Origin of the sequence: Bacillus sp. AK25 (assembly GCF_048270685.1) — a bacterium.
In the GTDB taxonomy this organism is placed as follows: domain Bacteria; phylum Bacillota; class Bacilli; order Bacillales; family Bacillaceae; genus Bacillus; species Bacillus altitudinis.
Map to the genome: position 1 here is coordinate 3,111,307 of NZ_JBLUWC010000001.1, position 57,671 is coordinate 3,168,977.

The 57,671-nt window shown below is 40.5% G+C and carries 56 protein-coding genes and 1 other annotated feature (2 of these 57 only partly in view); of the genes, 7 read left to right on the forward strand and 49 right to left on the reverse strand.

Annotated elements, in window-relative coordinates; translation table 11 throughout:
• Both ACNO7B_RS16190 and ACNO7B_RS16195 read left to right on the forward strand, forming a co-directional pair.
• Positions 1–1,872, forward strand: the 3' portion of a protein-coding gene (locus ACNO7B_RS16190) for an ArnT family glycosyltransferase (RefSeq protein ID WP_417901703.1). Its footprint begins 252 nt before the window's first position; the window shows 1,872 of its 2,124 coding nt (coding positions 253–2,124); its start codon lies off the left edge, out of view; it ends in the stop codon at positions 1,870–1,872.
• A gap of 31 nt (positions 1,873–1,903) precedes the next feature.
• A complete protein-coding gene (locus ACNO7B_RS16195) occupies positions 1,904–2,896 on the forward strand; it encodes a glycosyltransferase family 2 protein (RefSeq protein WP_410684369.1) in 993 nt (330 codons plus the stop codon).
• Between the two features lie 48 nt (positions 2,897–2,944).
• Here the strand turns inward: ACNO7B_RS16195 and ACNO7B_RS16200 are convergent, their stop codons facing one another.
• Both ACNO7B_RS16200 and ACNO7B_RS16205 read right to left on the reverse strand, forming a co-directional pair.
• Positions 2,945–4,294: an amino acid permease gene (locus ACNO7B_RS16200; protein WP_008348215.1), complete on the reverse strand. Its 1,350-nt coding sequence runs from the start codon at positions 4,292–4,294 to the stop codon at positions 2,945–2,947.
• 75 nt (positions 4,295–4,369) lie between these two features.
• Positions 4,370–4,594: a binding site (T-box leader), on the reverse strand.
• Positions 4,595–4,685: 91 nt separating this feature from the next.
• Positions 4,686–5,360: an NAD(P)H-dependent oxidoreductase gene (locus ACNO7B_RS16205; protein WP_410684367.1), complete on the reverse strand. Its 675-nt coding sequence runs from the start codon at positions 5,358–5,360 to the stop codon at positions 4,686–4,688.
• A gap of 220 nt (positions 5,361–5,580) precedes the next feature.
• Between ACNO7B_RS16205 and ACNO7B_RS16210 the strand changes: the two genes are divergently transcribed.
• Complete coding sequence (locus ACNO7B_RS16210) at positions 5,581–5,946, forward strand: winged helix-turn-helix transcriptional regulator (RefSeq protein ID WP_017357877.1); 366 nt, start codon at positions 5,581–5,583, stop codon at positions 5,944–5,946.
• Positions 5,947–5,955: 9 nt separating this feature from the next.
• Here ACNO7B_RS16210 and ACNO7B_RS16215 read toward each other — a convergent pair whose 3' ends face one another.
• The 3 genes from ACNO7B_RS16215 to ACNO7B_RS16225 all read right to left on the reverse strand — a co-directional run bounded on the left by ACNO7B_RS16215 (position 5,956) and on the right by ACNO7B_RS16225 (position 9,358).
• Positions 5,956–7,143 carry a PDZ domain-containing protein gene (locus ACNO7B_RS16215; RefSeq protein WP_417901704.1) on the reverse strand — a complete coding sequence of 396 codons (1,188 nt, stop codon included), beginning with the start codon at positions 7,141–7,143 and terminating at the stop codon, positions 5,956–5,958.
• A 68-nt stretch (positions 7,144–7,211) separates the two neighbouring features.
• The gene (locus tag ACNO7B_RS16220; RefSeq protein ID WP_007500014.1) at positions 7,212–7,565 is read right to left on the reverse strand and encodes a swarming motility protein SwrAA; all 354 of its coding nucleotides are present in this window, start codon (positions 7,563–7,565) and stop codon (positions 7,212–7,214) included.
• Between the two features lie 344 nt (positions 7,566–7,909).
• Positions 7,910–9,358: a S41 family peptidase gene (locus ACNO7B_RS16225; protein WP_181891308.1), complete on the reverse strand. Its 1,449-nt coding sequence runs from the start codon at positions 9,356–9,358 to the stop codon at positions 7,910–7,912.
• A gap of 153 nt (positions 9,359–9,511) precedes the next feature.
• On the opposite strand from ACNO7B_RS16225, the gene ACNO7B_RS16230 reads away from it, so the two are divergent.
• On the forward strand, positions 9,512–10,252 hold the full coding sequence (locus tag ACNO7B_RS16230) for a sulfite exporter TauE/SafE family protein (RefSeq protein WP_017368130.1): 741 nt from the start codon (positions 9,512–9,514) through the stop codon (positions 10,250–10,252).
• Positions 10,253–10,300: 48 nt separating this feature from the next.
• Here the strand turns inward: ACNO7B_RS16230 and ACNO7B_RS16235 are convergent, their stop codons facing one another.
• From ACNO7B_RS16235 to ACNO7B_RS16255, 5 genes are all read right to left on the reverse strand, one after another.
• Entirely contained in the window at positions 10,301–11,563 is a 1,263-nt protein-coding gene (locus ACNO7B_RS16235) for a murein hydrolase activator EnvC family protein (RefSeq protein WP_008348225.1), read from the reverse strand.
• A gap of 114 nt (positions 11,564–11,677) precedes the next feature.
• On the reverse strand, positions 11,678–12,568 hold the full coding sequence (gene ftsX, locus ACNO7B_RS16240) for a permease-like cell division protein FtsX (protein WP_024719915.1): 891 nt from the start codon (positions 12,566–12,568) through the stop codon (positions 11,678–11,680).
• The gene (ftsE, locus tag ACNO7B_RS16245; RefSeq protein WP_008348229.1) at positions 12,561–13,247 is read right to left on the reverse strand and encodes a cell division ATP-binding protein FtsE; all 687 of its coding nucleotides are present in this window, start codon (positions 13,245–13,247) and stop codon (positions 12,561–12,563) included. Before ftsE ends, ftsX begins: the two co-directional genes overlap by 8 nt.
• A gap of 382 nt (positions 13,248–13,629) precedes the next feature.
• The gene (gene cccB, locus ACNO7B_RS16250) at positions 13,630–13,959 is read right to left on the reverse strand and encodes a cytochrome c551 (RefSeq protein WP_007500002.1); all 330 of its coding nucleotides are present in this window, start codon (positions 13,957–13,959) and stop codon (positions 13,630–13,632) included.
• Between the two features lie 48 nt (positions 13,960–14,007).
• Positions 14,008–14,856 (reverse strand): YitT family protein, encoded by an 849-nt coding sequence (locus ACNO7B_RS16255; protein WP_417901705.1) that lies wholly within the window; start codon positions 14,854–14,856, stop codon positions 14,008–14,010.
• 189 nt (positions 14,857–15,045) lie between these two features.
• On the opposite strand from ACNO7B_RS16255, the gene ACNO7B_RS16260 reads away from it, so the two are divergent.
• The gene (locus tag ACNO7B_RS16260; protein WP_181891307.1) at positions 15,046–15,780 is read left to right on the forward strand and encodes an alpha/beta family hydrolase; all 735 of its coding nucleotides are present in this window, start codon (positions 15,046–15,048) and stop codon (positions 15,778–15,780) included.
• Between the two features lie 214 nt (positions 15,781–15,994).
• Here ACNO7B_RS16260 and ACNO7B_RS16265 read toward each other — a convergent pair whose 3' ends face one another.
• The 24 genes from ACNO7B_RS16265 to ACNO7B_RS16380 all read right to left on the reverse strand — a co-directional run bounded on the left by ACNO7B_RS16265 (position 15,995) and on the right by ACNO7B_RS16380 (position 38,078).
• Positions 15,995–17,788 (reverse strand): M3 family oligoendopeptidase, encoded by a 1,794-nt coding sequence (locus ACNO7B_RS16265; protein WP_417901706.1) that lies wholly within the window; start codon positions 17,786–17,788, stop codon positions 15,995–15,997.
• A 124-nt stretch (positions 17,789–17,912) separates the two neighbouring features.
• Positions 17,913–19,014, reverse strand: a protein-coding gene (prfB, locus tag ACNO7B_RS16270) for a peptide chain release factor 2 (protein WP_098680723.1) whose coding sequence is annotated in 2 segments (ribosomal slippage) — positions 17,913–18,941 and positions 18,943–19,014 — 1,101 coding nt in all. Because the reading frame shifts where the segments join, the coding sequence is not laid out codon by codon here.
• Positions 19,015–19,081: 67 nt separating this feature from the next.
• Entirely contained in the window at positions 19,082–21,607 is a 2,526-nt protein-coding gene (secA, locus tag ACNO7B_RS16275) for a preprotein translocase subunit SecA (protein ID WP_008348240.1), read from the reverse strand.
• Positions 21,608–21,805: 198 nt separating this feature from the next.
• Positions 21,806–22,369, reverse strand: a complete 564-nt coding sequence (hpf, locus tag ACNO7B_RS16280) for a ribosome hibernation-promoting factor, HPF/YfiA family (RefSeq protein ID WP_007499992.1) — start codon at positions 22,367–22,369, stop codon at positions 21,806–21,808.
• Positions 22,370–22,558: 189 nt separating this feature from the next.
• Positions 22,559–24,244 (reverse strand): methyl-accepting chemotaxis protein, encoded by a 1,686-nt coding sequence (locus ACNO7B_RS16285; RefSeq protein ID WP_417901707.1) that lies wholly within the window; start codon positions 24,242–24,244, stop codon positions 22,559–22,561.
• Positions 24,245–24,277: 33 nt separating this feature from the next.
• Positions 24,278–24,658, reverse strand: a complete 381-nt coding sequence (locus tag ACNO7B_RS16290) for a hypothetical protein (protein WP_008348244.1) — start codon at positions 24,656–24,658, stop codon at positions 24,278–24,280.
• A 13-nt stretch (positions 24,659–24,671) separates the two neighbouring features.
• A complete protein-coding gene (locus ACNO7B_RS16295) occupies positions 24,672–25,013 on the reverse strand; it encodes a flagellar protein FliT (protein WP_008348246.1) in 342 nt (113 codons plus the stop codon).
• Complete coding sequence (gene fliS, locus ACNO7B_RS16300) at positions 25,010–25,414, reverse strand: flagellar export chaperone FliS (protein ID WP_008348247.1); 405 nt, start codon at positions 25,412–25,414, stop codon at positions 25,010–25,012. Before fliS ends, ACNO7B_RS16295 begins: the two co-directional genes overlap by 4 nt.
• 17 nt (positions 25,415–25,431) lie before the next feature.
• Entirely contained in the window at positions 25,432–26,946 is a 1,515-nt protein-coding gene (locus tag ACNO7B_RS16305) for a flagellar hook-associated protein 2 (RefSeq protein ID WP_410684358.1), read from the reverse strand.
• Between the two features lie 20 nt (positions 26,947–26,966).
• Entirely contained in the window at positions 26,967–27,308 is a 342-nt protein-coding gene (gene flaG, locus ACNO7B_RS16310; RefSeq protein ID WP_007499987.1) for a flagellar protein FlaG, read from the reverse strand.
• 164 nt (positions 27,309–27,472) lie between these two features.
• Positions 27,473–27,697 carry a carbon storage regulator CsrA gene (gene csrA, locus ACNO7B_RS16315; RefSeq protein ID WP_008348252.1) on the reverse strand — a complete coding sequence of 75 codons (225 nt, stop codon included), beginning with the start codon at positions 27,695–27,697 and terminating at the stop codon, positions 27,473–27,475.
• Positions 27,691–28,125: a flagellar assembly protein FliW gene (gene fliW / locus ACNO7B_RS16320; RefSeq protein WP_417901708.1), complete on the reverse strand. Its 435-nt coding sequence runs from the start codon at positions 28,123–28,125 to the stop codon at positions 27,691–27,693. Before fliW ends, csrA begins: the two co-directional genes overlap by 7 nt.
• Before the next feature lie 28 nt (positions 28,126–28,153).
• Positions 28,154–28,732 carry a DUF6470 family protein gene (locus ACNO7B_RS16325; RefSeq protein ID WP_041091473.1) on the reverse strand — a complete coding sequence of 193 codons (579 nt, stop codon included), beginning with the start codon at positions 28,730–28,732 and terminating at the stop codon, positions 28,154–28,156.
• A 46-nt stretch (positions 28,733–28,778) separates the two neighbouring features.
• The gene (gene flgL, locus ACNO7B_RS16330) at positions 28,779–29,690 is read right to left on the reverse strand and encodes a flagellar hook-associated protein FlgL (protein WP_410684354.1); all 912 of its coding nucleotides are present in this window, start codon (positions 29,688–29,690) and stop codon (positions 28,779–28,781) included.
• Between the two features lie 8 nt (positions 29,691–29,698).
• Positions 29,699–31,219 carry a flagellar hook-associated protein FlgK gene (gene flgK / locus ACNO7B_RS16335; protein ID WP_099496871.1) on the reverse strand — a complete coding sequence of 507 codons (1,521 nt, stop codon included), beginning with the start codon at positions 31,217–31,219 and terminating at the stop codon, positions 29,699–29,701.
• 15 nt (positions 31,220–31,234) lie between these two features.
• Entirely contained in the window at positions 31,235–31,717 is a 483-nt protein-coding gene (locus ACNO7B_RS16340) for a flagellar protein FlgN (RefSeq protein WP_007499977.1), read from the reverse strand.
• 18 nt (positions 31,718–31,735) lie between these two features.
• Positions 31,736–31,999, reverse strand: a complete 264-nt coding sequence (flgM, locus tag ACNO7B_RS16345; protein WP_003213252.1) for a flagellar biosynthesis anti-sigma factor FlgM — start codon at positions 31,997–31,999, stop codon at positions 31,736–31,738.
• A 79-nt stretch (positions 32,000–32,078) separates the two neighbouring features.
• Complete coding sequence (locus ACNO7B_RS16350) at positions 32,079–32,498, reverse strand: TIGR03826 family flagellar region protein (RefSeq protein ID WP_017357864.1); 420 nt, start codon at positions 32,496–32,498, stop codon at positions 32,079–32,081.
• A gap of 56 nt (positions 32,499–32,554) precedes the next feature.
• Positions 32,555–33,136, reverse strand: a complete 582-nt coding sequence (locus ACNO7B_RS16355) for a ComF family protein (RefSeq protein ID WP_417901709.1) — start codon at positions 33,134–33,136, stop codon at positions 32,555–32,557.
• A 101-nt stretch (positions 33,137–33,237) separates the two neighbouring features.
• Positions 33,238–33,531 (reverse strand): late competence development ComFB family protein, encoded by a 294-nt coding sequence (locus ACNO7B_RS16360; RefSeq protein ID WP_035701582.1) that lies wholly within the window; start codon positions 33,529–33,531, stop codon positions 33,238–33,240.
• Positions 33,532–33,595: 64 nt separating this feature from the next.
• Positions 33,596–34,975: a DEAD/DEAH box helicase gene (locus ACNO7B_RS16365; protein WP_417901866.1), complete on the reverse strand. Its 1,380-nt coding sequence runs from the start codon at positions 34,973–34,975 to the stop codon at positions 33,596–33,598.
• A 119-nt stretch (positions 34,976–35,094) separates the two neighbouring features.
• The gene (locus tag ACNO7B_RS16370; protein WP_024719242.1) at positions 35,095–35,937 is read right to left on the reverse strand and encodes a DegV family protein; all 843 of its coding nucleotides are present in this window, start codon (positions 35,935–35,937) and stop codon (positions 35,095–35,097) included.
• A 211-nt stretch (positions 35,938–36,148) separates the two neighbouring features.
• Positions 36,149–36,838, reverse strand: a complete 690-nt coding sequence (gene degU / locus ACNO7B_RS16375; protein WP_008348273.1) for a two-component system response regulator DegU — start codon at positions 36,836–36,838, stop codon at positions 36,149–36,151.
• Positions 36,839–36,902: 64 nt separating this feature from the next.
• Positions 36,903–38,078 (reverse strand): sensor histidine kinase, encoded by a 1,176-nt coding sequence (locus tag ACNO7B_RS16380; RefSeq protein ID WP_003213166.1) that lies wholly within the window; start codon positions 38,076–38,078, stop codon positions 36,903–36,905.
• Positions 38,079–38,299: 221 nt separating this feature from the next.
• Between ACNO7B_RS16380 and ACNO7B_RS16385 the strand changes: the two genes are divergently transcribed.
• Positions 38,300–38,968, forward strand: coding sequence for a YigZ family protein (locus ACNO7B_RS16385; RefSeq protein WP_017357860.1), 669 nt, complete (start codon positions 38,300–38,302; stop codon positions 38,966–38,968).
• Positions 38,953–40,050, forward strand: coding sequence for an LCP family protein (locus ACNO7B_RS16390; protein WP_007499958.1), 1,098 nt, complete (start codon positions 38,953–38,955; stop codon positions 40,048–40,050). The genes ACNO7B_RS16385 and ACNO7B_RS16390 overlap by 16 nt, the downstream gene beginning before the upstream one ends.
• A 37-nt stretch (positions 40,051–40,087) precedes the next feature.
• Here the strand turns inward: ACNO7B_RS16390 and ACNO7B_RS16395 are convergent, their stop codons facing one another.
• The 15 genes from ACNO7B_RS16395 to ACNO7B_RS16465 all read right to left on the reverse strand — a co-directional run.
• Positions 40,088–41,155 carry a glycosyltransferase family 4 protein gene (locus tag ACNO7B_RS16395; protein WP_007499956.1) on the reverse strand — a complete coding sequence of 356 codons (1,068 nt, stop codon included), beginning with the start codon at positions 41,153–41,155 and terminating at the stop codon, positions 40,088–40,090.
• 134 nt (positions 41,156–41,289) lie between these two features.
• Positions 41,290–42,537 carry a teichuronic acid biosynthesis protein TuaH gene (gene tuaH / locus ACNO7B_RS16400; protein WP_417901710.1) on the reverse strand — a complete coding sequence of 416 codons (1,248 nt, stop codon included), beginning with the start codon at positions 42,535–42,537 and terminating at the stop codon, positions 41,290–41,292.
• A complete protein-coding gene (gene tuaG, locus ACNO7B_RS16405; protein ID WP_008348281.1) occupies positions 42,506–43,261 on the reverse strand; it encodes a teichuronic acid biosynthesis protein TuaG in 756 nt (251 codons plus the stop codon). The genes tuaH and tuaG overlap by 32 nt, the downstream gene beginning before the upstream one ends.
• 24 nt (positions 43,262–43,285) lie before the next feature.
• Positions 43,286–43,963, reverse strand: a complete 678-nt coding sequence (tuaF, locus tag ACNO7B_RS16410; RefSeq protein WP_025208068.1) for a teichuronic acid biosynthesis protein TuaF — start codon at positions 43,961–43,963, stop codon at positions 43,286–43,288.
• Between the two features lie 61 nt (positions 43,964–44,024).
• Positions 44,025–45,491, reverse strand: coding sequence for a teichuronic acid biosynthesis protein TuaE (gene tuaE, locus ACNO7B_RS16415; protein WP_417901711.1), 1,467 nt, complete (start codon positions 45,489–45,491; stop codon positions 44,025–44,027).
• 39 nt (positions 45,492–45,530) lie between these two features.
• Positions 45,531–46,460 carry an NAD-dependent epimerase/dehydratase family protein gene (locus tag ACNO7B_RS16420; RefSeq protein ID WP_417901712.1) on the reverse strand — a complete coding sequence of 310 codons (930 nt, stop codon included), beginning with the start codon at positions 46,458–46,460 and terminating at the stop codon, positions 45,531–45,533.
• 14 nt (positions 46,461–46,474) lie between these two features.
• On the reverse strand, positions 46,475–47,812 hold the full coding sequence (tuaD, locus tag ACNO7B_RS16425; protein ID WP_046344599.1) for a UDP-glucose 6-dehydrogenase TuaD: 1,338 nt from the start codon (positions 47,810–47,812) through the stop codon (positions 46,475–46,477).
• Positions 47,813–47,887: 75 nt separating this feature from the next.
• On the reverse strand, positions 47,888–49,072 hold the full coding sequence (gene tuaC / locus ACNO7B_RS16430; protein ID WP_417901713.1) for a teichuronic acid biosynthesis protein TuaC: 1,185 nt from the start codon (positions 49,070–49,072) through the stop codon (positions 47,888–47,890).
• Entirely contained in the window at positions 49,069–50,520 is a 1,452-nt protein-coding gene (tuaB, locus tag ACNO7B_RS16435; RefSeq protein WP_417901714.1) for a teichuronic acid biosynthesis protein TuaB, read from the reverse strand. Before tuaB ends, tuaC begins: the two co-directional genes overlap by 4 nt.
• Positions 50,521–50,538: 18 nt before the next feature.
• The gene (locus ACNO7B_RS16440; RefSeq protein ID WP_008348294.1) at positions 50,539–51,198 is read right to left on the reverse strand and encodes a sugar transferase; all 660 of its coding nucleotides are present in this window, start codon (positions 51,196–51,198) and stop codon (positions 50,539–50,541) included.
• Positions 51,199–51,396: 198 nt separating this feature from the next.
• On the reverse strand, positions 51,397–51,966 hold the full coding sequence (locus tag ACNO7B_RS16445) for a hypothetical protein (protein ID WP_019743577.1): 570 nt from the start codon (positions 51,964–51,966) through the stop codon (positions 51,397–51,399).
• A gap of 144 nt (positions 51,967–52,110) precedes the next feature.
• Positions 52,111–53,601 carry an N-acetylmuramoyl-L-alanine amidase gene (locus ACNO7B_RS16450; RefSeq protein WP_417901715.1) on the reverse strand — a complete coding sequence of 497 codons (1,491 nt, stop codon included), beginning with the start codon at positions 53,599–53,601 and terminating at the stop codon, positions 52,111–52,113.
• Positions 53,602–53,741: 140 nt separating this feature from the next.
• The gene (locus tag ACNO7B_RS16455) at positions 53,742–55,232 is read right to left on the reverse strand and encodes an N-acetylmuramoyl-L-alanine amidase (protein ID WP_417901716.1); all 1,491 of its coding nucleotides are present in this window, start codon (positions 55,230–55,232) and stop codon (positions 53,742–53,744) included.
• A 21-nt stretch (positions 55,233–55,253) separates the two neighbouring features.
• Positions 55,254–57,362 (reverse strand): SpoIID/LytB domain-containing protein, encoded by a 2,109-nt coding sequence (locus ACNO7B_RS16460; RefSeq protein WP_417901717.1) that lies wholly within the window; start codon positions 57,360–57,362, stop codon positions 55,254–55,256.
• A gap of 25 nt (positions 57,363–57,387) precedes the next feature.
• On the reverse strand, positions 57,388–57,671 hold the 3' portion of the coding sequence (locus tag ACNO7B_RS16465; RefSeq protein WP_024719258.1) for a hypothetical protein. The gene runs 40 nt beyond the window's last position; only the last 284 of its 324 coding nucleotides appear in the window; its start codon lies off the right edge, out of view; the stop codon is at positions 57,388–57,390.

Consider the following 57,671-nt stretch of genomic DNA (forward strand, 5'->3'; position numbering starts at 1 on the left):
GGCTGGAGTGTGATCTTACCCCAAGCTTTAGCTGGCATTGGATCTGTTTATTTAATCTACCGCCTAGTCAAACCTACATTTGGCCTGGCTGCTGCAAGAGTGTCAGCACTCATTATGGCGTGTACACCAATCGCAGTTGCTGTATCTCGTACAAATAACATTGACAGCTTACTCGTCTTTATTCTTTTACTCGCAACAGCCATGATGTTCAAGGCTGTGAAACAGCAGAAAGTGCTTTGGGCGATTGCTTCTTTTGCAATGATCGGTGTCGGTTTTAATACAAAAATGCTGCAAGCGTATATGATTGTACCGGCTCTCGTCCTGTTTTACATCATCGCCTATCGAACGACATGGAAGAAAAAGTTGTTATCGCTGATGATTTCGATGATTGTTCTTTTAGGTGTATCTGCTTCATGGTCTATAGCGGTTGATCTCACTTCCAAAGACAATCGTCCTTATATGGGATCAAGTCAATCGAATTCAGCACTAGAATTAGCCTTTGGTTACAATGGTCTTCAGCGGTTGACTGGTCAACAGTCTGGCGGAGGAGGCGGCACAAATCAGGGTGAGGGACAGCCACCTTCACAGCAGGGTGATCAGCAAAATGACAATAATTCATCCACCATGCCTCAGCCGCCATCAAATGGAACTCAAAACAACTCAGATAATTCAAACCAATCATCCAGTCAGGAACAGCCTTCAATGCAAGGACCACCAAGCAGTGCAAACGGCTCAACACCACCTGATATGCCTTCAGGCGGTAATGGTGATGGACCGCCAAATGGTGGGGGAGGAAAAATGGGAAGTGGTTCTGGCATGTTTGGAACAGGAACAAAAGGGCCATTACGTCTGTTCCAATCTGAACTATCCGATCAAATCAGCTGGCTGCTTCCATTTGCGCTCTTCGGTGCGATTGGTATCTTCTTCTCGACAGCCTTTGAAAGAAGACGTCTCAATACAAAACAAAAAGAAACACTATTTTGGTTAGCTTGGCTTATACCTGTTGCTGCATTTTTCAGTGTCGCAGGATTCTTCCATCACTATTATTTAATCATGCTGGCACCGCCAATTGCTGTATTAGCAGGAGCAGGATGGGTGTCTATGACTCAATTGTTCCAAACAGGAACTGGCTTTAAAAAATGGTTGCTTCCAATTGCGATATTCGTCACAACCGCATTTGAAATCTTTATCCTATCCACTTTTACAAGCACAATCGGTCTTGGATTAAGCATTGCAGTCGGTATCATTGGTATTGGAACGATCCTTTCTCTACTTTTGATAAAAGGGAAAGAAAAACTAAAACAATTCATGTCTCTCATTGCCATCCTTGGGATGCTGATCGCACCCCTATACTGGGCAAGCACACCTCTTCTTTACGGAGGAAACAGTATGCTGCCAGAGGCTGGTCCTCAGCTTGCAACTTCAAGTGGCAGCATGAGTTCACAAGTCAATGAAAAGCTGATCAGCTATCTGGAGAAAAACAATACGGGAGAAGAATTCCTATTCGGGACAACAGATGCAACCACTGCTTCGCCTTACATTATTAAAACAGGAAAAGCTGTTATGGCATTAGGTGGATTTAGTGGATCTGATAACATTCTCACGCTTAATGAATTCAAACAGCTCGTTAAAGACGGCAAAATCAAATACTTCTATCTTTCTGGTATGAGAGGCGGTAGCTCTGACATTCTCACTTGGATTCAAAAAAATGGCAAAGAAGTATCTGCTTCTAAATGGCAGAACAGCTCTACATCCAAAACGAACCAGCAAACAGACAGCTCTGACAGCCAACAATCAAAACAAAATGATCAGTCAAATGAACGAATGGGCGGAATGGAGAGCGGTACTCTTTATGAACTATCCGTTGATTAATTCATCTATTAAAAGGGAGGAACGATGACTGATGGAAAAGAACATACAATACTCTGTTGTAGTCCCAGTGTATAATGAAGAACTTGTGATCCATGAATCGTATCAGCGCCTTAAGACCGTCATGGATTCGACGGGAGAAGCTTATGAGCTTCTCTTCGTCAATGACGGCAGTATAGATCGAACAGCTGAACTGATTAAAGGGTACTGCCAGACCGATCCGCATGTGAGACTTATTGATTTTTCTCGTAACTTTGGGCATCAAATTGCCATTACAGCGGGAATGGATTATGCAAAGGGAGAAGCTGTCGTAGTGATTGATGCGGATTTACAAGATCCACCTGAATTGATTTTAGACATGATTGAAAAATGGAAGGAAGGCTATGAGGTCGTATACGCGGTCCGCACGCAACGAAAAGGCGAAACAGCTTTCAAAAAGTACACGGCTTCCCTTTTCTACCGAGTGCTACGTCAAATCACCGAAGTAGATATTCCTATTGACACCGGCGACTTTAGATTGATGGATCGTAAAGTGTGTCATGAAATGAAAAAAATACGCGAGAAAAACCCATTTGTCCGGGGATTAGTGAGCTGGGTTGGCTTCAAACAGATTGCGGTAGAATATGTTCGGGATGAGCGGTTGGCAGGAGAAACAAAGTACCCTCTCAAAAAGATGCTCAAGCTCTCGATGGATGGGATCACATCTTTTTCTTACAAACCTTTAAAGCTAGCCAGCGTGGCAGGTATTGTCCTTTCAGCTATTGGCTTCATTTCGATGTTTCTAGTTTTATATTTAAAGCTTTTTACTAACAGCACCATCACCGGCTGGAGTTCATTAATTGTCATTCAGCTATTCTTTAGCGGGATCATCCTCTTTATGTTAGGCATGATCGGGGAGTATATCGGCCGAATCTACGATGAAGCCAAGGACCGGCCGCTTTATATCGTCAGGGAGAGCTATGGCCTTCAGGCAAAGCCACATCCCGTTCAATCCCCTGTCCACTTCAAGCAATATAAACAGCATTAAAAAAAGCGTGCGAGACCCTTCAGAAGGTCCTGCACGCTTTTTAATAGATTAGACGGCTGTTTCAAACCGTTTTCTGTTAATAAAGAAAGAAAGTGTAATGATTAAATAAATGCCCATGGTGACCAGCGTTTGAACAATTGGTGTATTGAATACAACGCCGACAAAAATGGCCATGATCGCAATAACTGAAAACCACGTTGTGAAAGGATACAGCTTCACGCGATATCCGCCTGGCTGTGCGACGCTTCGAGATTTCAAATGACCGACGGCAATGATAAACCAGATGAATAGAACTGTGTAACTTAAAGAACCCATTAAGTAATTAAACGTTTGACTTCCTACAAAAAGAGAAATCAATACAGCTGCATACAAGGTAGATGTACATACAAGGATGGCTCGAACAGGCACCTGCTGTTTTGACAGCTTGGAGAATCCTTTCCATACACGGCCATCCATTGCCTGTGTATAAAGCACCCGTGATGAAGCATACAAGCCAGAGTTCATAGAAGACAAAATCGCTAGTAAGATAATACCATTCATGATGTCACTAGCATACGGTACTCCGATTGTTGCAAACACTGTCACAAATGGACTTACTTGCTCATTGTTTACTTGATTCCAAGGGATTAAGCTGACAATGATAAAGAACGGCAGTACATAAAAACCGATGATGCGTACAAACGTACTTTGAATGGCCTTTGGGATGACTTTTTCAGGGTTTTTTGTTTCTGCTAACGTGACCCCAATCATCTCCGTCCCACCATATGAATACACGACAACCAGCATTGCTGCAATTAATCCGCCAGTACCATTTGGGAAAAATCCACCGTGATCCGTTAAGTTAGACAATCCAGGTGCTGCATGCTGTCCGAATGAGACAAATAGCATGGTAAATCCAATGATAATAAATAAGATGATGACAGCAATTTTAATAGAAGCTAACCAATACTCTGTCTCAGCAAACATTTTGACTGAGCAAACATTAATGATTGTGACTACAAGTGAAATGATTAACACAAGCATCCAGATTGGCACTTGTGGGAACCAGTACTGAATAAAGATGGCCGACACAATCGCTTCTGCTGCAATGTTCAGCACCCACATCTTCCAATAGATCCAGTCTAAGAAATAGGCCGGATACTTTCCTAACACAGGTTCAATCAAGTCACGGAATGTTCTTGCTCCAGGTCGTGCAACGGTCATTTCGGCAAGTCCTTGCATAATAAATAATAAAATAAGACCACCAATCATGTATGCCAAAATGACAGCAGGACCCGCAATATCAATGGCAGAACTGCTTCCTTTAAACAGACCAGCACCGATGGCACCGCCAAGCGCAAGCATCATAATATGCCTTGATGTCATTGTTCGTTTTAACTGCACATGTTCCTTTTCCATTTTCTATAGCTCCTTTAAATTTGAATCTTCAGACAAATATGAGATAAAAGCATATAAAAAGGCCAGCCATCTCCTAGAAGAGACGACTGACCTTGCAACCGCGTTACCACTCTTATTGATTCAGCCATGGCTGAATCCAACTTAAAACCCGATAACGGAGGTCACACGTAAAGACTTACTATTCATTCAGTCTTACCGCTCTTTGAGCGAGTTCAATGATTCGTTTTACTGCGTTGCACCGACCCGCAGCTCTCTTAAAAAACGGATGTTCATTTACTATTCTCAAGTCAAAGCGTTTATAGTCAAATTTGTATATTCGTCAAAGATTTTATTTTTTAAATATACTGACTAACCACGCAATTGTCAACAGCCTTTTTCAGACAAACAGCGATTAACGAATCCAAACAGCTACTTCATCCATCGGGCGACGTGTTTTGCCGCGTTTTGGCTCAGTGACACGATAACCAAAGGCTGCCATGACAGAGATGTCGTATTGACCTTCCTCCAGTAACCCTTCTTCTTCTAAGATACGATGGATGTGATCGTAGCTAAATCCTTCAACTGGGCATGAATCAATGCCGATCTGTGCCGCAGCTGTCATCATGTTACCTAAGGCAATATACGTTTGTTTTGAAGCCCAATCAAATAATGTACGGTCATTTTCTAGTAGATGAAGATCGTTCTCTTGGAATTCTCTGTAGCGCCCCTTGACCATTTCAAACGTTTCGTCTGTCATTCCTTTGATTTGCTTGTTGATGTATTCTGCATATGCTGAATCATAGCGGGCATCTGTTCTTGCCAAGATGATCACAAAATGGCTGGCAGTTGGAAGCTGCTTTTGTGCACCCCATGTATACTCTTTTAATTTTTCTCTGAATGCTTCATTTTGAACAACGAGGAACTTCCAAGGCTCAAACCCTACAGAGCTTGGAGAAAGTCTTCCTGTTTCTAAAATAAATGAAAAATCATCCTCCGGAATTTTTTTCGCTGGGTCAAACTCTTTTGTCGCATGACGGAATTCATACGCCTCAATGATTTCTTTTTTTAATAGCTCTTTGTCTCGCATGTTATTCATCCTTTCTAATAAACAGGTGTGTTCCCACAATCCAATTTCTTTCCATTCCCTCATAGAAATTGTTATGATAGGAAAACAAACAACCCGAATGTGTGATGTCTATCTCTATGGTAAAAGAAAAGCTTCCATTGATTCAAGTACGCACATTTTTGTTCGTTAGGTACAAACATGTTCGTTTATGACCATTTTCGTTTAAGAAAGGAATGTTGAGATGAGTGCACCATCCAATCCAGTCAGTATTGTGAATCATGGCTGTCCCGTGTCTATCACTACAAATGTCATCGGAGGGAAATGGAAAGGCGTCATCCTTTATCATTTGACTTGCGGTCCAAAGCGTTACAACGAAATACGCCGGCTTCTGCCAAGAATTTCGCAGCGTGTCCTGACGTTGCAATTACGAGAACTTGAACAAGACGGGATTGTTCACCGTGAAGTCTATGAGGAAGTTCCTCCTCGTGTCGAGTATTCACTGACTTCTCTTGGAAATACGTTAAAGCCCATTATCTTTGCCATGCGTGAATGGGGCGAATCCTATGGGAGAGAAACGCGCCCAAAAGAAAAAAGCTGCCATCTCTAGCAGCTTTTTTTAAGATGAAATCGCCGTTGGCTCTTGCTGTGGATCGTCCTTCACAAACAAGATACCAAGCTGGTGATGCTCCCCTTCGTAAGAGGCGCGTTTCTCAAACCTTGTCTGACCATTGAGACCAATGATCTCAAGCTTTGTCAGAGCACGATTGGTTTGTAGTGCTTCATAAAATTCTGAAACGGTTTTGATCTCGATTCCATTGACCTTTGTAATAATTTCTCCGATCTCAAGCTTTAAATCAGCCGCAGGGGTATTCGGAATGATACCAAGCACCATAAGCCCTTGATTCCGCTTAGAGAAAAAGAATGGTGCAGCGTTGTCATTCGCCCTCTGCTTCCATGATAAAAAGGCTCTTCCTGCAATCGCTAGAACAACAGCTCCCCACGCAATCGGCTCAAACCAAATACTTGCCGCACCTACTACAGCTACAGCTAGACCGAGCATCATAATACGGCGTGACGTAATTTGAATACTAACAATTGGCAGCGATCCTTGAATACGCTGGCCAAAGCCGATGATGTACGGGATCACAATAAATGAGAAGCTTTGATCGTGCACTTGAAGCACAGGCCACCATGGCAGAGAAGAAGTCCATTCACCTGCCGGCATCAGCAAAACAAGTGGTAGAAGCCACAGACGGTTTGCTCGCTGCTGGCCGATCAAAAGTCCTCTCGCACTCATCACCATTGCAGGCGATGTACGTAAATGCGCCGTTCGATAGGCTAAGATGCCTTCGGTCATTAACAGTAGCCCTAACAGGATCACAACGGCTGATGCATTCATCATTGAAAGCTGCGGCAGCCAAGAATGGCTCACTTGAACAGACATCAGTCCAAATGCCGCAATAAAACTGAAACCGAGTGTGTATGCAGACGAAAGCGCACTCGCCTTAAAGAATAAAGAGAAAACGATGGTCATCGCTGCAATCAGCACGATGAATCCAGGCGGAAGGGAAATCCCTAAGCCTACAGATATGATCGATAGACAAATTCCTGGAACCCATCCCTTTGAATATGTAAATTTCAGTTCATCGTAAACATCTTCTATTCTTGTTTGAAACGCTTTTCTCTCCCGCTTTACGCGGATGTAGCCATATAATAGGCTTATTAATATCATAAAATAAAAAAGAGGATGGATTAAAAACAGACCGACCGCTTTTAATCCGGCTCCCATCCACTCCGAGCTCATTATCGTTCACCGCCCAAGTCAAGCATTTTCTCTTATTCTATCAAATAAATCGATGCTTGACATCAGGTTTATTTCTCCTGATTCATCCAAAGTGTGACATTCGACAGTGAAAAATCTTTTAAATAGTGATTTACATCTACATCTAGTATGCCGCCGAGAAGCTGCATGGACCTCTTGATGTCGGTTAAGTTTATACCAAGTCTCTTATGATTATCCATTAAATAATTGAAGTATATCTCAGCACAGTCTTCATCGATCTCGTCGACTGATTCTACCGTTGTGTAATTGACCAAGTACCTGCTTAACAGCATGAGTAGACTTAATGCCTTTGTAGCCGAAAACGTCACATCTTTCGTACGACTCTTAAGCTCCTCTACCAACTCGTAATATTTTTTCTCTCTCACAATACTTGCCCTTTTCAATTGTGTACCCCCATTTACTAGTTCTTTTAAGAAAAGCGCAAACCTCGGTACAGCTCAATGCTTAAGCTGAATATCCGCAAAAAATAAAATATTTAAAATGAGTGCTACTTTTTATTGTAAGAATTATTTATGTAACATACAACTTTCAAAAGTTTCATTTTCATGACATGTTTAAATCAACAGAAAGTCTCTTATATAAATATGTTATCGGGTAAATTCGAAGGAATGTTATGTTTTTTGTAAAATAAATGAATATATTTATAGATATAATATATTTTTAAGAATAAATTATTACATGTTCGTAACACTTATGAACCAAAAAAAAGAGGCATTTATTCGCCTCTTTATTTTTTGAGATATAGTGCTTTTAGTGCAGTTTGCAGCTGAAGATCATTCTTTTCATAAGATTTCACTTCATCTACCATCTTGTTCATCATTTTCGCTGTCTTTAAATCAATAACGCCTGATTTTTCGAGATTGTATGTGCTTTGAAATGCGAGTACAGCCTTTTTCGTTTCTTCGTCAAAATATCCATCTACTCTGCCAGGGTCAAATGATAACCCTTTTAACAATGTCTGTGCTTGTCTGACTTCTTCATTGTTCATATCAAGCTGAAGCGGTTCTTTCAGCTGGAGCGGGCCAACGGTGAAGTAATCTGGTTGATGAATCGCAATGGTCGGCACAACGCCTTTTTTGTGAATCCAATTCCCTTTCGGTGTCAGCCACTTATACAGCGTTAATTTAATGTTACTTCCATCTCCCATTGGTACCGCCTGCTGCACAGTCCCTTTACCAAAGGAAACGTCACCTACCACTTCATACTTCCCTGCTTCTTTCATGGCACCAGCCAGAATTTCAGAAGCAGATGCACTTCCTTTATCAATTAAGACATTGATTGGGTATGGTTTTTGTTCTTTTCGTTTTGAAAAATATCGTTTTCGATCGCCATTCCGTTCTGCAATTTGAATATATGGCTGATCCTTTGTGATAAAATGTTTCAAAATGTCTTCCACACTTTGTAGATAGCCGCCAGGATTTCCTCTCACGTCCAGCACAAGGCCTTCCATGCCCTTTTTCTCGAGCTTATTCAAGCTTGCCGTGAAATCCTTCGCCGTATCTTCAGAGAAGCTAGAGATCGCAATATAGCCTGTTTTATGACCATTGACCTCTTTCATTGAAGCCGTTACGGTTTCAAGCGGGATTTCTTCTCGTTTGATATGGAATGTTAGCTCTTTTTCAATTCCATTTCGTCTGATTTTCAAGGCGACAGACGTTCCTTTTTTTCCTCTTATTTTCAGTACAGCATCGTTTAGGCTTTTTTCTTTCATCGTCTCACCGTCAATGCTGATGATTTCATCTTTCGGTTTCAGACCCGCCTTTGCCGCAGGGGATTTTTTAAAGGCAGAGACAATGATAATCTTTCCTTCATCCATTCCAACTTCTGCCCCAATTCCTTCAAATGAGGAATCAAGTGAATCCGAAAATTGCTTTGCGGTTTGCTTGTCCATGTATACTGAATACGGATCATTTAAGGTTGAAAGCATTCCTTGTATGGCACCTTCAAGCAGCTTTTGACGATCCACTTCCTCTACATATTCATTCGAAATGAGGTCATAGGCTTTCTCAATTTTCTCCATTCCGTTTTCCTTCGCTCGATCACTTGATTGAGCTTGTCCAGCCACTACAGCAGCCGCTTTCGGTGACTCCGCTTGAGTCGCCTCTTTATGCGTCACAACCCCTGCACTGATGATGAGAATGACACTTGCCATGATGGATGCGATTTGTTTTTTCATATTTGGCCTCCTTCTTCAACTCTTCCTGATGACTTGAGTTATTATATGCCAGAAGAAGGGATTTCATGTAAAGACATTCTCCTAAGGAGGCTTGACTAATCATTTCATTAGGTGTAATTTTTATTTTGTTACGATCGAGAAGGAGTCTTCGCTATGTATATTATATTGACGATGCTTTTATTAGGAATTTTACTAGGGTTCGTAGGAGCTGGCGGGGCTGGTTTTGTCATCGCATTGCTGACGTTAATCTTTGATGTACCAATCCATACTGCACTTGGGACATCTTTAGCTGCTATGGCATTTACGACTTTATCTGGTGCATACAGCCACTACCGGGAAGGAAATATCCAGCTCAAATCAGGTTTGATTGTCGGTGCACTAGCTTGTATTGCTTCATTTGCCGGAGCAAAAGTGGCTCCTTTTATTCCAGAGGATAGCCTGCACTATTTAACAGCTGGTATGCTCTTTTTATCTGCTGTTTTTATGATGATCAAATTGTTTGTCCTAAAAGAAGATGCTGAACAGCAGCCGCTTTCTTCACGCCAATTGCTGATCAGGGGCATTATATTAGGCCTTGTATCAGGGATGCTTTCAGGGATGTTCGGTATCGGATCAGCACCATTTATTCAAGTGGGGCTTTTGATTTTGCTGAAGCTGTCTATTAGACAAGCTGTTGGCACAACGATGCTAGTGATTATTCCAATCTCTATTGGCGGTGGAATTGGTTATATTTCAGAAGGCTATGTTGACTTTATCCTGCTCGTCCAGATCTTAATCGGTACCGTATTAGGGGCTTTTATTGGAGCAAAATTTACCCGCCTTGCGCCGAAACCTCTCTTAAAATCCGCTGTGCTTTTAACACCTATTATTGCCGGATTACTGCTGTTATTTTAATTTCATCTACATGAAAAAAGCCGATAACGTCCTGTTATCGGCTTTTTGTTAGCGGATATATTGCGCTGGATTGACTGCATTCGATTTCGCGCCATTCCATAATCCTTTATGAATTTCAAAATGAAGATGCTGGCCATAAGACTGACCTGTGTTGCCCATATATCCAAGGAATTGACCTTGCTCGACTCTTTGACCTGTTGACACACTTCTTGTTGAAAGATGAGCGTATACCGTTTGATACGTTTGGCCATTGATGTTATGTGTAATGAACACCACGTTCCCATAACTCGACGAGTAGCTTGAGTTCGTGACTGTTCCAGATGCGGCTGCAACGACAGATACAGTGCCTTTTGCAGCGATATCTAATCCGTAATGCTGTCCGCCAGAACGTCCGCCAAAGCCTGATGAGAAACGGCCTGCAGCTGGTTTAATGAAACCTGAGCTACTTGCTGGTGTATCTGACACTTGATCAGATCCTCCACTTGGTGCAGGTGCACTTTTTTCAGCAGCTGCTTGTTCTGCTTTCTTCGCTTCTTCTTTTTGACGACGTGCCTCTTCAGACTTTACCGCCGCTTTTTGATTCGCTAGAATTTCTTGTTCATTTTCAAGCTTTCCTAGTTCATCATGTGCATGTTCTTTTTCTTCCGTTACATGACCAAGGACTTTTCCTTTTTCTTTTTGCTGTTTAGATAGGTCCTTTTTCAACGTTTCAAGCTCTTTCAAAGATGTTTCTAGTCCACTTAGCTGCTTATTTAGCTCTGCTTCTTTTTGCTCTACTAGCTCCAAATCATTTTCGTGTTCTGTAATCATGTCTTTATCTGCTTCGACGATGGTTGTAACAGCTCCCACACGACTGACAAAATCACTAAAGCTACGAGCACCTAGCAGCACATCTAAATAGTTGATTGTACCGCCACTTTTTTGCATAGAACGAATTCGATCTTTGAAAATCGCTTTTCTCTTTTCAATTCGCTCGTTGATGACTTCAATCTCTTTTTTTAGTTTTTTGATCTCTTGTTTCGTCTGTTTGACCTCTTTTTCTTTTTCAGCGACTTTTTCAGTTGCGGCACTTACTTTTTGGTCAATTTTTTCAATTTCTTGCTTGAGCTTTGATTCTTTCTTTTCAAGCTTTGCCAGTTCTGATTTCTTTTTCTTTAAGGTTGATTCAGTCTTCGATGTTTTCTCTTCAATTTGTTGACGTTTTTGATCTAGGTCTTCGTATGCGAATGCACGATTTTCGTTCCCTGGAATGTATAGCCACGTTGTTCCAATAAACGCTGCCATTCCAGCCATCATCAGCTTTCTTTTCAAAACGATATTCCCCTCCCATGACAACTGCCTGCATAAAGAGTCGACCGGATGAATTGGATCAACCGGTCACATCTTCTATAGAATCTTCGAGTGCTGCCATCAATATAAATAGATTTATACTTTCAAGAATTTACGGATGGACGTTAAACTTCCCCACACACCGATAATGGCACCGATCAATAGAAGGATCAGTGATACTTGATAGACAAACGGATTGTATGGAAGCATTGAAATAAATGAACCTTGTACCCTTGGCGCCACCCAGCCGACAGCATATTGATACGTGCCAAGCAATACAGCGATTGGTATAATCGAGCCAAATACACCAAGTAGTAATCCTTCGATGAAAAACGGCCAGCGGATAAACCAGTTCGTTGCACCTACTAGTTTCATAATCTCAATTTCTTTACGTCTAGCAAAAATCGTAATTTTGATCGTATTGGAAATCAAGAACATCGCTGTAAATAAAAGCCCAATAATAAGTGCGATGCCGACATTACGCGCCACTCCGACAACATTAAAGAGTCGGCTTACCTCTTCTTTTCCATAAGTGACTTTATACGTCCCTTTTAGGTTTTCTAATTTCTTCGCTACTTTTGGTGTATCGTGAGGATCTGTTGTTTTCACAATAAACGCATCATTTAATGGATTTTCTTGATCAACCAGTCCCATAGATTGTCCATTTTCACCAAAGCTTTTAATCAGTGCTTTTAGTTCATCATCCTTGGATGAGTATTTCACATCACTGATTTCAGGAATCTTCTCAATTTCTGCTTTTAATTCATCCTGCTGCTTTTGATTCGCAGTTAAATCGATGAGAACTTTTACTTCTACTTCTTTCTCAGCGTTCGATGCCATGTTATTCAAGTTGAGCATAATGACAAGAAAAACCCCAACTAAAATCAATGTGACAGTGACCGCACTAATTGATGCAAATGTCATCCACGTGTTTCTTCCAAGTGAACGGAAGCTCTCACGTAAATGCCGCGAGAGAGTTTTAATCATAAATTCCGTACTCCCCTCTTGCTTCGTCACGCACAATCATTCCATCTTCGATTGCGATGACGCGTTTCTTCATGCTGTTTACAATCTCTTTGTTGTGTGTCGCCATGACGACTGTTGTTCCGCGGTTATTAATCTCTTCGAGTGTCTTCATGATTTCCCATGAAGTATCTGGATCAAGGTTTCCTGTCGGTTCGTCTGCAATGACAACCTCAGGATGATTGACGATCGAACGAGCGATCGATACACGCTGCTGTTCACCGCCGGAAAGCTGATCTGGAAATTGACGAGCTTTGTGCTTTAATTGCACCAAATCAAGTACCTCAAGCACTTTTTTCTTAATAATACTTGGCTGTTCACCAATGACTTCAAGAGCAAATGCCACGTTCTCAAAGACCGTGAGACTTGGAAGCAGCTTGAAATCTTGGAATACTACGCCAATTTCTCTTCTCACATAAGGAATTTCTTTTTCCTTCATCGAGCCTAAATCTTTGTTATTAATTAAGATTTTCCCTTTGGTTGGCTTCTCTTCACGATACATCATTTTAATGAACGTGGATTTACCAGCGCCACTGGGACCAACAACATACACAAACTCTCCTGGATGGATAGAGACATTGATTCCATTGATCGCCTTTACACCATTAGGATAGATCTTATAGACTTCCTTCATTTCAATCATGTAATCACCTAATCTTTTCTTATTCGCTGTCAAACAGCTTATCATGATGTTCTGACACTTCTCGTCAAAAAACGTTATGTATGGTCACGCACATACCCTTCGATACGCACAAGCAATTTATGTCCTTTTCATCCAAAAAGATGAAAAAATTGAATCGTCTAAATTTCAACAACTCCAATTATACGTCATGAATCGACGCAATGGTATTACATTTATATTTCAAAACTTATAAATAAAAGGTAAATAGAGCAACTAAAACCGAAAAACGTGTCTTTTTACCCTTATTTTTTAAATAAATTTTAATATAATACGTTTTCATACTATTCAAAAGTCTTTTTCTACAAATAGAAAATAAAAAAACCTTGTCGATTAGACAAAGGTTTTATTTTTTCTCTGCAAGCCATTTGGCAACTTCTTTTGCTTGTTTTTCATCTACCATTCCGCTTGGCATAGATCCTTTACCGTTCTGGGCAATATCTGCAATTTGGCTTTCATTATATTTCTTTCCGACTTCTTTCAGGCTTGGGCCGCCTCCGCCAGATAAGTCTTTTCCATGACAGCCAATACAGTTTTGCTGATAAATCTCTTCACCACTGCTCACATTTGAAGCACTTTTACTGCCTTCTTTGTCACTGCTGCTTGAATTTCCTCCACAGGCCGCAAGTACAAAAAGCATAGCGACAAAAAGAAGTGTTAATCCGCTCTTTTTCATGTATTTCCCTCCCTTACAATCATTTGGTCAACGTTATTATATCCTTGTTTACGCCCTTTTAAAACCCTCACCAAGCACCTCTTTTGCATCCATGACGATGACAAACGCTGATGCATCGATCGCTTTTACTACTTGTTTCAACTTTGTGAATTGTGACTGCCCTACCACACACATTAAAATAGGCCGGTCATGGTCGGTGTACCCACCTACTGCTGAAATCTTCGTTACACCACGATCAATTTGATCAAACACCGCCTGTCTGACCTCAGCCTCATGGCCCGTAATAATCATGGCCATCTTCGAGTGACTAAAGCCAGCCTGCACGACATCAATCGTCTTACTAGAAATGAACACTCCGATCACAGCGTACAGTCCTTCTTCAATCCCAAAAACAGTCATGGCCGCCAAAACAATCAAACCGTCCATCATCGCTAAACAAGTACCTAACGTCAGCCCTGTATATTTATTGATGATTTTGGCCGCAAGTGCCGTTCCTCCCGTTGAACCATTGCCGAGGAAAACGAGCCCAATTCCGATCCCAATCACTACACCGCCAAATATTGCGGCGAGCAGTGCTTCATGGGTGACAGGAGCAATGTGTCTTGTTAAGAACACCATTAAAGGTAAAAAGACAGAACCAACGAGCGTTTTTACCCCAAATGTTCCACCTAATAAATAAAAGCCTGCGATAAAGAGCGGAATATTGAGACCCCATTGTACATATGCAGCTTCAAAACCGAATGACTGCATAATGGTACTGATTCCACTCACACCGCCAGCAGCAATCTGATTTGGTAATAATAACGTATTAAAGCCAACCGCTACGATAGCTGATCCTATTAAAATGAGTACATAATTTTTCACTTCAATCCAAAGTTGAGAATGTTCCTGCTTCATGTCTTTCTTCCTCCGTTACTTCTGAATGCACACCTATTTTAAGCCCTCTCATTCAGATTGTAAATAACAGCCAAATACAGTGCTAATGGATTAATACTTTATCACACAGCCGGATCAGCGTACTTGCCGTTTGGCAGAAGAGTAAATGATGGTATATTTAATATGTACATGAGAAAGAAGGGACATACGATGAAGAAAATACTGAAGATCACCGGTATTACATTACTTGCACTCATCATCTTAGCTTTTGGTGCTTTCTATACATGGAGCCGCTTTACATATGGACCATCGGAAGCGTTAAAAAAGCAGATGAAGATTGAGCAGGTCGATCATAAAAATGGGGTATATTCATTTGAAGCATCAAAAAGCGATACTGGCATCATTCTATATCCTGGGGCAAAAGTTGAACCTCTTGCGTATGCCTATCTAGGGAATGCGCTGATGAAGAAAGGCTATTCGGTCTTTATCCCAGACATGCCATTTTCCTTCGCGATTTTTAATACGAAGAAGGCAGAGGATATCCTCAAAAGTCATCCAGCCATCAAGCATTGGTACATTGGCGGACATTCGCTAGGCGGGACAGCTGCCGCTATGTATGCAGAGAAAAATCAAAGCAAGCTGGACGGCCTCTTTTTCCTTGCCTCCTATCCTGCATCAGATGATTTGAAACAGGCTTCCTTGCAAGTATTATCTATTTCAGGCGAAAAAGATGGTCTCGCAACACGAGAAAAAATCAAAAAATCGAAAAAGCAGCTGTCTTCTCAAACGGTGTATCATGAGATAAAAGGCGGTAATCATGCTCAGTTTGGCATGTATGGCAAACAAAAAGGGGATCAGCCTGCAGACATTCCAGTCCTCACGCAACAAAAAGACATCGTTCAGACGATGCTGGAATGGTTAAAACCAGCAAAAAAGCTCCCGTAATGGGAGCTTCAAGATTGTTGACAAAGGACTAAAATGAACTTGATTTTAGCCCTTTGTCTTCTTTTCAGCGTGATAGAAAACCTTTGCAGTCTAGGAAGGACGAGCATCGGCGTGGAGCGAATTTGACATTCGTGAGCACCGAAGCGCAGGACTGACAACGAATGCGAGGGTTTGTCTACACGCTGAAGCTCCCGTAATGGGAGCTTTTCATTTTTTATGCCTTCGTCGCTTCTAAAAACTCTTCAGCATCTGCGACAGCCAGTGAAATGGCCTCTTCCCAAAATGCTTTTTGAGTCAGGTCGACACCTAGGTGCTTATATGCCAAATCTTCTACAGTCATTGACGCTGTATCTTTTAATAGCGCAATATATTTCTCTTCAAATGATGCCCCAGCCTGCAATGCTTTCGCGTAAATACCTAGAGAGAACATGTACCCGAAGGTGTAAGGGAAGTTATAAAACGGGACCCCTGTAATATGGAAATGCAGTTTAGACGCCCAGAAATGCGGATGGTATTCATCTAAAGAGCCACCAAAGGCTTCCTTCTGTGCTTCTATCATCAACTCATTCAAGCGGTCAGCTGGCACTTCTCCTTGTTTGCGCTCTTCATAAAAGCGTTGTTCAAATAAGAAGCGTGATTGAATATTCATAAAGAATGCCACACTGCGCTGCAGCTTATCCTCTAGCAAACTGAGCCGCTCTTCTTCATTGGCCGCCTCTTTTAACGAAGCATCTGCCACAATCATTTCTGCGAATGTCGACGCAGTTTCAGCTACATTCATCGCATATTTACGATTCAACATCCGAACATCCTGCATGACTTCCTGATGGAACGAATGACCAAGCTCATGTGCTAGTGTCGCTACATTGGATGGAGTCCCTGAGAAGGTCATAAAAATACGTGATTCTCCGCTATCAGGGAAATTCGTACAGAAACCGCCCACTCGTTTGTTTGGGCGATTCTCAGCTTCTACCCAGCGTTCATTAAAAGCTTTTTCAGTAAAAGCAGCAAGCTCTTTTCCAAACCCTGCGAAATGCTTGATAATAAAAGCGGCTGCGTCTTGATAAGAATAGGTTTTTGTCTCACTTCCAATAGGCGCTCCCACATCAAACCAGCTTAGTTTATCAACCCCAAGCATGTCAGCTTTACGTTGTAAATAATCAATGAATGGCTGTTTATGTTCATCAATGACAGACCACATTGTATCGAGCGTCTCTTGTTTCATCCGGCAAATATCAAGGGGCTCTTTTAATATATGATCCCATCCTCTTGCTTCATATACTTGTAGACGAAAACCAGCGAGATGATTGAGTGTGCTTGCAAACAAATGTTCATCCTGTGTCCATGCATGTTCTAAATTATGATACACGGCTTTTCTTACTTCACGATCTGAATCATCCATCGCATTTTCTGCTTGGCCTACAGAGATCATTTGTGTTTCACCATTTTGCTCAAATTGAATGGTAATTTTGTTCACCAAGCTAGAATAAAGTTCATCCCACGCATGATACCCATCTACTGCTAGTTTTTGAATGAGTGTTTCCTGTTCAACAGGCAGTTGATCTTTCACATGTTCTCTTCGTTCATTTAATATGTAACGAACATCTGAGAAAGCGGCTGAATCCATTAATTCTTCCCACTGGCTAATAGGAATCTCAGCAAGTGATTGATCAAACCCTGCTAGAATGGTTCCTAATTCAGCTTCCAGCTTGGCAATAGACCCCCGGAGACTGCCCGCCTTCATATCCTTTGTATTTTGAGATTGTAGACAGGATACAAATGAACCTGCTTGCGCTAATTTTTTATATGTGATTTCATACGTTTCAAGGACAGCTGTTAACTTTTTTTCAATTTGTGTATCTTCTTTTGAAAAGGCATCTACCTTTTGTCGTAACTCAACTAATAGCTGCTGTATATACTCTAAGTATGTGATAAATTCTGATGAAGAACTGCCTCCTTTAAAAAAGGCATCTAAATCCCACGTCTCTTGTAATGGTTTTAATCCCAAATTATTTCCCCCTTTAATTGCTAATTTCATCATACAAAGGATATAGAGTCAGTATGGCATATGTATTCCTTTATATTCATTATATTTTCTCACAATTAAAAAAACCCGGCAAGAAGCCGAGTTTTTATGATAATTTTGAACGTAAATACGCATCGATAAAGGAATCTAAATCTCCATCCATCACCGCTTGAACATTTCCCATCTCCGTGTTGGTACGATGGTCTTTCACAAGGGAATATGGGTGGAAGACATACGAGCGAATTTGGCTTCCCCAGCCAATTTCTTTCTGTTCTCCTCTGATTTCATCCAATTCCGCCTGCTGTTCTTCGATCCGTTTTTGATAAAGCTTAGATTTCAGCATTTTCATTGCACGTTCTCTGTTTTTGATTTGGGATCTTTCCGTTTGGCACGTCACGACGACATTTGTTGGGATGTGTGTGATACGAACCGCAGAGTCCGTCGTATTGACGTGCTGCCCCCCTGCACCACTTGCACGATACGTATCCACCTTAATATCCTCTGTACGAATATCGATATCAATTTCTTCATTAAATTCTGGCATGACATCACAGGAAACGAAAGATGTGTGTCTACGGCCAGATGAATCAAATGGAGAAATACGGACTAAACGATGGACACCTTTTTCTGCTTTTAAGTAACCGTAAGCGTTATGTCCTTTAATCAGTAATGTCACAGACTTAATCCCTGCTTCATCACCAGGAAGGTAATCAAGTGTTTCGACCTTAAAGCCTCTGCGCTCTGCCCAGCGGGTATACATTCTGAGGAGCATCGATCCCCAGTCCTGTGATTCCGTTCCACCTGCACCAGGGTGAAGCTCAAGAATGGCATTGTTTTTGTCATACGGTTCACTTAAAAGAAGCTGCAATTCAAACTCGTTAAATTGTTTTGTTAAGTTCTTCAGCTCTTTTTCAAGCTCTGCATGAAGATCCTCATCGTAGTCTTCTTTTAATAAATCATGCGTCATTTGCAGCTCATCATGAGATTCACTGAGCTCATGATATGTATTCACATAATCCTTCAGTGCATTGGCTTCATTGATGACACCTTGTGCCTTTTGCTGATCATTCCAAAAATCAGCCTCTGACATTGTCGCCTCAAGCTCTGCAATTTTCGCTTCTTTTGTATCGAGGTCAAAGAGACCCCCTAAAATCAGCTAGCCTGCTAGCCATATTTTCAAGCTCTTGTCTAATTTCTACTAATTCCATATCCTTCACCTCATAGATGTATGGGGGCTGACATGAATAGAAAGAGGTTTTCACCTCTTTCCATTACTTATTCTGTCTTCCCATGACAATTTTTATATTTCTTGCCGCTTCCGCAGTGACATGGTGAGTTTCTTCCGATATCCACCACTTTACGCACCGGCTTTTTCTTCACTGTTTTCTCCTCATCGCCTTCTTGAGGCTGATGAGCAGTTGTTTGTCCTTGAACGACTTCTTCACGTTCTAGGTTGTTTTGGATTTCTGATTTTAGCACATATTTAGCGACGTCATCTTCAATCGAAGCGACCATATGCTCAAACATCGCAAATCCTTCCATTTGATACTCACGAAGCGGATTGGTTTGTGCATATGCACGTAAATGGATTCCTTGACGCAGCTGATCCATTGCATCGATATGATCCATCCACTTCGAATCTACTGCACGAAGAACGATGACTTTTTCAAATTCACGCATTTGTTCATCGCCAAATGTCTCTTCTTTTGCATCGTATTTTTCTTTAATCCGCTCCATGATGAATTCGGTGATCTCATCTGCTTCTTTACCGAAGATATCTTTGACCGAAATGGCACCTTCATCTAAATAGTTCGTGTTGATTAATTCAACAAGACCATCTAATTTCCATTCTTCTGGAAGTTCTTCTTTCGGCGTGTAAGATCCAACAGCCCGCTCAATAGACGATTGAATCATATTGATCACAATCGATTTCAAGTTATCAGAATCGATGACTTCAAAACGCTGTTTGTAAATGACTTCACGCTGTTGACGAAGAACATCATCATATTGCAGAAGCTGCTTACGGGAATCAAAGTTATTCCCCTCAACACGTTTTTGAGAAGATTCAACAGCTTTTGAGACCATTTTACTTTGAATTGGAGTAGAGTCATCCATACCGAAGCGATCAAGCATCGCCATTGTCCGCTCTGCACCAAATCGGCGCATCAATTCATCTTCCATTGAGAGATAGAATTGAGTAATCCCTGGGTCTCCTTGACGACCAGAACGACCACGGAGCTGGTTATCAATACGGCGTGATTCATGACGCTCTGTCCCAATAACAGCAAGACCGCCTAGTTCTTTCACACCTTCGCCAAGCTTGATGTCTGTTCCACGTCCCGCCATGTTTGTCGCAATTGTGACGGCACCTTTTTGTCCAGCTTCCTCAATAATTTGTGCTTCACGCTCATGGTTTTTCGCGTTTAACACTTGATGAGGGATGCCTTTATTTTTAAGCAGTTTTGAAATTAATTCAGATGTCTCAACCGCAACAGTTCCGACAAGGACCGGCTGTCCTGTCATATAACGCTGTGCGACGTCTTCAGCTACTGCTTTAAATTTGCCATCCATTGTACGGTAAATTAAATCAGGTCTGTCATCACGCACAACCGGTTTATTGGTTGGGATTGTGACAACCTGCATATTGTAAATGTTACGGAATTCCTCTTCTTCCGTTTTCGCTGTACCTGTCATACCAGATAGCTTTTCATACATACGGAAATAGTTCTGGAACGTAATGGTTGCAAGTGTCATGCTTTCATTCTGCACTTCAAGACCTTCTTTTGCTTCAATGGCTTGGTGCAGACCTTCACTATAGCGACGTCCTTTCATTAAACGTCCTGTGAAGGAGTCAACGATGACGACTTGACCATCTTCCACAACATAATCAACGTCTTTTTGCATCGCAACATGCGCCTTAAGAGCCTGCGCGATATGGTGGTTAAGAGCGACATGTTTGACATCAAACAAGTTCTCGATGCCAAAAGCTTTTTCCGCCTTCGTCATTCCGCTTTCAGTCAGCTGTACACTTTTTGTTTTAATATCATAAGTGAAATCGTCTTCTATTTTTAACGTACGAACAAAGGCATTTGCTTGTACGTAAAGTTTCGTCGATTTTGCAGCTTGTCCAGAAATAATAAGAGGTGTTCTCGCTTCATCAATTAAGATGGAGTCAACTTCATCGATGACGGCATAATGAAGTGGTCTTTGAACCATTTGCTCTTTGTACAGCACCATGTTATCTCGTAAATAATCAAAGCCAAGCTCATTGTTTGTTGAATACGTGATATCAGCAGCGTACGCTTCTCTTTTTTCATCTTTGTCTAAACTGTTTAAGTTCAAGCCAACCGTTAATCCAAGAAATTCGAAAATCTTGCCCATTTCCTGTGCATCACGGCTTGCCAAATATTCGTTGACTGTTACAATGTGGACGCCTTTTCCAGAAAGAGCATTCAAATAAACAGGCATCGTTGATGTCAACGTTTTCCCTTCACCTGTTTTCATCTCTGAGATATTACCTTCATGAAGGGCAATCCCCCCCATGAGCTGTACCTTAAATGGGAACATTCCTGTCACGCGGCGTGATGCCTCGCGAACCGTTGCAAATGCTTCAACCAAAAGGTCGTCTACAGATTGTCCTTTTTCAAGTTTTTCTTTAAATTCGATCGTTTTATTTCGTAAAGCCTCGTCAGATAATTTTTCAAAATCTTGAGCGAGAGCTTCGATTTCATTTGCCTTTTTTTCATATCGGCTGATCGTACGTTTCGTAGGATCAAACACTTTGTTTAAGATTCCAAGCATATAATAACGCTCCTCTATTTCATGCAATTTTTCGGCATGTCCAAAAGTTTGACAGGTCCATATTTACCTGCATTTATCATACCATACCTTCCTTGATTTCCAAAGAATTTGCAATGATTTAGCACAAAAAACCCGCCCCTAATGAAGGGAACGGGTTTACTTTTTTTAGGTCATTTTCGGATCAAAAGGAACGAATGATTAAGCGTTCGGCTCAATGAGTCCATATTTACCGTCATTTCGGCGGTATACCACATTGGTCAAATTTGTCTCAGCATTTGTGAAGACAAAGAAACTGTGACCTAACATGTTCATTTGAAGAATGGCCTCTTCGCTATCCATTGGTTTTAAATTGAAGCGTTTTTGTCTGACGATTTCTGTTTCATCAATTTCTTCGTCATCTTGAACTGCTACTTCGGAAGCACCGTTTCCTCCAGCAAATAAATGCTTTTTCGCACCTTGCTCACGGAATTTACGGTTCACTTTCGTTTTATGTTTTCTAATTTGACGTTCTAATTTACTGGTTGCTAGGTCTACTGCATTGTACATATCCTCATTATGCACCTCTGCTCGAAGTGCTAGATCAGTCATTGGAATGGTAACCTCAACTTTAGATTCTTGATCGTTGTAAAATTTCAAGTTCACGTTGACTGAAGCATCAACATCTGACTCAAAATAACGCTCCAACTTTCCAATTTTTTTCTCGACATGATCTCTTAGTGCAGGTGTTACTTCGATGTTTTCTCCTCGGACATTGTAATTCATGTAAAGAACGCCTCCTTTAAAATTAAGGATATGTAAACTTATTTCTACTTTTCCCTCCTTTTCTCCTGCTCAAACGTAAAAAAAATGTGAATTTTTATTGAAATTTGTCGAATCCTGCGGTGCGTCAGCTTTTACTTGATAGGTGATGAATATATATTCGATGGATTCTTGAAAAAGACCATCGCACTGTTAAATCTTGAAAGATGAAATAGATGTTTTCAGTGATTGAGACAAAGATTTTAAATCTTCCGCAGCTGCTTTCATTTCCTCATTCGCCGCTAGTGATTCTTCAACAGCCGCCGACATGTACTCCGTTTCCTCAGAATTTCGCTTGGCCCCTTCTTCTATCACACCAACTGTTTGAGAAATTTCTTCTGTACTAGCTGAGATTTGCTCTGTCGTGGCAGAAAGCTCCTCTGCTTTTATCGAGATATCACGAATGGCTGCCAGAATTTCTTGAAAGCTCTGTTCAGACAATTGCGATACTTTCACACCTTCTGCTACATCTCGTTCCACTTTCGTCATAGATTGAGACGATCTTTCAGTATCTTTGTTCACGTTGGCGAGTAACTGACTAATTTGATCAGTCAGCTGACTTGATTCTTCTGCCAGCTTTCTGACTTCATCTGCAACAACCGCAAAACCTCGTCCATGTTCCCCAGCCCTTGCTGCTTCAATGGCTGCGTTTAAAGCAAGTAAATTTGTCTGATCTGCAATGGCATGAATATTCCCCAGCAAGCCTTGAATGCCGGTAAACTGTACTTGTACATTGGCCATTGTAGAATGATGTTCATTCACAGATTCCTTAATAGAACTCATTTGTTTCACAAATTGTTGAATGAGGGATGCGCCCTCTTCAGCCTTTTCAGTCACTGAAATTGAGTGACCCGAAACATCAGACGTATGTTCAGCCGCATTATGCATACCAGTCGAGACTTCTTGAATCGCCGAAGCTACTTTTCCTACTGCATCCGATTGTTCACGTGAAGCTTCACTGACCTGTTCAATCGAGCTAGACGTCTGTTCACTAGCCGAAATGGTTTGACTGATGGTTTCTTCAAATTGCGCAGCAGAATCAGCTAATTGCCTTGACCCGTTTTGCACCTGTAAGATGAGCTGACGCAAATGCGCTGTCATTTGGTTAAAAGCCGTACCGAGCTGGCCAATTTCATTTTTAGAGGTCACTTCAATCTCTTCAAGTGTGAGGTCACCATCTGCCATTCTTCTTGCTGCATGTGTGACAGAGACAATCGGTTTTGTCATACGATGAACAAACCTTGTGCCAATGACTAAAAAGCCGACTATAATCGCTGCGCTAACGAGAATAAGCGTCAGCAATAATTGGTTACTTTCTTCATTGAGCTGACTGATTTTTTGATCCCGCTGTTTCAATTGTGTTTGAGCAAATTCTTTTGTAAAGGTATGTATTTCTTGTTCGATAGGTTGTAATTCTTGACTGAGGCGGGTGTTGAATTCTTTTTGATTGTTAGTATTCAATGAGATAAATAGCCTTTTCGTGGATTCATAATAAAGCTCATTCTTCTGAGAAATTTTTTCTAACAATTTTTTTGCTTGTTTGACTGTACTCAGTTTTAAAGCATCACCTGTTTTTTTATTAATATCAACATAGGTATCTTCAATATTTTGTGAGACTTTCCTATCCTGCACAACCACATACGTTTTAATTTGTGCTTCCTGCTTTTGCAACAGTGCCTCTAATTCCAGTGAGGTCTGGTACAGCTTTACTTCTTTGGTGAGGAGTGCTTTATATGATTGATCTGTTTTGTAATAGATAAAGCTAGAAAATCCTAAAATACTGACAAACAATACACATATGACAATAAGCCCAAATAAAAATTGATTTTTTAGTCTCATAAATTCCTCCGAATGGTCTGAATTGAACAAAAATTAATGAATGACATACGGCCTCATACAGGCATGTATTTCATCCATCCACTTTCTATATTCAGGTATAAAATATGATGTAAGGAATGACTGGAAGTGATTTGAAGGGAATGTATAGAAAGCTAGTATATCGAAACTTAAAAAAATTTGGTCAAACGATCGAATCGTCTTGGCAAAGTGCTCATTTTCAATAATTGAAAGCAGAAGCGGGTGTGTTGTCTCTAAATGAAAGAAGGCATGGATCAGATCATTAAAGATCCGATCCCCTTCTGTTTTAGCAAAATCCTTCTCAATTTCATCTAAATATTTTAGACTCTCTTCTATCGTATATAGAAGGTCATAATATGTGGTTAATAAAATATAGTCATCTGAACGATACGCCACAGGTCTCACCTATTTATTTCCGTTTATCGTAGTATACGCCGTCACTTGTCATGGGCTGATACGGATTTTGATAATTCAGCTGTTTTGTTTTCTTACGTTGAATGGCTTGAATATCTGCCTTGATCCCATTTTGAATCTCCGTTAATTGCTTGGCCATCAGTTGATCTGTTTGAATGATTTCTTTGATTTTCTCTTTTTCTTGAACGGAAAGCTCATGTTGAATGTCTCTCATTAGTTCGTCTCTCTCAACTAAAAAAGCATCAAAGTCTTCAACGAGTGTTTCGCTTTGCGGATTGGCCTCTATTTCCGCTGCCATTTTTAACGTTTGGTCGTGCAGTTGGTCCACAATACTCATAGAGATCCCCCAATAGAGTGGTGACGCCCTTTTCGATCGGTTTGAATGACTTCCTTCCAAGCATCTCGGAAATCAGTCACATATTGCTCTACTTCATTCAGGATCTCTTCGTCATTTTGCAGATTGGCTTCAATCAGTCTTCGATAGATGTAGTCATACATACTTGCCATGCTCTTTGATACATCATACGTACGATTTAAGGTGACATTTAATTCTTGGATGATGTTTTGAGCCTTTTTCAGGTTCAAGTTTCTCATTTCAGCATCTTCTTTTTGAATGCCATGCTTTGCTAGTCTAATAAACTTTAAGCATCCTTCATAAAGCATAAGCGTTAACTCGGCCGGTGTTGCGGTCTCAATAGAATTTTTCTGATAGGCGGCATAAGGGTTCTGAATTGCCATATGTTATAAACCTCCAATTATTGTCCAAGCAGTTGAGAAAGATAGCCAGATTGGTTGTTTAGCTTTTGAATCGCACTATCCATGGCGTTAAACTTTTTGTAGTAACGAGCTTCCACCATTTTTAAACGATCTTGGAATGTGCTCATTCGTTGAGTCAAAGAATCAAGGTCCTTACCAAGTCCGTATTCCTTTGATGCCATCGTTGTGCTACCAGCCTTTGTCTGAATGCTCTTTGAGAAGGCTGATAAGGAATTTTTGATACGATGAATGATTCCTTGTTCTTTATATTGCTGCTGCGCTTTATCTTTATCTTTTGAATCTACATTTAGCGAACCTGACATAAATATTTGACTAATCTTCTGTGGGTCTTCTTGAATGGCTTTTCTTAGCTTCGGTTCATCAATGACAAGCTTTCCGCCATCTTTATATTTATCTGAAGTGGCAATTCCAATTTGTGTCATGTGAATTTTATTCCCATCACTTGTCGTAATATCAACATAAAAGTCACTTCTTAATTTAGATGCACCAGATCGTAAAATTGAATCACTTCTCAGCAAGCCTGACTTCGCAGTCGTTTCCCATAGTTCGACTTCTTTGTCAGACATGGCTTTTTTCTCTTCTGCTGTTAATGGATAGTAGTCTCTATTTCTTTTTTCATTGACTTTACCATTGATCTCTTCAACAAGTTCATTGTATTTATCAACGAATTGTTTGATTTTATCAAAGATGGCATCGACATCTGTTGAAACGTTCAAACTGACAGGCTTATCTGTTGTTCCTTTAAGTTCATATGTGATACCAGCCTGCGTGAAGGTATTATTGTTATTTTCCATTTTGAGACCATTAATTTCGTATTGCGCTTTCTGCCCTTGAGTAGTCGCAACTAATTTATTATCTCCATCCACTTGGAATCCTAATTGCGTTAAAAATGAAGCAGAATCACCATCCGCTGCCTTAATACTGACACCTTCTCCAGTCGTACGCGAAGTCAGAGCAATTGTATCTACGTAGTTGGTCCCATCAAAAATTTGACCTTTATAAGCCGTGACACCTAGTTGAGCGTTGTTCAATTTTGACACGATTGTATCAAGGGTATCTTTATCAGTCGTATTAATGGTCACTGTTTTGGGTGTCGTAGAATCTGGTGTCGTCACCTCAAACGTGAACGTACCGTTTGCAGCAGTAAATCCAGATGTGCCAGAAGATTTGAATACGGAAGCTGTCGCTAGTTGAGTCACATTAATCGAGCCAGAGGTAGCATTTGTTGATCCAGTTGCTGTGACAGCAGATTCATTGGAGCTTGTGACCTTTTTTGCGCCATAAGTACTCGGATATGTTAAATTTAGTTTGGCAATGAGATCATCTAATTCTTTGACCTTTGAATTGACCTCGCGGTAGCTGTCTCTTTGCCATTCAAGTGTTTGTTTCTGGCGTGTCATTTTATCAAGTGGTGCTTGCTCAGTTTTCATTAACTTTGAGACGATTTCATCAATATCAAATACATTTGAAAATCCAGTAATTCGATTAACCATTGTTTATGTTCTCCCTTCAATTACATTCTTTTATCGACAAATAAACCGACAATCTCTGTCATTGCCGCATAGAAATCAAGCCATTCCTTGGAAGGAATTTCTCTAATGACTTCTTCGGTTTGGTTATCTACGACTTTGACATAATATTCATTGAGTTTTTCATGTAATTCAAATTGAAGATGAAATTGAGTAGGTTCAATCAGCTTATTTGCTCCTTGAAGCGTTTTCTCAATTTCTTCTTTTGAAACGACTTTTCCATTTGCTTGTAAATCAGTGTTTGCATTGTCATTTTGATGATTCGTAACACGGGTTTGAAATGCATCAATCAGTGGCTCTAGCGAAGTCAACTTACCAACAGACATAGTTATTCAGCTCCTGTGCTTTAATCTATCTTTTATATCGGCTTTGAATTTTTAAATTAAATATAGATGGACCGATTTGTTAAAGTTTCATATAGATGGTGTCATACCCCTACATAGAAATGATTTTACACGGAGGTTTAAAGACGAATTGGATAAAAAAATCCTCACTTTTTTTGTGAGGATAATTGAGAAAGTAGATCGAAGGACAAGCTAGCAGCACGGCTGTTTTCTTCTTGAATAGACAGGTATACTTCCTTCCTGTGAATATCAATATGCTTAGGAGCCTCAATTCCGACTTTTACTTGATCGCCTTCGATCGCAATAATTTTGACTTCAATATCGTCGCCTATTTGAATCGATTGATTTAATTTACGAGATAGAACTAACATGAGGAAGCCACCTCTAGCAAATGTTTTGTATGATAGGCTGAATCATGCAAAATGACCTGCTTGGCTTTCATGTTTTTCCGATTCACAATAATAGGCGCTCTTAAATTGGCTGTCGTTTTTTCAATAGACGATCCCATTGTTAAAATAACCATGACTTCCACATCATTGGCATCTTCCACCCCAAGAATGTCTACAACCGATTCTTCTAAGTCAAATTCATATTGATTGAAGAACAAAAATGGGCTGCTGACAATAAAGCCTAGTTCTGCATTTTCCAAAGATTGGAGAACTGAAAATGGGGATTCCTCTGATAAAGGTAAAATGACAAATTGTTTTTGATCCAGAAATCCTGGTATCCCATTAGAGAAGTGAATGATTTGCTCCTCTTTAATCGTCACTTCACCATGGTATTTTGTTTGAATGATCATAATTCACGACCTTTTTCATTTTTCTTAACTATACCTTATCACCATTTTGACCTGTTTCGTCAACTTCTATTTTTAATTCTGGGTATTGTAACATATCAATATGAACTTTACCTGGCTGGTAGTTAACAATTGGTTTATGAGGTGTTGCCTCTATAATAGCTTTTTGCGGCTCCACATCAATTTTAAGTTCAGATGGCTGATAGTGAATTTTCACACTAAAAAATGAAGGAATCACACCGATGTTGAATTGTTTTGCTGGAGGACTGCCGTTGATTTTCGCAAACTCAGCAATCGCATTCCCACCATTCTCGATCTTGATGAGTTCACTTCCTTCTTCCGCTCTACGTCCCATTCCTTCTCCAATCGCACGTTTCCCCTCAGCGGCCCATTCCTCTGAGCGCCTAAAAATCGACTTAATATCCATATCGGCAAATGCCTCTGTTTGATCTATGGTTAATTTCGACGGTGTCCTTGTGATATTCATGACAGCTCTTGGCTGCTGAATGTCAAGATCCGCTCTTGGCTGCTCTACTTCTTGCTTGGAAGGGGTTGTCGACATTTGCAGCTTTGCATAAGTTTGCTCCATTAACAATCTAGGGATTTGCATAGGTTCACCTCCATGATGCAAAAAAGCACCCAACGGATGCTTTTTCTTATCTTAAGAAATCGACAAGGGATGGCTGAATCACTTTAGCTGTCGTCGCTAAAGCAGCTCTATTCACAGTCTCTTGTTGAAGAAGATCAAGAATGGCTTTTTCACTTTCTACATCTTCGGCATCTGATTTAGCCTTTTTCAGCACTTCAAATTGCGAAGTCAAACGACTCCCGACTAAGTCGATACGATTAGATCTAGCCCCAAGATCTGAACGTTCAGCACTCATCACTTCTTTAAACTGATCGATATCCCCTAATGCATCGTCAGAATTCGCAAACGTTCCATTTTTAAATGAGTTTTCTAAGTCAGTCAGCATTTCAATGACATTTTGACCACTGGCAGATTGTCCACCAAAAGCTGAAAGAGGATTTGAATTCACATTTAATGTGATTCCATCAGAAATGTTCGACTGAACCACGTTTGCATCTGTATAGTTTTCAAAGTTAAATGTAAACGTACCATCTGCATTCTCTACAACTGGTTTAACGTTTGTATTCGTCCCATTAAAAACAAACTTACCTAACATCTGCGTGTTCATTGCATCAATGATTTGATTCTTCATCTGACCAATTTCCACTCCGATAGCAGCTAAATCTTCTGGCTGTTTTGTTCCATTGGCTGCATCAAGTACTTTATCACGTATATTTGACATGATATCAATGATTTCAGTGACACTTGTTTCAGATGTATCAATCCAGTTTCGTGCCTCATTTAAATTAGTTTGGTATTGCTCATTTCGAAACATGGCTGTACTATACTGAAGACTTTTCACTGCTGCAACAGGATCATCAGACGTTTTTGTGAAACGTTTTCCAGACTGTGCCTGCTCATTAATTTTAGAGAGTTTTTCATAACTTTTACTAATATTTCGAAGTGAATTTTGAGAAATCATACTTTGCGTGACTCGCATCAGTTACCCTACCTTCCTACGACTCCCATGCCGTTTATTATTTTATCTAATACTTCGTCTTGTAACGTCATAATTCTTGCTGCTGCATTATACGCATGCTGAAATTGAATCATGTTCGTCATTTCTTCATCTATAGATACAGCACTAGTTGACATCCTGCGCTCATTGGCTGAATTCACAAGAGCTGCTGAACTGCTTTCAAGGGTCATGTTCTTTTTAGCTTGTATCCCCATTTCGGCAATGACATTCTGATAGTAATCCTGAATCGTTGTGGTATTTCCGCCGATTGGTAGCTTTAAGTTTTGAATATTAGCTAATTTCGTAGCATTCGAACCATCACCTTGCGTTTGATTAAGAGATGCAGCAATGTTATCTGTCGATGCTAAAATCACGTCACTCACTTTGATACGGGCTGCCAAGCCTTTATTCAAATCATTGTTATTCTCAATATCGAAAAAATCTTGTCCACTTGTGCCATTTAACGTGTATCCTTGCTTATGGACGTCGTTAAAAGCATCCATAAATACTTTTGCTACTTCATCCAGCTCAGCAAGCATATCCGGGTACATGCCTTTTTCATCTCCATTAGACATGTAGCCATACGCCTCAACAAGTGCTTTTACTTTACCATTCACTTGTAATTGATCAGCTGCGATGGTTGTCGTTCCAAATTGGAGTGAGTTAACAAGTCCTGTCGTATTATCATAGGAAAGTTGCAATTCAGATTTTTCATTGGTAATGCCATTTAAAATTGTTCCAGCAGATTGCCCATTAGCACCGATAATGTCGATGTTAACGGTTCCTTCAGCAATTTCCAGAGCATTTCCTCCAGAAGGGTTGTAGCTCACTTTAATATCAACAAGTGAGGAAAGCTGATCTATAAGAGCGTCTCGGGTATCATAAAGATCATTGGGAAGATAACCATTTGGCTCAACTGTTGCAATCTGTTTATTCACTTCATCAATTTGAGTTAATAGGGTGTTCACATTTTTTGCCGTTGAATCGAGTTCAGTTTTCAAATTCTTTTGTATCGTTGTTAAAGAAGAATTTAGCAGGCGGAATTGATCTACTAAAGCCTGAGCACTTGTCTTAACAACTGTACGGGCTGAAGCAGTATCAGCATTTTTCGATTCCGATAAGACTTGTAATGATTTCCAGAGATTATCAAAGGCTCTATTCAAGCCTTCATCTGTTAAATCATTCATCACTCCTTCCATTTGTGAAAGAGCATCAGACTTCGTCGCATAATAAGACAGGTTATTGTTATGATCTCTATACTGAAGATCTAAAAAGCTGTCTCGAATTCTTTCAACAGTTCCAACTTGGACACCTGTCCCCATTTGGCCGTATGTCTTGCCATCATAAACTGAAATCACTGGGTAAGGATTCTCTGCTTTAAAGGTAACTCTCTGTCTTGAGTAGCCATCAGTATTTGCATTGGATACGTTGTTTGATGTGACATACAGCCCTGCACGCTGGGCTGTGATTCCTCGTTTTGCCGTTTCTAGTCCCATGAATGTAGAACCCATAGATATCCTCCTTGTTTACGCCTTTGAATCAAACAAAGCCCTATGCTGTTTAGGCTTTGAACTCTCAAGACCATTTTGTCCGTAATTCATATTTTCTTTGTTAGGATTCACAAGATCGAATGTCAGTGAAATAAATTGAAGTGACTGCTGAATAAGCTGTTTGTTCAGTTCGTTTACATCTTTCAGTTCCACCATGATGTCATTCAGCTTCTCATATAACGAAATAAGCTCTTCTTGATCCGTTCCTGTAGCTTTTTCGATACATGCGGTGATTGTCGGCGATTGATCACTTTGTAAAAATTGAACTGCTGCTTCAATCCGCTTTTCTTCTAATTGTGAAATGGCCTGAATATATTTTTGCTCAAGGTTCAGAACCTCTGAAAGAGCATCGATCTCGTTATTTTTCAGCATTTCTGTTTTATTCTTAGACAGCTTTAGAAGCTGTTCATGTAATCCGTAGAGACGGTGCAGTTCTTCAATCATTATTTTTACTGACATTCACGCTACTCCCTTTTGTTATTGTTGTTTATAAAAATTCAACATTTTATCTGCAATGCCTTTTGTATCTACTTGATATGTTCCGGCTTCAATGCTTTTTTTAATTTGGTCTATTTTATCTTGACGTTCTTTCATGATATTCGGCACCTTTTGCATTTCGATTGCCTTTTTAGAAATTTCGACTTTGTCAGTTGATTTTGCTTGATTCGATTGCAACGTTTGTTTCTCATATGTTTTCTTGTAAGGATTTACTGGTTGTGTTCCATATCGATTAATTTTCACGGGATTCCTCTCGCTTTCCGTTACAGTCTGTCTTGATTCTATCCATTTTATCGACCAAACTGCAACTTAGTTTAGGGAATCAGTCGTTTTTAGGATTAATGGCATAATAGGTGTCTTTTTTCCTAGATTCAATCTCCCTTTTACGCTCTTCTTCTTGGTCCATTTGGCTGATTTGCGTCTTTATATCCTTTTCACAATGGCTACACAGCTTGTTTTTCCTGATCGGTTGGCCGCATCTTTCACAAGGATAATTGATATTCGGGAATTGACTAATTTGAAGTCTTTTCAAACGGATAAATTTCAGGATTAATTCTTCATCAACTTCTGTTGCGTCTACTATTTCAGCAATGGTTGATTGTCTATTACTTTGCTTACGCAAGAATTTATAAACGATATCAAAAGAACGTTCTTCTTCTTCAAAGCATTTGTTACAAACCGTTTGGATGGTGGTTTTTAAAAATAACTGATTACATTGTGGACAGTTTGCCAATTGATTCATAACCAAAACCCCTTACGTTATTTTCTTTTCTTAATATCGGTTGATTGTCATGATTTTTAACTACGAATCAACGTAAAAGAGGAAACACTTTTGGCGCCTGCTCCTTTTAAAATTTTTGCTGCATGATAGACTGTCGCCCCAGTTGTATAAATGTCATCGATTAACACGACATCCTTTAGAACGATCGGGTTTGACTGCCTTAATTGGAACAAATTCTGTTGATGTAAACGTTCATTTTTTCTTTTCTTAGACTGCTTCCTTTGATGTACTTTTATAAGTGGCTCCAATATAGGTCCGCCAATCATGGAAGCAAGCATCATTGACTGATTGAATCCTCTTTCCTTTAATCTCTCTTTACTCAAAGGAATTGGGACAAGGACCGGTTCTTTGATTGAAAAAGAACGTTTAAACGCTGACTGTACATCTTTTTTAAATAGATCAGCTAAAGCCGTATCACCTCGAAATTTAAATCGAGCTAGAATATCTTTCATAAAGTCGTTGTAAGCATAAACAGATCGATTCATCACAAGAATCTCAGCAAAATCCCGTCGTTTATTCCACCTTGAACAATCCTGACACAATTGATCATTTAATTGCGCTCTTCCGCATTTGGGACAAGTAGGACCTTGAATCTTCATCAGGTGGTCCTTACATGCTACACATAAACAATCTTCATTTAATAGTAGGAATGATTTCCATGTAAAAGCAGCCACAAAATGGCTCTCACAAATTGGACAAATCAACGATTTTCTTTGTTCAACGGCAAATGATTTTCGCACCTTGGATATGTTGTGACCGTTGAAGCAGCTTCTGTCAGAATGACGAGCATCGCCGTATTTTTCTGTTTATCCACCATCTCGGATTTACTGTAGGATATTTTATCGATATCTGTTATATATTGCGGTTTCACTTGATTTAGAGAAATGGCTAATACATCTTCTATACATTTTTCACAATGACAAATCATGTTTAATTGGTTGAGATATTGATAGAGAATTTCTTTAAGTAGTATTTCTTTTGCGTTGAGTAGCATATTTTGTCTCTCCTGCCATTTGTGTTTTGTGAATATAATGTACCATGATTTAGTTGAACCCACACTATTTTTCAGAAAACTCTTTTTCAGCTGTATTATTCATTTTTACGATATGTTTCTTTGCTTGTTTCATACTTCTCGTTAAACCAAAATGAAAAAAGTACACGTCTCCATTAAAAAAATCTGGATGTCTCCCTGCTCTACCAGAAATTTGGACAAGTGCACTTTCTGTAAAAATAGGAGATTCCGCACCTAATACGCCCACTTGAACATCTTGAATGGTAACGCCTCTTTCTAGAATAGTTGTTGTAACCAATACATCGTATCTATGATCTCTGAAATGCTGGACTTTTTGCTTCCTTTCTTGATCATCGGCAGAAACTCCCTGTACATTTACACATTGAACTTGAAGAATATGAGTTACCTTCTTCATAGTAGAAATAGAAGGAACAAAGAGTAGCACTCTTTTTTTCTTTGTGATATGTTCATGCAGCCAGTTCATTGTAGATGCTGGAAGCCGATTTCTTTTTAATTTCTTTTTCCAATCTCCAACCCATTGAAATGTTGGGACAGGCAGCGGTTTTTGGTGGAAGCGCAGAGGAATTTTGATCGCTTCTAATTGTCTACAAGCAACATCCTTTTGCATTTTTTTAGATGGTGTGGCACTTAAGTAAATTCTAACTCCTGTTTTTTTCATTGACTTTAAAACAGCAAACTGAAGCCGTTCATCCATTGAATAAGGAAAAGCATCGACTTTGTCTACAATGAGGACATCAAAAGCGTTTTTATATCTCATTAGCTGATGGGTTGTAGCGATCATAAGCGGTGCCATTTGAAATCTTTGAGAACTCCCGCCATAAAGTGCAGCTATATTCAGTCCTTGAAATGCCTTTCTCATTCGAGGTTCAAGCTCAAGTACAACATCGGTTCTAGGCGTCGCAATACAAACACTCATTCCGTTATTTAGCGCATATTTTATTCCGTGAAAAAGCACCTCCGTTTTCCCCGCACCACAAACAGCCCAAACGAGCAGATCAAATTTGTTTTGGATTGCTTCTACTAGCCTATCGGACGCTCTCTTTTGCCCTTTAGAAAGTTCTCCCTGCCATGTTAATTCAACTTGTCTTGTTTCTTTCTTTTGTGGACCCGTCCATTCATAGAGAAAGCCACATTCACTTACTTTTCCCAGCATGATGCAGGATCTACAGTATACACAGTCTTTTTTACATGTTTCACACGGAGAGAGGGCAAAGTAGCGCTTGTTTGATACACCGCACCGGCAGCAGATCAAACCACTCGCCACCCTATTGACAGCAGGTGTTCTATGGATGAATCCTTGATTCTCCAGCCACTCCAATTCGGACTGTGTACATTGACATTCAATAGGAAGAAGATGCCTTGATTGTAGCTTGTGACTGAGTTCCATTGCTTTTTCCAGATTCAATTTCACGCACTACCTTTCCATTCATGTTGACCCATTATGTACAAAGAGAAGGCCTTTCGTCTAATTGTAAAAACAGAAAAACAAATCCCCTTTTCCATGAGAAAAGGGGATTTTGATATCTATCTGATGATCCAGCCAAGTGCTAAAGAGCCTTCGCCTAGATGAGTGCCAATCACGGCACCAAAGTAGCTTTTATAAAATTCAACATGAGGATACTTTTCTAATAAGTGCGCAATTAATTCATCTGCTTCTTCTTCTCTATTACCATGTATCAGAGTTGCTCTCATTGGAACACCACGTGATGCATCTTCATCAAATAATTCAAAAATACGTGAAATGGCTTTTTTGCGTGTACGAATCTTCTCAAAAGGGACAATTAGCTTGTTGTCAAAATGCAAGATAGGCTTTACCTTTAAGAGGCTTCCAATAAAAGCCTGAGCACCATTTAATCTGCCGCCACGTTGTAAATGAGTTAAATCGTCTACCATAAAATAAGCTCTTTGATTTTCTTTCAGATAATTGAGATGGGAAATCACTTCTTCTGGAGAAGCACCACCTTGGATTTTTTCAGCAGCTTCTAACACATAAAAACCTTGCGCCATACAGCTAGTCTCTGTATCAAACGGATAAATGTCGATTCCGTCAACTAGTTCATTCGCTGAGGCCGCACTATTGTATGTTCCACTAATTCCGCTTGACAGATGTATACTAATCACAGCATCATATGTTTCACTAAGTTTTTCATATAATTCTATAAGTTCACCGAAAGCAGGCTGAGAGGTTGTTGGAAGATCTTTATGTTTCTTGACTTCTTCATAATATGTCTTCCAATCCATTTCTACTTCTTCACGGTATGATTCAGTACCAAAGATGACATTCAGAGGGATCATATGAATATGATGTTTATCACGTAGTTCTTGTGGTATATAAGCAGTACTGTCTGTTACAACGGCTATTTTCATTCTTAAATACCTTCCTTATCCGTTAAGTTGCTTTTTAAAAAAGAATGATCATTGTTTTTCACTAGATTTATAATACTAATCAAAAAAGCTTGCCTAATCAATAGGCAAGCCCGCTATATCCGAAAAAGACTCCTTACCTGCCTATCATTGCTCTCTAACTTGAATATGAGAGAACTAAAAACAGGCGAAAAAGGAGTACTTGTCCGGAACATTATCTCATTTCTACCCAGCCGTTTTTAATTGCTACAACAACAGCTTGAGTACGGTCATTTACATTCATTTTTTGCAAAATGTTACTCACGTGGTTTTTGACTGTTTTCTCACTAATAAAGAGCGACTCACCAATACCTCTATTGCTCTTTCCGTCAGCTAACATTTGAAGAACTTCACATTCACGTCTTGTTAAGATATGAAGTGGTCTGCGAATTTCAGGATATACCTCGTGCTGTGGATGTGCTGAAACGCCGCTTGTTGCTAAGCGTCGGAATTCATTTACTAAGTTATGAGTGACTTTCGGATGTAAATAAGAGCCTCCGTCAGCTACTACTTTTACTGCTTCAATGAGGGTATCTGCATCCATTTCTTTTAACAAGTAGCCTCTTGCTCCTGTTTTTAATGCATGTGTCACATAGTTTTCATCGTCATGAATAGATAGGATAATGACTTTTGATTCGGGATAAAGCTCTACTAGCTGTTTTGTAGCCTCCACACCATTTACATTCGGCATATTAATGTCCATAATGACAACATCCGGATGATAGTGTTCTACGATACGTGCAGCTTCGTCACCGTCGTCTCCTTCTGCAACTACTTCAAAAGTAGGTTCAAAATCTAAAATCCGTTTGACACCTTCACGGAATAATTGGTGGTCATCGATAATTACAATATTTACTTTAGTCACAAGCTACGCCTCCCCATGTTTATTGTTCTACACCTGAACTTTATGGTCAATATGTCTTTTGTCTCTATTTTACAATTTTATTTTGTAATGTTAACGGTACTCTAATCATGATGAATGTCCCTAGACCTATTTTTGAGTCTATGGTCATTTTACCTTCTAGTAAGTCTACGCGCTCTTTCATACCAAGTAACCCAAAGGATTTGTTTTTATTTGTTTTAACATCCTTCATATCAAAGCCTTTTCCATCGTCTTTGATAATTAAGGTGACAAAGTCTTTCGTCACTTCAACCTTCACAGAGATTTCTTCAGCTTCAGAATGCTTTAAAGAATTTGTGACAGCTTCTTGAGCTAGTCTAAATAGTGCCACTTCAAATTGAGAAGCAATTCTTTCGCTTTCAGTATCACCTAAGCACTGGAACGTAATTTTGGTTTTTCCATCATATTCTTCAATTGTGTTTAAGTATTTTCGCAGTGTCGGAATGAGACCCAAATCATCTAAAGCCATCGGTCTTAAATCATAAATGATTCTTCTCACTTCGTACAGTGCATTTCGCACATTCTGTCTTAGACTTCTAATTTCTTTAAATCCTTCTTCTGTTCCACGGTCTCTAAAAATTCGTTCAATTAGTTCTGAACGCATCATCACGTTTGCCAGCATCTGAGCAGGTCCATCATGGATTTCTCGTGATACCCTTTTGCGCTCTTCTTCCTGGGCTTCAATAATTCTTAGTCCAAAATCTTGTTTTGCCTGAGCATCTTCAAGTAAAACACCGACCTGACGTAAATCTTGGTTCAAGTAGTTGAGGACGACCGTGATCTGGCTCACAAGCGTTTCTGAACGTTCAATGACGTCTTGTAAGCTTAACAATCGTCTTTCGAGATCATCTCTTCTTTCCCTCAGCTGTTTTTCGCGCTGCTGGATCATGGTCAATTCTACTTGCAGGTTATGTGCTTTTTCATAGGCTTCTCGTATTTCTTCTTCGCTGAATTTGTTGAAGTTTCTGCTGACTTCAGATAAACGATTTCTAGCATGTCTCGTATGTACTTCTAGTTTATCCCCAAAATCAATGACTTCGTTGACTTGCTGTTTAATTTGCTTAAGCTCTTCTACTAGGCTTTCATATTGTTGACGGGACTGTTCGCCGATTCTAAATACTTCGTCCTTACTGCCATCAACTGTACTTAGCATTTTCATGATGATTGAATCCAATAACTTCGGATCCATTTTAGGTGTTGTCATGGCTTTTCCCTCCCGTAACAGTGATGTCATCTTTTTTTATTATAAATGTCATTGATCTGCATTTTATGTCGAATTATAATGAAAGAATGCGTATAAATCATGAAATTTTTATGACGACCCTTTTTCCGCTCCTATCATCATAACAAAATACGCTGTAAAATTCTAAAACCAATGCAAATTTTCTGTAGCCTTACAATTTGCTTGTCAGGAGGGTATGTCTTTTGCTGAACCGCTATCTCACAGTCAAAAGCCGTGGCGAGCATGAGATCGTCATTGAAAAATCACGTTTTATTTGTCATATACAACGTGCTGTCTCAGAAGAAGAAGCACAAGCCTTTATACAATCCATAAAAAAACAACATTGGAACGCCACTCATAATTGTTCCGCCTATTTGATCGGTGAACATGATCTGATTCAAAAAGCAAATGATGATGGTGAACCAAGCGGTACGGCAGGGGTACCCATGCTTGAAGTGCTTAAAAAACGCAAGCTGAAAGATACAGTTGTTGTCGTCACTCGTTATTTCGGCGGTATTAAGCTAGGTGCCGGTGGATTAATTCGTGCGTACGGAAAATCTGTGTCTGAAGCAATCAATCATGTTGGTATGGTAGAACGCTGTTTAATGCGTACGATGCACACAACAATAGATTATACATGGCTTGGAAAGGTAGAGAATGAGCTTAGAGCCTCATCTTTTCAGCTAAAAGACATCCATTATGCAGAAGATGTGATTTTTGAAACGTATGTAGAAGAAACACAAACAGAGCAGTTCATTGAATGGATGACTGAGTTAACTAATGGAAAGAGTGTTACTAAAGAAGGCGAATTGATTTATTTAGAAAAGGACGTTGGTCCGATAAAGGAGACAGATGAATGGCACAACGAGTAAAAGTGCGTGTACGAAAGAAAAAGAGTAAGAAGAAAAAGATTTTCAAACGGATTCTGGTCTTATTTTTGCTTCTCTTCATCTGCATGGGCGGATTTGCAGTTTATAAGATTGTGAATACACTCCAAGCTGCTGACAAAACTTATGATGAATTAGAGCGCGGAGAGAAATCGAAACTCCGTGATGCTGTCATTGATATAAAGAAAAAACCTTTCTCTGTCCTATTTGTTGGCATAGAGGATTACGCCACAAATGGTGATCACGGCCGTTCAGATTCACTCATCGTGGCAACGATTAATCCTCAGGATAAAACGATGAAAATGGTCAGTATCCCCCGTGACACACGAGTACAGCTTGCTAGTGACACAACGGGAAATAAAGTAAAGATCAATGCGGCATTTGCTAAAGGCGGTAAAGACGAAACGATTGAAACTGTCGAACAATTCTTGCATATCCCAATTGACAAATATGCAACAGTGGACTTTGACGGTTTTAAGGATGTCATTGATGAAGTTGGGGGAATCGATATAGACGTTCCATTTGACTTCAATGAAAAAAGTGACGTCAAAAAATCGAAAAAGATTTACTTTAAAAAAGGGAATATGCATTTAAACGGGGAAGAGGCACTTGCTTATGCGCGAATGAGAAAACAAGATCCACGTGGTGATTTCGGGCGTAACGATCGTCAGAAACAAATCTTACGTGCCATGATTGATCAAATGGCGAAACCTCATAACATTGCAAACGTGGATAATATCGCAAAAGAAGTAAGTGATCATATAACAACCAACTTCCGCATCACAGAAGGACTTGCTCTACAGCAAATTTACAGTGGTTTTAAAGGAGACGATACTGAAACACTATCTATTAAAGGATCAGACCTTTATTTAGGTCCAAATCGAACATACTTCTTTGAGCCAGATCAAACCAACTTGGCTGAGGTGCAAAATGAGTTAAGGACGCATTTAAAGCTTCCTGCTGAGTCATCGTCCTCAACTGAAACAAATACACAAACCGATTCATCTTCTGATGCAACAGGGTCAGCCGATACACAGGCCCCTTCGACCAGCACATCAGGACAATAATAGGAAAACAGCCCGTTCCTTGGAAGCGGGCTGTTTTTTATTGTCTTTTGACCATACGTTTGTAGAATTTCGTAAATGGTTTAAACTCTTCGTTCACCAAACCAGTGACTTCAGCGATAACTTGCATAAACATGACCAGTAAAAAGATGATGATCAATGACAGCCAAATGGTGGCACTTGTCAGCAAAATCGCGCTTAAGCTGAAGACTAAGCCAATCATGTAAATCACAATCACTGCCATTCGATGTGATAAACCAAAGGCCATCAGTCGATGATGGATGTGTGATTTGTCAGGTGCTGAGATAGGCTGTTTATTCAATATTCGTCTGATGATCGCAAAGGTCGTATCAAAGATAGGCACACCTAAAATAATTACAGGGACAACAACACTAAACAAAGTAACACTTTTGTACAATCCTAAAAGTGACAGGACCGAGATCATATAGCCTAAAAATAACGAACCTGTATCACCCATAAATATTTTTGCTGGATGGAAGTTATAAAAAAGAAAACCGATGGTACTGCCAATGACGACAAGAGATAACGAAAGAATCAGGATCTTGTCCGCAGAAAATGCCATGACGGCAATCGTGGTTAAACCGATAACCGAAATTCCGGCAGCCAGTCCATCTAATCCGTCAATTAAATTGATCGCATTTGTAATCCCAACAATCCATAGTACAGTCAGGGGATACGCCATCCATCCTAACTCCAGTCGATCTGTTAAGAAAGGAACAGAGAAAAAGTCCATTTTTAAGCCCGTGCTCACGATTAAGCAAGCAACGAGAACTTGCACAAGAAATTTAAATTTTGCACTTAAATTATATTTATCATCAAATATACCTAAAATGACGATGAGTACAGCGCCAACTGATATAGCTGTAATTTTATTATGTAGAAACAGCCCGCCTGCTAGTGCTCCAGCCGCTACCCCAATAAAAATCGCCAAACCGCCCATTCGAGGCATTACTCTATCATGAACTTTTCGTTTATTCGGCTGGTCCACTGCACCAATCTTAATTGCAAACTTTTTGACGATTGGTGTCACAATTAAAACTGTAGCCAGAGAGACAAAAAACGCTAATAAGGCGCGTTCGTAATCCATAGGTCAGTCTCCTTCTAAATTGAAATCTGTATTTTGTATATTGGCCGCTCTTTCCATTATACAATTGAATATAGGATGATCACAAGCTCCCCCTAAGAAGAAGAAACAAATAAAAACGCACAATCCTGAATGAATTATGCGTTTTCTTTAATATTCGTTAATTCCACCATGTTTGTGAACAGTGCGTGCCAATCTTTTTTCTTTGCTCGGCTTTGTCTTAGATGTCTGCATGTCATGTCATCTTTTTTACTGATCACTTTCTGGCAGGCTTCGACGAAGAGAGCTGGATCTTCGCCCTCTACATATTCATACACATCATTCTCTTTTAGCCTTTCCGTTGATGGAAGATTTAAACCAACAACAGGGATGCCGGCAGCTAAAAATTCATACAGCTTGAGCGGAAAAACCGCTTGATTGTAAGGAGACTGTTTGTATGGCATCATCCCTACATCAATTAATTTCATATAAGCAGGCACTTCTTCTGGTGCGACTGCTCCTGTCCATAGGACATTGGGCAGTTTGAGTGCATGCTGAAAAGATGGATCTCCATTCGTTCCATCCGGACCGACAAATAAAAATGTCCAATCTGGCTGCATACGAGCAGCTTGAGCGATCATGTCAAAATCGAGCTTCGGCTTGATCCCACCTATAAAGCCAAGAACCGTTCCCTCTCTTCCCTCTAGCACGTCTTCCCTGCTAGGGAGGTTGCTTTTTGCAAACACATCATACTCGACGCCATTTTCTACTGTAAAGACATCTTTCGGTTCACCCATGAGCCTTTTTTTGATTTGATCATGTAAGTATTGTGAAGAGCACGTAATGCTGTGTGCATATTTAATAATGCGGTTTTCTGCTTTTACAATGACTCGCTGCCTCATATAAGAGAGAATGTTGTTTTTTCCGCTGATGGGCTCTCCCCACAGGTCACTGCAATCATACACAATATGTTTCCATTCAAATAAAGAAGATAAGAGCGGAAATCCCGGAAACGTATACCATAAACAGACGGCTATGCCCTGCTTTTCTTCTTGACGCAAATGCTCAAGAAGAGGAGATAATTTATGAAAATAAAACATATCTTGATAACGGCCAAAGCGAAAAAACTTGCTCTTGAGCACATCAGGAATGGTCATTTGCTTCATTCGATCCGTTATAGGCTGAAAGGGAGCTGATTGACGAGTGGCAGATGGGCATACCCAGATGACCTCTTTCGTTTCTGGATCAGATGCAAGAAATTCCGCCAGTCGATGCCGTCTGTACCTTAGGCCATCGTGTCCCCATTCTCCCGTTGCGACAATCACATGTATGATCGACTCTGCTTTCACCTTTATCACCTTTTTTCCCTTCTGTTTATAAGCGCTTTTTGACAGCATTTGTGGCATAGTGCATAAAACACCAAGATGCTTTCACAAAATGAAGCTGCTCAATTTCTCTATAGACAAACCATGTTTTTTTCGCTGCTTTCCACTTGTTACTAGAAATCGAGTTTCCCACGATGCGATATTCACTGAGCGGCTCACTCATTCCATAGGCAGTAAATCCTTTTTTTAAAATAGAGAGCCATGTGGCTAAGTCCTGCCTTGTTCGAATGTTTGGCATTTCCACGTGTCCTACTTGTTGAAGATCGAGCATCACCGTCAAACAGCCGATAATCGTATTTTTTAAAGCTTCATTGTAGTTCAACTGAGCCGGCGCTGTGACGGTTTTTTGTAATGGCTCTCCATTTTCTGAAATGATGTCATATGCCGTGAAAGTAAAGGCATGATCATTTTCTAACATAAACTTGACCTGCTTTTCGAGCTTTGTCTGTTTCCACATATCATCGCTATCTAAAAAAGCGATAAAGCGGCCTTTCGCCTGTTTGATGGCTGTGTTTCTAGCAATAGCGGCTCCCCCGTTTTCCTCTAAATAAATGACGTTGATTCTGTCGTCCGTCTGACTTAATTCCCCTAACAGCTTCCTTGTGCCATCTGTTGAGCAATCATCTGCAATGATAAGCTCCCAGTTGGAATAGGTTTGGGCAAGGACGGAATGAACTGTATCCGTTAAATAACGTTCCGCATTATACGCCGGTGTAATAATTGATACTAACGGTTGATTGTTCACCTAAGACTCATCTCCAGTTCATCATTAAGATTCTTTGAACACTTCAGGTAACACAACAAACATAAGCGAGATGCTAAGGCCAATGACAAGTCCAAGCAATGCCCGTTTTTTCGCTGACATCCCTTTGTTCCCTTCATCAAGCACTTGGGCAGGATCGACAATCTTTGCCTGCTTCATACCCAGCTTTGTCGATTCCAATTCATATAAAAATCGTTCTTTATCGACTTTGGAGTCATTGCTGACAGATTCATCTTCAAGAGCGGATAGTCTCCTTTCAATGACTTGCTGTCTTTTCGTAAATAAGGCTTTGTCCTGCTTTAAAAATGTATCTGACACTTGTTTCACTACCGCCAAAGCTCTAGCTTGATCAGCATCTGTAAACGACAACTGCAATTGTGTATCGGACTGGTTCGTGAGAATCAAACGATTTTTCACATCCTGCCTTTCTTCTTCCTTTACATCACGGAGTGCTTGATTCAGAAATGCATCACTTTTTAATAGAGATGTCACTTCTTCCATATTGTTATACACACCGTCGTCATATTTCCCAAGCGTCAAGGTCACAGCAGCTGTGTAACTAGACTGTTCTACTGTCCCCTTGGCAAAAAAGAAACCAAAAGCAGCTAATGCGACAGGCAGAAGCACAAGCCAGACGATATATTTTTTCATTCGCTTCCCTATTCTTAACATCAAACCAGACATGCTCATTCTCCCAACATTGACGTATTTAATTTTTCACTAGTGTAGCCATCCAAACTCAGTATCACACGTTTGCCCACGGCTTGAAACGCTGTTTATTTTTCATGATATTGACCGCTGCGATCACTAGACCTAGAAACACCCAGTGGAAATATAAATTCGAGACCGAACTCGGACTGATACTTGAGACGAGAAAGCTCAGCATGGCAGCAAATAGACCTTCAATGATCATCTTGGCTGATCTCGTGTCAGCCAATTGGTATTGTTTGTACAGTGAGAACATGAGATAGGCATACACTGAGATATAACCTAGCATGACGGCAAACCCAAAATTCGTCATCACCTCTAGCAGCCAATTGTGAACTTCCACGACCTGATCTGTATCAAAGATAGAAAAGTGAGCTAAGTAATAAGACACATTGCCCGCTCCAACCCCGAAGCCATATGAATTCGTAAAGAAATGCCAGGCGTTTTTGATTAAATTCGCACGGGCAATGTTGGACGGAAGTGGTTCGCTAAAAGAATGAGCGACCTGAGAAGCGAGAAACAAGTCATAAAAGACAGAATAGATTTTGGCTGAAAAAATGGCGATACAGATGATACCAAGCCCGCCTGCTGCCATGATGGACCACTTTTTTAAAAAGCGAGGCATCAATAGCCATACATAGATTGCCGCTCCAGCTAATATGCCAAGCAAGCTGGCGCGCGATTCTGTTAACAAAATAAGATACAGCGCTAAGATGGCTCCTAGTAATCCGAACGCTTTGATATAACCATTTTTCATTTGGCGCATGCACGCCACATATAAGAAAAAGCTAATAGATAAAAACGTCGCAAAGTCATTTTGGTTAAAGAAGACAGCCGTAGGATAGTGCTGTTTGTACGCTGGTCCAAGATACAATGAGGTATTCGGTAAATGATTCAAGGTCAAGTGATTATAGAACCCGATTCCCATCACAAATACAGTCATGACTAGCCAAATACTATAAAAAGTCACGATCTGATCCATTCGCTGAATGTACATGACCACAAGAAAGACAAAACCCATTCCCATCGCAAGAAGAGACATATATTTCAGCCCGTCTGTGACCGAATGAGCCCAAAGCAGTGAGATGAGCCCGTAAAGAAACCATGCAGCGAAAAAACCAAGAATGCCTTTAACACGAATTTGCTGCCACTGGGATATGTACGTTCCTTTGTCTCTCATCCGCCATATGAATAAAGCAAAGACAGCCAAGAGCATGATGCGGTAAAGAAAGAGACTAAAGAATCCGGCACTGATAGAGAAAAAAGCGTTATTGAGAAATGTTAATGCAATCAAAAGGTAAATGGCTGACATGAATATGTGCTCACCATTCATGTAGAGCTTCATACATATAGCAGCCGCTATGAGCACCACAATCAAAACCGGAATGACCACCATCTTCTTTAACCCGATAGGCTGCGTGGATGCCATTTGTACAAGCCCGATACCTGCTATTAATAAAATACATCCGATTATCATTTGCCATGCTGTTTGTTTCACACTCATACCCATGTTCCTCCTAAGCAACCCATCCGATTTGAGGGATTAAGCCTTTACTTCCTGTTCATAGTAGGAAATGGTACGAGCCAAACCTTCTTGTAAAGTCACAACAGGCTCCCATGCTAAGACTTGTTTCGTTTCCTCATTTTCCAATGTACTATGCACAATATCTCCTGCACGCTGAGGCTTATAAATCGGTTCAAGATCTGATCTCGTGACTCGCTTCATCGTTTGAAACAGCTCATTCACCGTGATGGAATGACCACTTGAGATATTTAAACAAACGTTTGATTGAGCTGTTAAAGCTGCAACATTCGCTGCGGCTAGATCGCCTACATAGATGAAATCTCTTGTTTGTTCCCCGTTCCCGAAGATGAAAGGTGCCTCATGTTTTGCAAACTTATCAGAAAAAATTGAGACAACACCGCCTTCACCAAGTGCGTCTTGGCGCGGACCATATACATTGCTGTACCGCATAATACAATAGTCCACATCATAGAGTGATTTTGCCATCTGTAAGTATCGTTCAACTGTCAGTTTCGACAAGCCATAAGGTGAACCAGGCTGCAGTGGATGAGCTGTGTCGACCGGCAGATAGACTGGGTCTCCATAGACTGCTGCCGATGAGGCAAACACCACTTTCTCCACCCCGGCTTCAGCCGCTGCTTTGATCACATGAAGCGAACCTTTAATATTGACCTCTTCGTCGTAGACGAAATGTTGAACCGAAACGGCTACACTCACTTGCGCTGCAAGATGAATGATATAATCTGGTGCAATGTGTTTGATCAAATCGACCGTTTCTGATTTTGTGACATCTGCTTCAATGCATTGTACGGAAAGATGAGCGATATTTTCCTTCGATCCAGTTGAAAAGTTATCAAGAACGATGGGCTCATAACCTTTCTCTAATAAAGCCTCTACCGTATGAGATCCTATAAATCCACTTCCCCCAGTGACCAATACTTTCTTCATCCAAGTTCCCCCTATTATTGTGCCTTCGATACCAATTCTGTTTCCCATACGCCTGGGCGGCCGATGGACTGGTAAATAAATCCTCTCTCTTTCATTTCTGCTGGATCAAACAAATTCCTTCCATCAATTAAAATGGGAGAACGAAGTAGCTGCTTGATCTGATCCTTATCCATCTTCTGTACGTCATCCCATTCCGTTAAGATGAGACAAGCATCTGTATCTTTCACTGTTTCATAGAGATCATTGCTGAAGACCGCCTGCGGGCCAAGCTCTCTTTCTGCTTCTATATAAGCAATTGGATCATAGGCTTTGACAAAAGCTCCGAGCTCTCTCAGCATTGGGATAATATCTAGTGCTGGGGCTGAACGCATATCGTTTGTATTTGGTTTAAATGCGAGCCCTAAAACGGAAATTGTTTTTCCTTTAATATCACCGAACACACTCATCAGTTTGCTGACAAGATGGGCTCTTTGGTGGTTGTTTGTTTCAATGACAGATTCGATCAGCTTGAACCGGTAGCCAGCTGTTTCGGCTATTTTGAGAAGAGCCATCGTATCTTTTGGGAAACAAGAACCGCCAAATCCAATGCCTGCTTTTAAAAATTTATGCCCGATCCGGCTGTCTAACCCAACGCCTTCGCTGACTTTTTCCACATCAGCACCAACTCTCTCGCAAATGTTCGCAATGTCATTGATGAATGAGATTTTTGTGGCGAGCATGGCATTTGCCGCATACTTAATCATTTCTGCACTTTCTAGATTGGTCTCAACCACTTCTGTTTGAAACGGATCATGCAATTTTTTAATGATCGTGGATGCATGTGCGCTTGTAGAGCCAATCACCGCTCTCTCCATATTCATCGTATCTTGAATAGCTGAACCTTCCCGCAGAAACTCTGGATTGGAGACGACGTCAAATGGATATTTACTGCGTGAAGCCTTTTGAACAATGGCTTGAACAAGACGTCCTGTTCCAACCGGCACTGTGCTCTTATTCACGATGATTTTGTAGCCATTCAGGTGTTCCCCAACCGTTTGAGCCACAGCTTTCACGAATGTTAAATCCGCTTCCCCCTGAGGTGTCATTGGTGTTCCTACAGCAATATAAATAATCTCTGATTCTCGAATTGCAGCGGGAATATTGGTTGTAAAACACAATCTTCCTTCTTCTGTATTCTTCTCAATCAATTCCTTTAAGCCCGGTTCATAAATTGGAACGAGACCGCTTTTTAAGCTGTTGATTTTTGATTCGTCGATGTCACAACAAATGACGCGATTTCCGATATCAGCAAAACAAGTACCCGATACTAACCCGACATATCCTGTTCCAATCACAGCAATTTTCTTCAACATGTTTCATCCTCTCAGTAAAAGCATATTGGTCGTTCCAAACTGTTTATCTATCAGTCTTTGCACATTTCATCCTGTTTAAACGGTGGATGTTGATTGATTCTGCACCTTTTCATATTGCTGAATCAGGAGCGTAGCATTATGTGATGATGAATAATCTGTATGGACGATGTGGTGAAGATCGTTCTTCACTTGCTCGTTCCATCTGTTTTCATAAAGATAAGCGTGAATCGCTTCTTTTAGCTGACTCGTTGAACGCGGTTCAATGAGCAGATGTTGATACGTAGAAAATAGTGATGGGAGACCACCAACCCGTGTTGCGATGACAGGCAGTTTTAAAGCGATCGCCTCAAGGACGACAGTCGGCATTCCTTCACTGTAGGATGGAAGGGCAAACAGGTCAGCTGCCATTAAATAATGTTTGACTTGTTCATTCGGCACCTGCCCCGGGAGTATAATGGATTCTCCCGCCCGTTCGGCCAGCTCCTTTGCGAGGGGGCCTTTTCCGACAAAGACGGCTTTTACACCCTCCATCCCGTTGACAGCTTCCGCTAATTCAAGCAAACCTTTCTCTTTGACTAAACGGCCGACAAAAACGACGAGCTTGTCGTGAAGCGGTAAACCGATCTGCTTTCTGATGGCTGTTTGATCCCCTGGTGTTCTAGAAAATGACTTGAGCGGAATTCCAAGCGGGAGGCATTGCGCATCCACCTCTGTCATGTCATGTGTTTTCTTTGCCAGCTCTTCACTCACTGTGAGAACAGCAGATGCCTGTTTTACTGCTGCTTTAAAGGCTGCAAGCGCCCCTTGGCTATAGGTTGGATAGACGTTCACATCACTGCCGTGTAAGGTCAGAAGATAAGGGATGTTTGCTTCCTTTTTGATCACAGCTGCTGCGCCGCCAGACGGCATGGCAAAGTGCGCATGGATGAAATCCGGTGACAGTTCATAACGCTCCATTGTGCGCAGGACAGAAGCTGCGATTCGTTTACTCGGCTGAGCCCATTTTAGCTGTCCAGGCAGCGCTGTATAGGGCGGTCTGTAAACCGGCACGCCGCACCTCACTTCCTGCTCGGGAAGATCTTTTCTCTGACGATAGGAAGCTTTAAGCATCCGTAAGATGGGCGGATTGACAGGAGTAGGACAAATCACGCTCACTTCTACGCCCTGTTTGACCAGCTCCTGCACTTGCGTTTCATGGAAGACGCCTTCACTTGGATGTTTTTCACTAGGATATACACTTGTCAGCCATAGCACCTTCATGACGAACGACCTCTTCTCCATAATTTCCCTGCCATCTGCGGATACATTTTGACAAGTAGCAAGCTATATAAAGCCGCACTTAAACCAATCGTCAGTAGTAATTGAAGCAGTATATCCGCTGATGTCAGCTTCATCCCTTGATGAACAGTCACTGCGCAGCCGGCCATTAACAACGTCATGACAGCAGGCTTTACGAGTGATTTTACATACACCTTCATATCTAGCTGAATGACATAAGCCATCAGCCACCTGCCGACAATGAAGTTCAGCAGGCTGACCCCTGAGTAGACCCAAGCTACAGTCAATAGACTGCCCGTATGGACTCCTGCATATAAGGCGCATCCATATACGATGAGCATGCCTGTATCCCAATAAAAAGCTAAGTCAGCTCTTCCTTTTGCAAGAAGGATGGAACCATTTGGATTCATCAGCACACGGAGTAGACCAACAATGCACAAAATATTCAAAACCGGGACCGCCACTAGCCATTTCTCTCCAAACACCACTTCTATAAAGCTATCTGATACGGCAGCAAGACCGATGAGTAGTGGAAAACTAATGAGTGCGAGCATATTCGTCATACTGAGGAAGCCCTCACGCAGCCTAGAATGATCACGCTGACTTTTTGCGAAAACTGGGAAAGCCACTTTCGTCACAATCGGGTTAATTTTCAGCACCGGGATTGTGACGATTTGATAAGCCAGGCTGTAAATCCCTAAAGCTTCTGCTCCAAGAAACCGTCCTATTAAAATCATGTCGATGTTTGAGCCTGCCCGATTGACAAGTCTTGACGCAAGCTGGAAAGCCCCGAAGGAGAAAAACTCTTTCACTTCCCCTAATGCGAAAACGGGTGCTGGGCGCCACTTCTTCCAATAAGCCGCTGCATACATGAGACCTTTTCCTGATTGAAGCAGCACTTGAGAGATCACATAGGCCACAATTGGATTGATAAAAAAGGCTAGGATCAGTAGAACAATCAGCGAAATGATCGTCGCTATCGTTTCAATCGTACTTAAGGTTTTAAAGGCTAAATCTTTCTGCATCATGTATTGGTATTGCTGACCAATTGGTGCAATGAGAAACATGATTGATAATAACTTGAGCAAGCCTTCCAGCTCAGGTCTGGCATAAAAGGCGGCAATCAAGGGACTTGCAAGGATCAATACACAAAACAAGAGAATTCCCGTCAGCAAGTTGATCCAATATAATGTAGATAATTGACGTTCCGTCGTTTGTTCCTTTTGAATGATCGCAGCACCGATGCCTAGATCAAGTAAAATCTGTGTAAATATTGTGACCGTTGTGATCATGCCAACGAGTCCAAATTCTTTCAGTGACATGACGTTTCCTAAAAAGGCGAACTGTGCAATTTGGATGATGGTAATGATCAATGCGGACAAGCTTGTCCATTTTGCTCCGCCCAGCAGGCGATTTTTCATACTTGCCATTTCTCTTCCCTACTTTACTTATCTGGCTCCGTCACCAGTCACGATGACTTTTAACGTTTTTACCATAATCTTCGTGTCGAGAGAAAATGTCAAGTTTTGAATATACTGTAAGTCGTGTGATAATTTTTCACTTGGACTCATTTCATATCCCCCATTTACTTGAGCAAGACCTGTCAGCCCTGGCTTCACTGTCAGTCTTTTTGTAAAGCCTGGAATCGTCCGATTAAATTCGGCAGTAAACATTGGTCTTTCAGGACGTGGACCTACAATACTCATTTCTCCTTTTAACACGTTGATAAATTGCGGCAGTTCATCAATTCTTGTTTTTCTGATGAATGCCCCCACTTTGGTGATACGAGGGTCATTTTTTTGCGCCCATTTCGCTCCTCCGCTTTCTGCGTTGGTTCTCATCGATCTGAGCTTCCATAATTTAAAGTAGACACCGTCTTTTCCGACCCTTTCCTGCATATAAAAGGCTGGCCCTGGTGTTTCTAGCTTAATTAAAAGGGCAAACAGTAAAATGATTGGCGTACTCAACATCAATCCGATGAACGAGAACACGACATCTATGAAACGTTTTGCAAATAAATATCGAACCATATGTTCTGTTAAAGCAAAAGAGTGGTTTCGTCTCACTTCATATTCTCTGTAAAGGTTCATCGCTTTCTCTGCGCTCACTGACCTGCACCTCACCATTCAAAGTAGTTGTTGTGTAAAGAGATGTTCTATGAAAGTCAGTTTAGCAGAGCAACATTAAGCAAATGTAAATGGGCTGTTAAGTCTTGTAAAAGTGTGTTAAGAATGTGCCCTTATATCAAGTTATGCCCTTTTAAACGTAAAAAAGACCCGCATTTCTGCGGGTCTACGTGTCTTTTTTTATTTTGCCTTTACGGATTCGATCGTCTTCAGTCTAAGCGTTCCATTTGCATCTTTTGTATAAGTTACTTTCACTTTTGATTCTTCTTTTAGGCTGTTCACTTGTTTAGAAAATGTATTTCCGAATTGAATGGCTACTTCTTTTCCATCAATGTTGACAGCAATTGTATGTCCATCAGCCAAACCGACATATGTGCCTTCTTTGGTGACTTCATTTTTCTTCGTTGTAGATTCTTTTTTTGTTTTAGATTCAGCTTTTGACTGATCATTTGTCGTTTCTTCTTTTGTGATTTCCTTACTTGAGCTTTCTTTTGCATCTTCATCAGATTGACCTGCTTGGTCTTCTGTTTGAGCAGCTGTTTCTTTGCTTTCATCATCTGCTTTTTCACTTGCAGACTTGTCTTCCGTCTTTTCGTCTGTTGCATTTTCTTTCTTTTGATCTGCTGCTTCAGTTGTTTCTTTTTTGCTGTTATCCGTATTGTTATCGTTTGACTGATTTGATGTGCCGCATGCTGTGAGCATTACTCCTAGAAGTAAGACTAAAAACGGCATTGTGATTAATTTTTTCAAGATCGTCACCTCTTCATGATTTGTCGATTTGCTGTCATTGGAAGGCAAATACGTGAAAAATCCACCCTCTATGTTTCGATTATAACAAAAATAACCTGAAATGAAATGTATTTTTAACTTGACATATCATTCATCCGATCTATTTTATTCAAAATATTGAGATACACCTGCTGCGATTCCTGAAGCCAGCCGCTCCTTGGCAGTCGTTGATTTTAATATACTGGCATCAATCGGACTAGTTACGAATCCCGTTTCAAGCAAGATGCTGGGCATTTTTGAATACTTGATCACGTAGAACCCTGCTGTCTTCACACCGCGATCTCTTGTGCCAAGGGCTTTCACCATCTGGGGCTGTACCTTTTGTGCCAGCTTTAAACTATTGGCCGAAGCATACGTCGCATCATAATACGTTTCTGTTCCATTTGCACCGCTATGATCATTTGCATTGGCATGGATGCTGATGAACACATCCGCACCAGCCTGTGATCCTTTGCTTACACGTGTTTGCAAGGAATCAAATGTATCAGATGTTCTAGACATGACCGTCAGCGCACCCGCTTGTTTGAGCCTTGCTTGCAGTTTTAACGCGACATCCAGATTAACATTTTTTTCAAACAGTCCATTTCCTACCGCTCCAGCATCCTGTGCACCATGACCTGGATCAATAAAGATTGTTTCACCTAACACATGATTTTTCAGCTGTGTGATCACACTGGTTCGTATGGTTGATGTTCCGCCCAACACTGTAAATGTTGAAATCTTTTTAGACCCAATGACACGACGAATCGCATCTGGCACAGATTGAGCATCTGTAAGAAGAAGGGTTTGCCCTTGCTTGGCTGCCGTACTTGCCGCAGCTGCCGCATCGGCATATGCATAGCCGTTACTCATATACGTTTGGGTTGTCTTCATTGGGTATGTGTTCGCAATTCGGGCTGCCACTTCATACCGATTGGCTCCGCTGATTCTCACGGGTGATGGCAGTTTTTGATAGGCTGCTTGATTGACACTTGTTTCCCCGCCAATCACAATCGTCCGTTTCACCGCTTTGCTTTTTAATAGATTGGATGTTTCCTGCCGCAGCCCTTTTACATCGGTTAATAAAATAGGGAAGCCCTGTTTTGCAGCATACGGAGCAATTGCCACAGCGTCTGCATAAGCAGAACCATTCACAATCACAGCTGTATCAGCACTCTTCATTTGCTTAGCAACGTTTGCCGCCAATTCATATCGATTCTTTCCTTGTATTCGCGATACGGATAGATTCATTGCTTTTAGCTGCGCTACGACTTTTTGCGAAATACTTGCGGTTCCGCCAAGAATGATAACACGCTTCGTTTTCAACTGCTGAAGACCTGACTTAGTTGCACCTGAAAGTCTGCTAGTATTCGTTAACAGCACTGGCGCTCCTCGCTGAAAGGCAAACGGCACAGCACTTAGCGCATCTGCATAAGCTTCACCGCCTACTAAAACAACTGTAGGTGCTGTCGACCAGCCTCGTTTTGCAGCGTTAACTGCCACCTCATATCGATTACTTCCCTCAATCTTCGATACATTGTGCTGCGCAAATGCTGATGGTGCATATAAACATAGTGAAACCACAATTAAAACAAAACATTTGATATAAGAACGCATGAAGTCAACCTCCTTGGTTTTGAGCCCTTCATCATGGAACCCAGGAAACACTTCATGTACTTTTGAAAAAAGGCTGCCGAGAGTCGTTTCTCGAGCAGCCTAAGAGGTGTATCTTCGGCACCCCTCATCTGTATGTTTTCTTATCTAAAATAGCCTGAAACACCGCTTGAAATACCTGACGCTAATCGATCTTTATAAGTAGCTGATTTCAAAATATTTGAATCAACTGGACTGGAAACAAAACCAGTTTCTAAGAGAACACTTGGCATCTTAGAATATTTAATGACGTAGAAGGCAGCTGTCTTCACGCCACGGTCTCTTGTGCCTAATGCACTGACCATTTTAGGCTGAATATTTTGCGCAAGCTTCAAGCTGTTTGTTGCCGCATATGTTTTGTCATAATACGTTTCAGTTCCATTTGCACTGCTGTTATCATTTGAGTTCGCATGGACACTGATGAAGATATCTGCATTTGCTGACGCACCTTTGCTCACCCGTGTTTGAAGACTGTCGAATGTGTCTGATGTTCTTGACATGGTAGTGAGTGCACCAGCATTTTTCAGTTTAGTGTTCACTCTCTTCGCTACGTCTAAGTTTAAATTTTTCTCATAAAGACCATATCCTACAGCACCAGAATCTTGAGCACCATGGCCAGGGTCAAGGAATACTTTTTTACCTACAACCGGGTTCTTTAATTGAGATGCTACAGTATTCGTCACTGTCGTTGAATTTCCGACTACTGTGAATTTCGATATGTTTTTACTGCCGATAATTGACCGAGTATGGACAGGCAGAGTTTTCTCATTTGTTAATAAAAGAGCTTTCTTTTTTTTCGCTGCAATTCCAGCAGCTGCTGGTGCAGAGGCATAACCAAATCCTCTCGCAACATACGTATTGCTCGTACTTAGTTTATACTTATTCACAATCTTTGCTGCAATATCATAGCGGTTAGCGCCCTTTATTCTCGTTGGCGACTTTAGCTTGTTGTATGCTGCTTTGGTAACATACGATTCGCCGCCAATCACAATTGTTTGCTTAATATTACTAGCTTTTGCGAAAGTTGAAATTTCAGAACGAAGTCCCTTTTTATCTGTATATAAAATTGGGAAACCTTTTTGTGCAGCATATGGCGCAATCGCAATCCCATGCGCATACGAATGACCTTCTACAACCACTACACCAGCTGGTTTTTTCATTTGCTTTGCAATATTCGTAGAGATTTCATATCTGTTCTTTCCCGTAATTCGTTTTGTTGAAATCCCTAGTTTTTTTACTTGATTGATGACATTATTTGAAACACTTGCCGTCGTTCCAATCGCAATCACATTTTTCGCTTTTAATGACGTTAATCCTTTCTTCGTTTCTGATGAAAGGTTTTTACTATTTGTAAAAAGAACTGGCGCATTATGTTGATACGCTAAAGGGACAGCTGCTGTTGCATCAGCGTAAGCTTTTTTCCCTACTAGCACAACGGTATTCGCTGTTCCCCAACCTTTTTTCGCCACATTGACAGATAAAGAGTAACGATTTCCCCCATCTATTCGTGATACAGAATTGTCCGCTGAAGCTGTTGGAACAATAATGAAAATGGCGATGAGGCTGAGGATGGCTGTTTTAATCATTGAGCGCATCTTCTGTGTCCTCCCTTAACTTTAATAATTTGTTAGTTTTGTACCTGGATAGTAGAACGAAAGTATAGAAGAATACGAGTTTCCAGATTCAGCTCTAGCTTTGGCGCCGTATTGACTCATCCCAATGCCGTGACCATAACCTTTTCCTGAAATCGTGAAATCATTTGTATTATTCTTTACTGACGCAAACGTACTTTTCACCTTTGTTGCGCCCATGACTGTTCTAAACTCTGTCATTTTCATACTTGCCGTTGTACTTTTGTTCACTGTATACGTACCTGTTTTGTTTTTCAGATGGTAATTCAACTTGATTGAAACGGTCTTCGCACGCTGACCTTTTGTTTTTCCTGAGAATGTCAGGCTTGATATAGATGCAATTCTCATGTCAGATGCAGCTGTTTCTTTATTTTTCAACAGCCATGATTTTAGACCAGCAAGGTCGGCAGCATTGGCTTCTTTTGCCTTAGACCACTCAGTAGCTGCTTTACTTGCAGTCAACGTAGTGCCTAATTGCTTTTTAGACAACTTCAGTGTCCACGCATTGACAGGATCTTTTGTGTCCTTCTTGGCGACTAAGTATGGCAGTGCATTTCCCCATACTTCTTCACTCGCCTCAGTGTATCCACCATTACTAGAATAATAGGTGGCTGAAATAAGTTGATTGTTGTATTTTAGAACCTTGCCTTTTGTGGCATCAACAGCTTTTGTCGAATTTGTGTACCAGTTATATCCTCCATATACTTGGAAGGCTGTTGTATCAGGTACGACTTTTCCAATGCTTTTCACTGAATACGTTCTAGCGGCAACCGCTTGTGCTTTTAATGCCTCAACATGCCAACTTGCAGGCATTTCGTTTGGCACAACACCTTTTAGATAGTCTTCAAATGGAATATTTTCATTAGTCGGCCTGATAAATCCTGATTCAATGGCAAAGTTGACGTTACCTAAGTAAGGCTTCCCTGCGATTTGAAGGACATTTTTGGTTGAATATTTCTCAGGAACAACTCTTAATGTGTTATACGTCTTAATGCCTTTTAATGAAATTTTTCCGTTAGAAATATTCAATTGGTAGTTTTGATTTTTTTTCAGATAGACTTGTTTGGCTAAAGCGTTTTTGAGCGTATCTGAAAGCACACTTGAACTGCCTGCTATATGATATGTATGTGTGCCGTTTTCTTTTAAAAGTTTCTTTAAAGAAGAAGAGAAAGAATCTTTTTTGACATAAATCATAGTACGATTGTTTTTCGCTGCTAAAAGTGACATAGGAATTGCATATTTTGAGCTAGAACCTTTAGCAAGATATACTTTATCTACATTTAACTTTAATTTTTTAATGATGTTAACTGAAAGTTCATAGCGGTTTTCACCACTGATTCGTGTAACTTGTGAAGTCTTTTTTAATTGTTTTTCTACTTTTTCGCTAATGCTTTTTGTACTTCCAACTACAATTACCTTACTAGGAATCTTATAAGTCGGAATTGAATTTTTCTTTGTTAATAAGATTGGATAACCTTTTCTAGCTGCATAAGAGATCATAGATGTCCCATTCATAAAGGAAGCCCCACCAGCAACAATTGCCTGCTTATAACTCCCCATCTCTTTGGCTACTTTTTGAGATATTTCAAATTTATCTTTTCCACTTATTCTTCTAATCTTCCCGTACTTTTTTAAGGTTTTCTCAGTTGTAGACGAAATACTTTTTGTATTCCCAATGATTAAGATGTTATCGGGTTTCATTTTTTTAATTTGGTTCTCAGTTGCTTTTGTTAGCTTCGCAGCACCAGAATAAAGAATTGGTGCATTTAATTTATAAGCCAATGGAGAAACGGTCATTGCATGATCGAAAGCATCCTTATTTACGACAACGATAGTTGATGGATTCTTCCAGCCAGCATCAGCAATACTATTGGCTACTTCGTATCTATTATTCCCCTCATATCTTTTCGTCACAGCAACATTGGATCCTGACAGCTTGTATTCCCCAGTTGTTGAAATATCCATGCTTGTTTTGTTTCCGATATAATTAGACAATTTCACTGAAATTGTCGAGCTGGCCATGGCAGACTGAAAAGGTGCAATTAGTAGTGTCAGTGTCATGAGAACGATAAGTGTAATGCCTGTTTTCTTCAATTTTGTTCATCCCGCCCATCTTTTTTTACTTCTGTTTTTCAATCTTCTGAATTTCTTTTTGACCATTGTCATTGATAAAGTAAGAGATTTCTACTTTGTCACCTGGTTTAAATTCATTTAATACATCTTTAAAATTATCCGTAAATTCATAGCTTAAGGTCGTATTCACTTTTTTTACTTCGACTGTATGTGCATCAGCCATTCCAATAAATTCAGCTTTTTCTTCCAGCACCTGAGGAGTTGAACTGCTTGTCTTGTTTTCTCCTGAGGATTGCTCAGCCGTTCCACATGCCGTGAGCACGATACCTA

Excerpts from the sequence above, each read along its gene's own strand:
- ACNO7B_RS16195 (WP_410684369.1), top strand. The coding sequence starts at position 1,904 with ATGGAAAAGAACATACAATACTCTGTTGTAGTCCCAGTGTATAATGAA.
- ACNO7B_RS16200 (WP_008348215.1), bottom strand. The coding sequence starts at position 4,294 with ATGGAAAAGGAACATGTGCAGTTAAAACGAACAATGACATCAAGGCAT.
- ACNO7B_RS16205 (WP_410684367.1), bottom strand. The coding sequence starts at position 5,360 with ATGCGAGACAAAGAGCTATTAAAAAAAGAAATCATTGAGGCGTATGAA.
- ACNO7B_RS16210 (WP_017357877.1), top strand. The coding sequence starts at position 5,581 with ATGAGTGCACCATCCAATCCAGTCAGTATTGTGAATCATGGCTGTCCC.
- ACNO7B_RS16215 (WP_417901704.1), bottom strand. The coding sequence starts at position 7,143 with ATGAGCTCGGAGTGGATGGGAGCCGGATTAAAAGCGGTCGGTCTGTTT.
- ACNO7B_RS16225 (WP_181891308.1), bottom strand. The coding sequence starts at position 9,358 with ATGAAAAAACAAATCGCATCCATCATGGCAAGTGTCATTCTCATCATC.
- ACNO7B_RS16230 (WP_017368130.1), top strand. The coding sequence starts at position 9,512 with ATGTATATTATATTGACGATGCTTTTATTAGGAATTTTACTAGGGTTC.
- ftsX (WP_024719915.1), bottom strand. The coding sequence starts at position 12,568 with ATGATTAAAACTCTCTCGCGGCATTTACGTGAGAGCTTCCGTTCACTT.
- ftsE (WP_008348229.1), bottom strand. The coding sequence starts at position 13,247 with ATGATTGAAATGAAGGAAGTCTATAAGATCTATCCTAATGGTGTAAAG.
- cccB (WP_007500002.1), bottom strand. The coding sequence starts at position 13,959 with ATGAAAAAGAGCGGATTAACACTTCTTTTTGTCGCTATGCTTTTTGTA.
- ACNO7B_RS16255 (WP_417901705.1), bottom strand. The coding sequence starts at position 14,856 with ATGAAGCAGGAACATTCTCAACTTTGGATTGAAGTGAAAAATTATGTA.
- ACNO7B_RS16260 (WP_181891307.1), top strand. The coding sequence starts at position 15,046 with ATGAAGAAAATACTGAAGATCACCGGTATTACATTACTTGCACTCATC.
- secA (WP_008348240.1), bottom strand. The coding sequence starts at position 21,607 with ATGCTTGGAATCTTAAACAAAGTGTTTGATCCTACGAAACGTACGATC.
- hpf (WP_007499992.1), bottom strand. The coding sequence starts at position 22,369 with ATGAATTACAATGTCCGAGGAGAAAACATCGAAGTAACACCTGCACTA.
- ACNO7B_RS16285 (WP_417901707.1), bottom strand. The coding sequence starts at position 24,244 with ATGAGACTAAAAAATCAATTTTTATTTGGGCTTATTGTCATATGTGTA.
- ACNO7B_RS16295 (WP_008348246.1), bottom strand. The coding sequence starts at position 25,013 with ATGAGTATTGTGGACCAACTGCACGACCAAACGTTAAAAATGGCAGCG.
- fliS (WP_008348247.1), bottom strand. The coding sequence starts at position 25,414 with ATGGCAATTCAGAACCCTTATGCCGCCTATCAGAAAAATTCTATTGAG.
- ACNO7B_RS16305 (WP_410684358.1), bottom strand. The coding sequence starts at position 26,946 with ATGGTTAATCGAATTACTGGATTTTCAAATGTATTTGATATTGATGAA.
- flaG (WP_007499987.1), bottom strand. The coding sequence starts at position 27,308 with ATGTCTGTTGGTAAGTTGACTTCGCTAGAGCCACTGATTGATGCATTT.
- csrA (WP_008348252.1), bottom strand. The coding sequence starts at position 27,697 with ATGTTAGTTCTATCTCGTAAATTAAATCAATCGATTCAAATAGGCGAC.
- fliW (WP_417901708.1), bottom strand. The coding sequence starts at position 28,125 with ATGATCATTCAAACAAAATACCATGGTGAAGTGACGATTAAAGAGGAG.
- ACNO7B_RS16325 (WP_041091473.1), bottom strand. The coding sequence starts at position 28,732 with ATGCAAATCCCTAGATTGTTAATGGAGCAAACTTATGCAAAGCTGCAA.
- flgL (WP_410684354.1), bottom strand. The coding sequence starts at position 29,690 with ATGCGAGTCACGCAAAGTATGATTTCTCAAAATTCACTTCGAAATATT.
- flgK (WP_099496871.1), bottom strand. The coding sequence starts at position 31,219 with ATGGGTTCTACATTCATGGGACTAGAAACGGCAAAACGAGGAATCACA.
- ACNO7B_RS16340 (WP_007499977.1), bottom strand. The coding sequence starts at position 31,717 with ATGTCAGTAAAAATAATGATTGAAGAACTGCACCGTCTCTACGGATTA.
- ACNO7B_RS16350 (WP_017357864.1), bottom strand. The coding sequence starts at position 32,498 with ATGAATCAATTGGCAAACTGTCCACAATGTAATCAGTTATTTTTAAAA.
- ACNO7B_RS16355 (WP_417901709.1), bottom strand. The coding sequence starts at position 33,136 with ATGAAGATTCAAGGTCCTACTTGTCCCAAATGCGGAAGAGCGCAATTA.
- ACNO7B_RS16360 (WP_035701582.1), bottom strand. The coding sequence starts at position 33,531 with ATGCTACTCAACGCAAAAGAAATACTACTTAAAGAAATTCTCTATCAA.
- ACNO7B_RS16370 (WP_024719242.1), bottom strand. The coding sequence starts at position 35,937 with ATGAAAATAGCCGTTGTAACAGACAGTACTGCTTATATACCACAAGAA.
- ACNO7B_RS16380 (WP_003213166.1), bottom strand. The coding sequence starts at position 38,078 with ATGACAACACCTAAAATGGATCCGAAGTTATTGGATTCAATCATCATG.
- ACNO7B_RS16390 (WP_007499958.1), top strand. The coding sequence starts at position 38,953 with ATGGCACAACGAGTAAAAGTGCGTGTACGAAAGAAAAAGAGTAAGAAG.
- ACNO7B_RS16395 (WP_007499956.1), bottom strand. The coding sequence starts at position 41,155 with ATGGATTACGAACGCGCCTTATTAGCGTTTTTTGTCTCTCTGGCTACA.
- tuaH (WP_417901710.1), bottom strand. The coding sequence starts at position 42,537 with ATGCCACAAATGCTGTCAAAAAGCGCTTATAAACAGAAGGGAAAAAAG.
- tuaF (WP_025208068.1), bottom strand. The coding sequence starts at position 43,963 with ATGTCTGGTTTGATGTTAAGAATAGGGAAGCGAATGAAAAAATATATC.
- tuaE (WP_417901711.1), bottom strand. The coding sequence starts at position 45,491 with ATGAGTGTGAAACAAACAGCATGGCAAATGATAATCGGATGTATTTTA.
- ACNO7B_RS16420 (WP_417901712.1), bottom strand. The coding sequence starts at position 46,460 with ATGAAGAAAGTATTGGTCACTGGGGGAAGTGGATTTATAGGATCTCAT.
- tuaD (WP_046344599.1), bottom strand. The coding sequence starts at position 47,812 with ATGTTGAAGAAAATTGCTGTGATTGGAACAGGATATGTCGGGTTAGTA.
- tuaC (WP_417901713.1), bottom strand. The coding sequence starts at position 49,072 with ATGAAGGTGCTATGGCTGACAAGTGTATATCCTAGTGAAAAACATCCA.
- tuaB (WP_417901714.1), bottom strand. The coding sequence starts at position 50,520 with ATGGCAAGTATGAAAAATCGCCTGCTGGGCGGAGCAAAATGGACAAGC.
- ACNO7B_RS16450 (WP_417901715.1), bottom strand. The coding sequence starts at position 53,601 with ATGCGTTCTTATATCAAATGTTTTGTTTTAATTGTGGTTTCACTATGT.
- ACNO7B_RS16455 (WP_417901716.1), bottom strand. The coding sequence starts at position 55,232 with ATGCGCTCAATGATTAAAACAGCCATCCTCAGCCTCATCGCCATTTTC.